Raw genomic sequence first — 57,671 nt, forward strand, 5'->3', positions numbered from 1 at the left:
ACGAACAAGCACTTCGCAATATCAGGATTGTCTTTCAGCAATGTGGCAGCCTTAAAAGAAGTGAGTGTCTTGCCGCTTCCTGTTGTATGCCATATATAACCGTTTCCACGATTCTCCTCTATACATTTGACTATTGCCTTTACAGCATAAATCTGATACGGGCGCATCATCAGCACCCTTTGCTCACTGGCCACAAGCACCATATAACGGCTAATCATTTCTCCCAATCTGCATTTGGGAAGGAAAGCATCCGCAAAGGCGTCCAGCCCGTTTATTTTCCTATTGTCTTCATCCGCCCACCTATATACCGGCAGGAAATTCTCATCGGCATTGAAATTGAAATGCTGGTTATTGTTGTTGGCAAAATAATATGTATTTGTCTGATTGCTTACAATAAACATCTGAATGAAGCAAAGCAATGAATTAGTATATCCATTGCCCATATCATTCTTATAGTCAACAATCTGTTGCATAGCTCGTCGTGGGCTAACCTCAAGTGCTTTAAGTTCTATCTGCACAAGCGGCAAACCATTAATCAGCAGCATGACATCATATCGCTGGAAACTATTACGTGTATTTATGCGTAACTGGTGTGCAACTTCATAATCATTCTTACACCAGTCTTTTATATTCACTAATGTATATTGCAACGGTGTGCCGTCTTCACGAAAAAACGTATTGCGTTCACGCAATCTTTTGGAAGAATAGTATACATCAGAATCAGTTATTTCTTCCAGTAATCGTGTAAATTCAGAATCAGAGAGATGAACATGATTCAAATGTTCAAATTTCTCACGGAAATTCTGCTCCAAAGAGTTTCTGTCGCAAATATCCGGTCGATATGTATATTTTAACTCTATCAATTTGTGGATAAAGTTTTCTTCTATTTGCTTTTCTCTAATCATATTTAGTTGGATATTTGATTCTTTATTAGGTCTTTAGGATCTACTTGAAGGATTTTAGCAATCTCAAATAGCACCTCTAAACTGGGTTGACGCCTATTGCATACATAGGCATTGACTATACAGAAACTTTTACCGAGTTTCTCTGCCAGCCAAGTTTGTTTGATGCCTCTGTCTTCAAGCACCTCTTTTATTCGGTTCATGGGTTTATCCATTGTTTTATCTTTATATCATCAACATGTTTGCAAACATATAAAATTTTATGCTATATAAAAAGAAAAGGAGAGGAAAAAATCTTCTCCTTAACCTTAACCCAAGTATCAGACATTCAGATCTTTCATCGGCAATCCATAATTATCCTGTCCGAACAGATCTTGATGGATAAGTTTCAAACCAAGTGTCTGATAATACTTGTAGTCATCACCTCCGGTACAAAGGTATTTGTAACCGTAGTGTGGCATATACTCCTTGAAGAAGCGAGCCAAGTCTTTTAGGCTTTCGGCTTGTTTTTTTCTTGAAGTTACAGCGCACGATGATGATGCTCCAGTCGGGAAAATTACCTATGTCATTGCTGTACTCCCAGAAATGGATGTAACAGTCTAAATCACGCTCATGGATGTCCACACAGAAACCGTTGGCGTTTTGCATCATGCGACAAGAACGTCAATAATCGTTGATGATATATGCTAATCGTTGGTAATCACTACCTACTTGCCGATGCAAAAATTCTTAAATATATTTCCCAAAACTTCATCCGTCGTGATTTGTCCCGTGATTTCACCAAGATAATGTAGGCATTCCCGAATGTCTTGTGATACAAACTCACCACTAAGGTGGGAATCCAGTCCGGTGATGACTCGCTCGATGGCAAGGCGGGCATGGGTGAGGGCTTCGTAATGACGGGCGTTGCTGACGATAACATCCCCTGAATGAAGAGCATTTATGTTGATCGTGGAAACTAACTCGTCTATTAAGTGATTGATGTTATACCCTGTCTTTGCAGCAATCGGGAGAATCTTTTCTCCGGAAGATAGAGACGTGATTTGTGACAAGATAATATCGGCAGAATCTGTTTGGTCCGTCTTGTTGAGTAGAATTAACAAGCGGGCATCAGATCCGAGATGTTCTTTCACTTGGGTATAATAGGGAAGGAATTGCTCCGTCTCTTTGGTAGCATCAATTAAAAATAACACGACACGGGCTTGTTCAATTTTTGAAAAAGTACGTTTGATTCCCATATTTTCTACTCGGTCGTTAGTGTGGCGGATGCCTGCCGTATCGATGAATCGGAAAGTGATTCCCTGAAGGTTAATCGTATCTTCGATCACGTCGCGGGTCGTACCTTCTATATCAGAGACGATGGCACGATCCTCTTTTAGCAGAGCGTTGAGTAGGGTACTTTTCCCCACGTTGGTATTACCGACGATGGCTACCGGAATTCCGTTTTTGATCACGTTGCCGAGGGAGAAGGAGGCGCATAGGCGAGAAATTAATGTATCAATACCGACTGCAATGCCCCGTAGTTCCGATCGGTCTGCAAACTCCACGTCCTCTTCCGAAAAATCCAGTTCGAGTTCGAGTAGAGAAGTGATATGTAACAATTCCATTCGCAGTTTCGTCAGTTCGTCCGAGAATCCGCCTCGCATCTGGCTTAATGCCATGCTATGGGCTGCTGCGGAGGACGAGGCGATCAGATCTGCGACAGCTTCCGCTTGGGAAAGATCCATTTTGCCGTTTAAGAAAGCTCGTTGAGTAAATTCCCCGGGAGCGGCAAGGCGTGCTCCGGAGGAGATCAAGAGTTGTAATATACGTTGTTGTATGTACACCGAACCATGGCAGGAAATCTCGATAGAGTCTTCTCCGGTAAAGGAGTGGGGAGCACGGAACACGGAGATCAGTACCTCGTCGATCAACTCTTCCTTATCAACGATTTTTCCGAAATGGATTGTATTTGGGCGTGCATCTGTCAGTTTTTTACTGGAGGGTGAAACAAATATCCGGTCACAGATTTCGATACATCCTTTCCCTGACAGGCGAATCACGGCGATAGCACCCATTCCGGGAGCCGTGGCAATGGCACATATTACAGTCTGATCATTCATGATAATTTCTTTCGTGCAAAGGTATATCTTTTTGTCGTGTGTAGACTAAAAAATGAATCCAAATGAACAGCTCATTTGGATTCATTTTTTAATCCTGTATTTGCTTATAAAAATTGTAATAATACAGCTCCGCAAGAGTATCCACCCCCGAACACGGAGAGAGCCACGAGGTCGCCATGGTCGACCCGGTCAAGGTTTTGCGATAAGGCGATGGCGCAACTGGGACATCCCGTGTTACCTACCTCTTCAATGTTCGACAGCATATGATCTTCAGGGAAATCGATCTGACGTGCAACGGTAGCCATGATTCGCTTGTTCGCTTGGTGTGATGCGATGAATTTCAAATCTGTCAGTTTTATACCTTGGCTGTTGGTTACAGCATTTAACCCTTCGATCATGTAATGGCAGGCATTGATAAACACGTCACGTCCTTCCGGCATTCCGATCCCCCCGTGATGTGGGCGTAAGTATACAGCGGTGTCTGCTTTACCGATGTGTCCAAGTCCGCGGGTGAATATATTAAGTATGCGGGCGGCTTTTTCTCCTTCCGGCATAGTGGAGATGGCAATAGCCACAGACCCGTCACCCCATAGATGACCGCTTTGCGGACAAGTCTCGTTGCTGTATTCCGTGTTATGCTCGGATGCCACGACGATTGCTTTCGTTACCTTATTCATGGCAAAATACCCTTCAACGATTTCCATGGCATTGATAAACGAGGAACAGGCTGCCGAAACGGTGAGACAGCGTGCGGCTCGTGCTTTGAAATGGCGTTGTATCATGTGTGCTGCCGTGGCTACGGTGTCGTGAGGCGAGTAAGTGGCGGCCACGATCAAGTCGACTTCCTCTATGGGGAAGGGTAGTTTTTCATTCAGGCGTTTAACGGCCTCTAGGGCCATGGTATTTGTGTTCTCGTTTTCGCCAGCCTTGCTCCGGGTACTTATTCCGGTACGAGTGCGAATCCACTCGTCGTCCAGACCGTTCACGTCCTTGAAGTAGGAGTTTGGTACTCGGTCATCCGGGAGATAATGGGCGAAGGCGTTGATATATAATTCCATATAATAGTGTGTGTTAGTTTATTTCTTAATTATACCGTGAAATAATATGTTAATATATTCGTTAATCACTTGTGGTCGTGGTTGATGTTCGTACTGGCGTATAAAACCGAATTCCAAGCTTTTAAAGACGGATTGCAGGGAATTAGCCAAGCGCCGGGGTTGTTTGATCGAGAAGATTCCCGCATCGGCCCCATCCCGAAGGATCGAATAGAGTAGCTCGATTTCCTGCCTATCTATATTCTCCCGTAGTATTTCAATCTTACTGTTATTGTGTAAAAAAGTTTCCTTGATAGGTTGGCTGCCGCCCATGAGTTCCGCGATTAAATTGAATCGTTCCTTGATATATAACTTCAACCGTTTGTCGGCTGGCAAGGCCGTTCTGACTGCCTGTTCGAGTTTTTGTTCTATTAATTCTATTTTTTGATCTACAATGTGGTTAAAAATATCTTCCTTACTGTTAAAATGAGTGTATAGCGTACGCCGGCTAACTTTAGCGGCACGGGCAATATCCTTCATTGTAGTCCGATAAAAACTTGTTTCAATGAACAATTTTTGTGCCACGCTGATAATTTTTTCTTTTGTAATCAGTAGGGTTGTTCTCATTTTAATTTCACAATTTGGAAAAAGTGTGCAATTATAATTAATATTTTTGGACAAGCAAAATCAATGCCATAGGTAATTCTCAAATGTTAAATAATAGAAGGGAAAAATTCTTATAAAAAGATGACTTTTGTCATGTTTTCAAAAATGAGATAGATGTATATTCGCGGCCGAATTAAAATCAGATAAAATGGTGAATATACTTTTGAAAGAGAAACCGTTTACCCGTGAGTGGTTTAAGACATATGCTTTGCTTGTCGGGGGGGCTTTTATCTTGGCATTGGGATATAGTTGTTTTATGGCTCCTTATAAAATTGTACCGGGAGGAATTTATGGTATCACGATTGTCTTGCAACATAAGTGGGGTTTCCCGATAGGTATGGCGGCTCTTTGTTTTAATTTGCCGTTGAGTTTATTGGGGATGCGGGTGTTGGGAGCTGGTTTTGGCTTAAAAACATTTATTTGTTTTATCCTTGTTGCCGTTTTCTCTGACAGTTTACCAACTATATTATTGATGCTTATGGGGGAACCTATCCCTACGGACCCTATGGTTGCGCTCGATCCTTTTAAATTAGGGGATGAAGTTTTATTGGCGTGTATCTTCGGTGGTGTTGTGATGGGAACAGGTGTGGGGATGATTATGAAAACACGTGCATCAAGTGGTGGAACTGATGTGCTGGCAAATATTTTGCACAAGTGGACACATCGTTCTCTCGGTCAAATGCAAATGTCCGTGGATTTTGTTATCGTACTTTTCGGATTCCTTATGTTTCAGGATTGGAAGGTTCCGATGTATTCATGGCTAGTTATTTTCCTCATGGGAAAGACGATCGACATGATTCTGCAAGGTTTTGACAGTGAAAAAAGTTTCTTTATTATTTCCGATAAAATAGAAGAAATACGGACCTATATATTGAATGATTTGCACCGCGGTGGTTCTATCGTGCCGATACAGGGTATGTATAATCGTTCAGATAAAGAAATGATTATGACTATGGTCAACCGTCGTCAGATGGTTACTTTACAACAAGCGATCTATAAGATTGATCCGAATGCTTTCGTGACGATATTCGACGCTAACCAGATTCTAGGGAAAGGATTCAAGCGGTTGGATGCGGAATGAATCAAGAATATTATTTCGTAATATAATTTATTTTAAATCCGGCTTAACATGGGGTAATCTCTTTTGTTGAGCCGGATTTTAATTTAAATTGTTTTCTATATCTTCATTCGTTTTGTAACTTTTCGCCTGATTCATTCGTCCCATTAATAAACAAAAATAGTGGTATGTTAAAAACATGGATAACTGGGTGCTTAATCTGTTGTGCCTGCGTGACTAACGGGTCTGAGCAGAATAGTCGGGCAATACGGATTTACGGGGAAGTGACTACGGTGATGAATCGTAAAATCTGCGGGTACATCACATGGGGAAAAAACCTTTACTGGACAGACATTTTCGCCGCGGGAAAAATAGGGAACCCGTACATGCGGTATCGGGATATTATGGGTGATAACGTTCGTTTCAGTGATGGGCGGAGAGATACCCCGCCGGAGCATGAATTCTCTTGTCGTTTCGGGAATATTCGATCGATTCGGGTGATCGGTGATAGGCGGATTGAATTGGGTGTGAAAGGGGGAAATGTCACTGAACTCGAACGGGGGCGGTCGCTTGCCATCGGTAACTGGATTGCCGTGGAACTGCGGGATGGAAAGACGGAAAGCGTGGTATGGGACCATATCAGCGAGATCGTTTTTTCCGCCGCACCTGACACGATCCCCGAGCCGAAAGATCGTCCCATCGCGGGTATCGTGGAAACGCCTTACGGGATGTACAAGGGGCTTGTCCAATGGGATCTGGACGAGAATTCACTGGGTGCGTTACTCGACGGGCGGACGGAATCCAGCGGGGTTTCCGTGGCATTCAAGAATATAGCGAGTATCAAGTCGCTGGGAAACTCTTCCTTGGTAACCCTTCATAGCGGCAGGGAACTTTACATGTGGGGAGAAAACGACGTGAACGCCACGAACCGGGGAATAGCCATCAACCTGCCGTCTGTCGGGCAGGTGATCGTGGGGTGGCATGACTTCAAGCTGTTTCGTTCCATCCCTCTCGATCAATTGAATCTTCCTGTTTACGATGATTTTGCGGCTCCCGAACGTTTGTCCGGGAGGGTGGAAACACGGGACGGACTATCGCTGGAAGGGGTGCTGGTGTATGATCTCGACGAGGCCATGGATTTCGAATTACTGGACGGGCAGAACGGGAATATATCTTACCGTGTACCTTTCAAGTATGTGCAGAAGATAGAACCCAAAAACTATAAATACACGTGGGTCAAGTTGTCGGGGGGAACCGAGCTGGTGTTGGGGACGATGTGTGATGTGACAGCGGCGAATGACGGGATACTGGTCTTCCGGACGGGGGGAGAAGTCGTTTACGTGCGTTGGCGTGACGTGAAACGTGTCGAGTTATGGACCAAGGTAAAACAGAATGACTAGAACCGAGTATAACCGGGCCGTGGACCATTTCTCCGATGGTGTGTATCGTTTTATCCTTAAAATGTGCAAGTCGAAGGAGATGGCGGAAGATGTTGTGCAAGATAGTTTCATGAAACTTTGGGAGGAAGTGGGGCATATCGCTTACGATAAGGCAAAGTCTTTTCTTTTCAGCACGGCGTATCACAGGATGATTGACGTCTTACGGCGGGAAACGAAGTTTGGGGATATTGAGACCGTGGCAGACCGGGCCGGGGAGGTGCGGGAGGAATACACGGGGTTACAAGAAATATTGAATATAGCCTTGGAAAAGTTGCCCCCGGTGCAGAAAACGGTGATTCTCCTGCGGGACTACGAGGCGTATTCTTACGGGGAGATTGCCGGGATCACGGGGTTGAACGAATCGCAGGTGAAAGTGTACATCTTTCGGGCGAGAGCATTTATGAAAGCCTATATCCGCAGGCCGGATGTGGTTGTTTAAGCGGGAGGAGATATGATAACGAGAGAGAATTACGAGATTTATTTCATGGAGTACATGGATGGGAACTTGTCGGCGAGAGAACAGGCAGAGGTGGAGGCATTCTTGCTGGTTCACCCTGACTTGCGGGAGTTACTCGACGGGATGGACGAGGTGCGGCTGGATGTTCCCGCGGAAGTTTTCGGTAAAAAAGAAGAGATAAAACGAACGGTACGGGAAAGGGAAATTGAATATTATGCCATTGCTGCCGCCGAGGGTGTTATCACGGATGAAGAACAGGCGTGGGTGGACGGGAATGTCGATAAAGACGTGTTTGAACGGAAAGTTGAAACATGTGCCAAGATTAAAGTAAAGCCTGACCCGAAATGTCGATTCGAGGGGAAAGCAGGGGTGTATCGTAAGTCCGGGGCGGTACTTTTCGTCAAACGCTACGCGGCTATCGCCGCGGTAGTGGCTTTGGGGATTGTGGTGGCTATTTATTCCACGAAAAAAGAGGAATTTTCCATGGAGGATTTACCCGTGACTGTGGTTAAGACGGAGACAATCTTGTTACCGGGGGTACCGGAACCGGAGGCAATCGTGGAACCGGAGATTGAGAGGGTGCAGTTTATGAAACGGGAGGCAGAAGCGGGAGAAACAATCGTGGTCGTGGAACGGGTGATTCCGCCGGATGCTATCGAGTTGAAAAAGCAACTGAAGGTTCCCGTGGAGATCATGGCTCCACAACCGAACGAGATTCTGACTTCCCCGTATGAGGGACTTCAATTCCGGTCTTCGGTGAAAGAACAACGAAAACCCGTGTTTCAATTGATTACCCCGTCGGAAAAGTCAGATAATATCGTGAATAACTTGATTGATGTGGGAAAGAACGTGCTGGAACGTCTCCGGGCTAAAGAGAAAAAAGATATAGAGAGCTTGTAACTAATCGGGAAACTTAAACGTCATGTAAGAAATAAAAATAAGGTTATGAGAATAATAGCAGCTTTTATCATTTTGATGGTGTGTGGACTGTCTGCCGCAGGGCAACGGGACAGCGTGATTGTCAACGACGGCTGGCGGAAGGACACCGTTCGCGTGAAAGGGCAGGTCTTTGACACCCTCGGTAAGGGAACAGAAATGATTATCTGGGACAACACGGTGCGGGAAAGCGAGGAAGAAAGGAGAAACAACATGGTCAAACCTCCCCTAGATTCTAGAGTGTTCAATACTCTTTCCGGTAAGGTGCCTCGTCCTAACAAGTTCCGCGGGCATTGGAACGGGTTCTATTTCGGGTTCGTGAACTTCGGGAAAACCAATTATTCTAAGTATGGCGGTGATGACTTCATGGAGCTGGACTGGGCTAGCTCGTTCACGATGCACTTCAACTTTGCCAAATTTAGCTTTGGGTTGAGTCCCCGGCAGCGTTTCGGTATATTCACGGGATTCGGCCTTGACTACTCCCGCCTGTGTTTTGACGGTGACATAACTGTCCGCCGTAAGAAAGGCGAGATGCTTCACGCTGTGCCATTGTCCGACTTGGGGATCGAGGAGGTGAAACGGAGTACTTTCAAAGCTCTTTATTTAACAATACCTTTGATGTTGGAAAAACAAATCCCAGCTCCACATTGGAAAAGGTTTTATGTCTCCACTGGGTTCATCGGGGGAATCCGCCTGCACTCCAAGACAAAAGTCGTTTACACGAGTGAAAAGGGAAATAAACGTAAACTGAAAGAGAACGGGAGTTATGGGATGGTACCTTTTAAAGTTGATTACACGCTCCGGGTTGGCTACCGTGGCGTGTGTATCTGGGGAAACTATTCGTTGACCAATATGTTTAACAAGAATCGGGCACCGGAGTTGCGACCTTTCGCGGTAGGGTTCGGGATAACGATTTAATAATTTAGATTTTAGATTAGGTCGCACGAGGAAACCTCTTTAACTACCTCCTTTAACTCCTCTTCTCTTGTGTAAGGGGAGCCAGAGGGGGTAGCTCAATTTTAAATTTAAAATCTAAAATTTAAAATCAGTAAGTTCTTTAGTTGCCCTTTCGAATATTCCATGTAGGTAAGCAATCGTCATTCCATAATTACTAACAGGTATTCCCGCGTCGATGGCAGGTTGGAGCCTATTCTTCAATTGTTTCCCGGTGATCATGCAACCACCGCACTGGATAACCATGGCATAGTCGGTGATGGGGCGAGTGATCGCATCCAGACCGACGATGAAATCGAACTGGAAGTTCTTCCCGGTGTGTTCTTGTAACCAACGGGGAATCTTGTGACGGCCGATGTCTTCGCAGGAAACGTGATGAGAGCAGGACTCTAGCATCAGGATGCGATCCCCTTCTTTCAGTTCCTCGATCCGGGGTGTCCCAGCGAGATAAGCCTTGAAGTTTCCTTTGTGGCGGGCAAGAACGATGCTAAAACTCGTGAGGGGAATCTCCGGGGAGATGATGGCAGCCACTTTTTTGAATACTTGACTGTCGGCTATCGCAAGACGGGGGCGGATACCCGTTTTTTCCAGAAAGGAAGTGACTTCTTCCGGTTGCAAGACGATAGAGACGCAATGGTTGTCGAGAATATCCCGGATCATCTGTACTTGCGGCAGGATGAGTCGCCCGGCGGGAGCCTCGGAATCAATCGGGGTGATCAGCAACACGATGTCCCCGGGAGTAAGTAAATCACCGATTAAAGATTTCGGGGCGTTGTCTTTTTTCCATACACTTTTCAGAGCATCTAGGATCGGGGTTGTGTTGTCTTCCCGGGTGGAGAAGTCGATCACGGGACAGTTGTAGGTAGCCGTTAATTTTTCCTTTAAATCGGGAGTCAAGGCGACTTCGTCCCGTTTGTTGTGGATTACTAGAAACGGGGTTTCCAGTTTCTTTAACTGTTCGGCAAGTTGTTGTTCGTGTTCTTCAAAACGGTTATCCGTGATCACGAGTAGGGCCATGTCCGCTTGAGATATGGTATTCCGGGTTTTTTCCACCCGCATTTCGCCTAAAGCCCCGGTATCGTCAATGCCTGCCGTGTCGATAAAGATAACGGAGGCGAAGTCCGGGATTTCATAACTTCTTTTCACGAGGTCAGTAGTGGTTCCGGCCACATCCGAAACGATGGCAATATTCTGACCAGTCAGGGCATTTATCAGCGAGCTTTTCCCGCTGTTTCTCCGGCCCAATAATATAATATGTAGTTTATTATCTTTTCCCATAAAACGAGCTAATTTTAAATTTTAGATTCCTGCCGGGATTCGCCCGGCGAGTTACAGGTTAGCAAGTTACAAGTTACAGGTTTTTCAACTTTTAGTTTTTATCTTTTTTCTTTTATCTTTCCCATTATCTGTACATCCTCACGTCTTCCCGGGTAATAGTGTTGCCACAAAGAATGACCAATCGTTCCACGACGTTACGTAGTTCACGGATATTACCCGTCCATTCGCACTCCTTCAGTGCGGTGATGGCATCGGGGGAAAGCGTTTTGGGGGCGATGCCCATTTCTGTACATACTTCTGTCAAGAAGTGATTGGCCAAAGCATCAATGTCTTCCAGACGTTGGCACAAAGGAGGTACGTCAATAATAATCACGCTTAACCGGTGATAGAGGTCTTCCCGGAAATTTCCCTTCTTGATTTCTTCTTTCAAATTCTTGTTCGTGGCGGCAATGACTCGCACGTCTACATTAATATCGGCATCCCCACCGACACGGGTTATCTTTTGTTCCTGCAAAGCTCTCAGCACTTTGGCTTGGGCGTTGAGGCTCATGTCGCCGATCTCGTCGAGAAAGAGCGTTCCCCCGTTGGCGAGTTCGAATTTTCCTTTCTTTTGCTTGATGGCCGAGGTGAAAGAACCTTTCTCATGCCCGAATAACTCGCTCTCGATGAGTTCCGAGGGGATGGCGGCACAGTTTACCTCGACAAAGGCATTGTCCTTGCGGTGGCTTAGCTCGTGCAACTGGTGGGCAACGAGTTCTTTCCCGGAACCGTTAGGCCCGGTGACCAGTATCCGGGCATCGGAAACGGCCACCTTGTCGATCATGGCTCGTATATGGTTTAAGGCCTCGGAATTCCCGATCATGTCGTATTTCTTGCTGACCTTGTTTTTCAGGGTCTTTGTCTCGTGAATTAATAAATGTTTGTCCGTGGCGTTCTTTATCGTGATCAGTATACGATTCAAATCCAACGGTTTTTCGATGAAATCATAAGCCCCTTTCCGGATGGCCTCTATGGCGGTGTCTATGGTTCCGTGACCGGAAATCATGATTACCGGGGTGTCTGCGGAGAACTCTTTGATGCGTTCCAGTACTTCGATACCTTCCATTTTCGGCATCTTTATATCGCAGAATACAATGTCGGGTTTTTCAGATTTCACGGAAACGAGGCCTTCCATTCCGTTTTCAGCCAGCACGACTTCGTGTCCCTCGTATTGTAGAATATCCTTCATCGAATTACGGATACTTCTCTCATCATCAATCACTAATATTTTCGTCATACTACATTTTTTAGTCTCACCGCAAATTTAGCTAAATAATTTAGAAAAAGAAATGTCAGATATTGTGCGAACTTGGGAAGTTGAGTTGCTAATGTTCCGAGAAATTTGTATTTTTGGGAAGTTTAGAGCGAGAAGAATGGTATCTTTTTTGATCTAACCTCTTAAATTTAAATTCTGGAATGTATGAAACGAATTTTGGTGTTTCTTCTTGTTTTATTTATTATATTGGATGTTCAAGGTCAACGGAAAAAGGTTGGGTTGGTGCTGAGTGGTGGGGGTGCGAAAGGCGTGGCACATATTGGAGTGTTGAAGGTGTTGGAGGAAGCTGGGATTCCGATTGATTATATTGCAGGGACGAGTATGGGGTCTCTCGTCGGGGCGTTGTACGCGATCGGGTACGATGCGCACACGATGGATAGTTTGGTGAGAAGACAGAACTGGACGTTTTTGTTGAGTGATAAAGTATATCGTTATAATCTCCCTTTCTCGGAGAAGGAGGAAACGGAAAAGTATCTGGTTTCCGTGCCGATAAAGAATAACCGGGAGATCAAAATTCCATCGGGATTCATCAGTGGGCAGAATATTTACAACCTGTTCTCGGATCTGACAATCGGTTACCATGATTCGTTGGATTTTAAGAAATTGCCTATCCCTTTTGCCTGCGTGGCGAGTAATTTGGTGGATGGTAAGGAGGTTGTTCAGGACCGCGGCGTGTTACCGCTGGCCATGCGTGCGAGTATGGCGATTCCGGGGGCTTTCGCTCCCGTGCGGAAAAATGGTATGGTACTGGTGGACGGGGGAATCTCCAATAATTTTCCGGTGGATCTGGCTAAAGCAATGGGAGCCGATATAATTATCGGGGTAGACGTGCAGGCGGAACTGAAAGATGCATCCGGGCTAGAATCCGTGATGGGGATTCTTGACCAGATGACCTCTTTTTTAGGTATCCAAAAGTACGAGGAAAATAAAAAGATGGTAAACATCTATATCAAACCGGATGTTACACCTTATTCGGCCGCCAGTTTTTCGTCAAGCGCTATTGACACGCTGATCATGCGGGGTGAGGACGTGGCTCGGAGTCAATGGGATGAATTGATGCAATTGAAAAAAGAGCTGGGACTTACAGAAAGTTTTCAACCGAAAAAAATATCTGAAGATATAATTATCGAGAATGATACGATCATGGTGGAACACGTGCATCTGTCAGGAATTGATGAACGGGATGAGAAATGGTTACGGAAAAAGATACGGATAAAGGATTATAGCCGGATCACGTTGAGCGATCTGCACGAGGCAATTGCCGAATTGTACGGGATCGGGGCATTTTCGAGCGTGAGTTACAAGCTTAGTGGTGGCCCAGTGTACGATTTGGAATTGATACTAAAACAAAAGCCTATGAGTTCTTTGAACCTTGGTTTCCGGTTTGATTCAGAAGAAATGGCGGCTATTTTATTGAATACTACGCTTACTCACAAGGATTTGAGAGGTTCGCGGCTTTCTCTGACCGGACGTTTAAGCATGAATCCTTACGTGAAGTTGAATTATTCACTGGGCAATACTTTCCTGCGGCGTTTTGAATTGGAGTACATGTTCAAGTATAATAACTTGGATATTTATACCAAGGGAAAGAAAACGGATAACGTGGATTACGGGGTTCATCGGGTAAACCTTGGAGGTTCTGATATTTATTTCCGTAACTTTAAATTGCAGCTGGGGGTTCGTTACGAGTATTACAATTACGAGTCGTTCCTCTTCTCGGACAAAGATCATAATATTTCGGTGAAACCGGAAGGGTTCTTTAGTTATTACGGGCTGGCACATTTGGAAACCTTTGATAAACGCTATTACCCGACACGGGGAATGTCGCTGAAAGTGGATTATTCCTTGTACACGGATAATTTGATCACCTATAATGACGGGGCACCGTTCTCAGCTATCGGGTTGGATTTCGAGTCCGTGCTGTCCATCACCCGCCGGGTGAAGTTTATTCCGTCTATTTACGGGCGAGTGCTGGTGGGGCATGATGTTCCCTATCCCTATTTGAATTGTATGGGAGGGGATGTTGCCGGGAGGTATGTCGATCAACAATTGCCTTTCTTGGGAATTCAGCATCTGGAGATATTCGATAATTCGGTTGTGGTGGCAAAAGTCAAGGTGAGGTATAATATTGGTCGTAACCATTATATTTCTCTAGTCGGGAATTATGCGAAACAGGAGGCTAATTTCTTTGATATATTTGGAGGTGATGATATTTGGGGCGGGGGTGTCGGGTATTCTTACGATAGTATCGTGGGACCGATTGATTTCATGTTCAGTCTCTCGGATTGGTCAAAGAAACTGGGCTTTTATTTTAACTTGGGATATTATTTTTAGAAAAGTGTATGAAAAAGTTGGGGATTATTATTTGCGGGCTGGTGTTGGTGATGGGATGTCAGCGTAATGTGTACCGGTTCTCGGAAGGTAGCGTGTATGGTACAGTTTACCACGTGTCGTACCAGAGTGAAATGGATTATGCGGTGGAGATCCGGCAGGAGATGGAGCGGGTAAATCGGTCCTTGTCAATGTTTAACAAGAATTCGGTGATTGCCCAGTGGAACCGGGGTGAGAGTGAACAGGTAGATTCGCTTTTCGTTGCTATGTACGAGAAGGCTAGAGAGGTGAACGAGGTGACGGGTGGAGCCTTTGACGTGACAGTGGCCCCGTTGGTGAACGCTTGGGGATTCGGTTTTAAAAACGAGAAGTTGCCTTCGGACGAGAAGATCGATTCTTTGTTGCAATACGTGGGAATGGATAAGGTGCAGTTGGAAGGGGAGCGGTTAGTGAAGCTAGTCGAGGGGGTACAGATGGATGCCAGTTCCATTGCCAAAGGGTTGGGAGTGGATCTCGTGGCCGAGTTTTTTGACCGTAAAGGAGTACAAAATTACATGATAGAGATCGGCGGTGAAATCCGCGTGAAAGGGGAAAGTAATAAACAGCGCCCGTGGCATATCGGTGTAGACAAGCCGATTGACGATGCGACGGCTGCAAACAGGGAGTTGCAGCTTGTGCTGGCTTTGCGGGAAGGGGCGTTGGCGACTTCCGGAAATTATCGTCGTTTTTACGTGGTGGATGGAAAAAAATATTCTCACACAATAAACCCTAGGACCGGTTATCCTGTCCAACAAGATATGCTAGGTGCTTCCGTGTACGCTCCGACTTGTATGGAGGCAGATGCTTACGCGACAGCGTTTATGGTGTTGGGAACTGAAGAATCTAAAAAAATAGTGTTGGATAATCCTCATATCGAGGCTTGTTTTATTTATCAAAATAAACAGGGAGAACGTGAGGTTTGGATGTCTGACCGATTGAAAACGTTAGTGTTAGAGGAGTAATTTTATTGGAAAAGAAGCGTGTGATTATTCGTTGTATGATATGGATGCTGGCATGGGTATTACTCGTGGAAAGTCAAGCAAATGCAAGGCCCTTATCATTCGACGTGCGTGGGAATAACGAGTATGAATTTATAAAGCTACCTGATACACTGAAACAAAATGACGTGGTTTTCTTACCGGATAGTTTAATTCGGGATACACTCCAGTATGAGTTTTCCAAGATCAAGGAGGTCGCTTATCGACGGAAGTGGACGAAAGAGTTGTACAAGATGATCTTCGTGAATCCCCGAAAAATTAACATTGATATTGTTCAAACGGAAAATAGTGAGGATCGTTACAAGCCCTACCGGGGAAAGACGATCCGTGATATTCACGTGAAGGTTTTACCTCCTTTCGGAACGAGTGTTAACGACACGACGCCCTTGCAGGACAGTTTACAATGGCTTTTAAGCGTGGCAAATTCCGTTCACCAGAAATCGGCCGAACGGGTGATAAAAAAACAATTGACCGTGAGGCCGGGGATGATAGTCGACCCTTTCGAGCTGGTACAGAATGAACAGTTACTGAAAGCAATGTCGAACGTGGATGATGCGCTGATTGGCATACAAGAGGTACAGAGTGACACGAATCAAGTTGATCTGATGATTATTTGCAAGGATGAATTTTCATGGACGGGGGAGGTGTGGAGTAACTTCTTGAATGCGGTTGACTTGGGGCTAGAAACAAAAAACTTGTTTAAACTGGGGCATAGTTTACACTATCAGGCTAGTTTTCGGGGAAGTAAAGATAAAAAATGGGGAAACCTGATCGAGTATAAGGCCAGTAATCTTCTAGGGTCTCACATGGACTTCTACGGGATGTACGAGAATTCCTATAATCAGGATATTTTACGGGTGGAACTGGATAAAGAGTTCTTGACGTACAAGACAAAATGGGCCGGAGGTGCCGCATACAGTCGGGTATATTCCTCGAAAACATTGGTTGACCGGGATATTAACAAGCCCGTGGAATTGTTTAATTACCGGTTGTGGGACTTCTGGGGAGGAACTTCTTTTTATTTGCCGGAAAAGTATAGTTATAACCGGATATTTTACCTGACGGGACGTTACACGGGTACTAGTTTTGTCGATCGTCCGGAAGTGTCGAGTGATTCCAATCATTTCTATTACGACCGTGACCGGATCATGGGAGCTTTGACGTTTACCAAAATCAAGTATTTCAAGGCAAACTTGATCTATGATTTCGGGCGAACAGAGGATATTCCATCGGGATTATCGGGGACGTTGCTTTTCGGGTATGAGAAGAGTGATTTCACGGAGTACGGGTACTTGGGAACAGAATGGCATTATTCATGGTTTAATAAATACACGGAGAGGTACTATGCTTGGTACGCGGCTTTGGGTACTTTTCTGAATGGTTACACGGCCGAGAGTGGCGTGTTTAAGGTCGGTAGTCAGTATATCAGTCGTTTGTACGATCTGTCCCGGCACCGGTTACGTTTTTATAGTAACGTGGATTACGTGTTGGGAATCAAGAGGAATCCGGATGACTATATTTATTTCGAGGATGCTAATATCCGGGGATTTGATTCCGATACCACTCGTGGGACACAACGACTTTCCGCCTCCATGTCCGCAACGTTGTTCCTGCCTTACATTAAAAGAGGGTTTCGGGCATCGGTTACCGGGTTTGTGGATTGGGGGGTGTTGGCCCGGGATGAGAAGAATTTGTTGAATAGTCAATCGTACTGGGGAATCGGTGTTAGTCTGAATCTACGAAATGATAACTTGATTCTCAAGAATGTAAGTATTCGTTTTGCTTTTTACCCCAAAGGACCACCCGATATTCATAGTATAGAGGTGAACGTGTCGAGTCGTCGGAAAAGTGGATTTTATGATTACCGTGTTTATAAACCCGATGCGATTAAATACGAGTAGATCAAGGTTTTTGATATACATTTTTTAACTAGATTCATTTTAAATAACGATCGAAAATCGCCTGAAAATCCCTATCTTTGTGGCAAATTAATTTTGATGGGGATGAAGAAAGTTTTTTTATTTTCTATTTTCTTACTTTGTGGCTTATTTTTTTCTCAAATACTTCCTTCGGCGTTAGGGAGTGCGTATGGAACTCTAGCATCAATAAGCAAATGGCTGATGTTTATTTGTCTTGCTTTTATCATGATTAATGTAGGGAGGGAATTCGAGCTGGATAAGGTAAAATGGCGTTCGTACACGACGGATTATTTTATTGCCATGGCGACGGCTGCCGTACCTTGGCTCTTGATAGCCTGTTATTATATCTTTTTTCTGGATACGGGATTGTCGTGGGAGAATAATTTGCTGATCAGCCGGTTTGCGGCTCCTACGTCCGCAGGGATTCTTTTCACGATGCTCGCCGCTGCCGGGCTGAAAAAGGAGTGGATTTACAAGAAGACGCAGGTGCTTGCTATATTCGATGACTTGGACACGATTTTGTTGATGATTCCGTTGCAGATATTGATGATCGGTTTCAAGTGGCAACTGTTTGTTATTATTCTGGTGGTTTGTATCCTTTTGATTTTCGGATGGAAACGGTTGAGTTCGCTGAACTTGCCGCAATCTTGGAGAGCTATTCTGCTCTATTCCGTATGTATCGTGGCGGCATTCGAAAGCGTGTACCTGATCTCGAAAGCTTTTATGGGACAAGATGGAGCAATTCATATTGAAGTCCTGTTACCGGCATTCGTGTTGGGAATGGTGATGAAAACCGTGCATAATCATTCGCAAGAGGAAGAAAGAGCCTCTAGTTTTATCTCGTACCTGTTTATGTTTTTGGTCGGGTTGAGTACGCCTATCTTTATCGGTTTGGAGACTGGGGGAGACGGGATGCCCGGATGGGGGATGCTGATCTTCCATGTAATTGTGGTAACGATTCTTTCGAATCTTGGGAAGATGTTTCCGCTATTCTTCTATCGTGACCGGAAGATTCAGGAGCGTTTGGCGCTTTCGATCGGTATGTTCACGAGGGGAGAAGTCGGTGCTGGAATTATCGTGATTGCCATGGGGTACCAGTTAGGAGGTCCTGCGTTGATTATCTCCATTTTAAGTTTAGTACTTAATCTCGTTTTAACAGGTTTCTTCGTGGTCGCTGTGAAACGTATATCCCAGAGTGTGTACGGGGTAAAAGAATAAAGGGTTTATGATCTTCTGAATTTATTTACGAGTGCATAGATTCTCCACCAGAGGTAAGCGATGATTAACACGGATAGGGAATAGATAATCCAATCGTCCATTTTAAGGAATCGTTTGAACATAAGTGGAACAGCCTGAATAGTATTCCACGGGTTCAGCCCGTGCCATGAGTAACGTATTTCAGCTGGGGCTGCAATCATGGATATGATACTGAAAGCAATAGCCAGTATAATAAGGGCAAGGAGCAGGGATGTCTTGTTTATTGTTTTCATGGTGAATTATTTTTTATCTTTTTTCTTGAACAGGTCCCCGATTTTCCGGAAGAAACCTTTTTTCTTGGGAGTATCGGTATCTTTTTCTGTATCTTGTTTCTTTACTTTTTCCAGTTTTTGGTTGGTTAATCTTTCCAACAGGTTTATATTATCCTTGAACGTGGGGACTTCCAGTTCTTTTTGTGTATCCGTGGGTGGGACCGGGAAGGACAGACCGGACCAATAGGCGTAAGTGTTACTTTGCAGACATTCCTGCATGAACAACCCGAAGATGGGAAGTGCCATGTTGGCCCCTTGTCCTAGTGCGGTTGAGTTGAAATGTACACGAGAATTGTTGGCCCCGACTCTTACGCCCACTACGATACGAGGATTATAACCAATAAACCAGCCATCGGCTTGATTCTGGGTTGTCCCGGTTTTTCCGGCTAGGGGTATGTTCAACCCGTAGTTGTTGATCAGTCTTTTCCCTGTTCCTTCTTGAATAACAGCGGAAAGCATGGAAGACATGGTATGAGCCTGCTCTGCCGGGATCACCCGTTCCCTGCGTGGTGGTTCGGACTCGTAAAGAATGCGTCCGTCCCGGTCTTTTATGGAAAGCAGATAATAGGGCGTTGTCGATACGCCATTGTTTGCATAGCACAAGTAGGGGAGAATCATTTCCCGAAGAGGAATATTGGCAGCTCCTAGGGCAATGGAGGGAACTGCAGGCAGGTCACTTTGTATTCCTAGCCGATGAGCGTGTTCTATCGTGGCGTCGATTCCTGTTTGTAGGAGAACTTGGACGGCAATCGTGTTGATGGATTGACTTAGAGCCCCTTTCAGCGTGTAGTAACCACCGTACTGGTTGTTTGAATTTCGGGGCGTCCAGTTGTCGTACTCCGGGTAACTTTTTTGTTCATTATTATAATAGGCGTCTACACGGGCTCCATGTTCAATGGCAGCACTGTAAACGACCGGTTTGAACACGGAACCGACTTGGCGGGGAGCCAGCACTTGGTCATATTGGAAATATTTGAAATCAAGTCCCCCGATCCATACTTTTATTTTTCCGGATTGGGGTTCTACTGCTATCATACCGGGTTGAAGAATCTTTAGATAGTGTTTAATGGAATCAATGGAAGACATTTGCATTTCGGTTTCTCCTTGGTATGTACTATAAATAGTCATGGGCTTTTTCTCGTTCATGGCTGCGAGGATGGCTTTCTCGCCAAGCCCTTGGCGTTTTAGATTTTTATATACCTCGCTTTCCCGAATGGCATTATCAAGGAGATTCTTCTCTTTGTCCCATGGCTCTTGTTTTCCCAGATGCGTGTAGAAAGCGTGTTGCAATGACTTCATGTGTTGTTGCATGGCTTTTTCCGCGTAACGTTGCATCTCCGCATCGATCGTGGTGACGAGTTTCAGCCCGTCCTTGTATAAATCGTAATTGGTGCTGTTTGCCTCGTTAAATTCCGCGATGAGCTTGACTGCGTCTTGGCGGATTTGTTCACGTAAGTAGGGAGCTAGGCCGGAATAATGGTTTAACGGTTTGAAACGGAGACGTAGTTTTTCTTTTTTCAATTCTTCTCCTTCTTCTTCGGTCAGATAATCGTACTTAACCATTTGGGCAATCACCGTGTTACGTCGTTGTAACGTGCGATCGGGATGTACTCGGGGATTGTAGTAAGAAGGCCCCTTCAAGAGTCCGATCAGCGTGGCGGCTTCCGGAACAGAGAGACGTGTTGCCGTCGTGGAAAAATACTTTTGGGCGGCACTTTCAATACCGAACGTGCCTTCACCAAAAGATACGGTATTTAAATATAGGGTGAGAATTTCGTCTTTCGTGTATAGTTTTTCAAGACGATGTGCCGTGATGATTTCTTTGATCTTGATCACCGGAATCATGAAACGGTTGTTATACTGGCGAGGATAGAGATTTTTGGCCAATTGCTGACTGATCGTACTTCCCCCGCCCGAACTCTTATCGCCTAATAGTAATGTCTTGAACAATACCCTCAGCATACTGACTTTATCGAATCCGTGATGCTCGTAGAAGCGCACGTCTTCAGTGGCGATCAAGGCGTTTATGGCATTGCGGGATATACTGCCGAACATGACGTTTGTACGGTTTTCCACGTAATATTTTCCGAGTAACTCCCCGTCTTCACTGTACAGGGAAGATGCCTCGTTGTTACGAATTTCCCTCAGGTCCCGGTAATCCGGAATTTTCCCCCACATCCCGTAGTACACGCAACATACGAATAGTCCAACGAGAATGGCGCCCAGTAAGGCACTCAATAGTATTGTTTTGAAAACACGGGCAAAGATACTTTGTTTTTTCTTCGTGGCTTTTTTTCGTGTTGTGGTCTTTTTCTTGTTCATATAATTGATTCCGGAAATGCCTGCGAATGTACGAAATTGCAATGTAATTTTCAAGGATAGGGGTAAAGTTGTGTGAGTGTTTTCGTTTGTTTGTATCCAATATTGTCGAATTTCGGACAAATTTGATGGTGTATTTAATTTATTTTATATATTTGTAACTGCAAGGTGATAATTACATTCATAATGTAAAAAAGAGTAAGTAAATTATTTCGATAAATGAATAAAACCATGACAAAAGAAGAGTATGTAGCTTCTATAAGAGAGCTGGAAGAAATTATAACCAAATATCGGGAGCAGGAAAAACGACTGAAAGAGCAGTATATTAACGAAAACAAGCTGTTTGAGGTGAATGAGAAGGTGAAAATTACAACTCCTGCCTTCCGGCGGGCTATCCCAGACGAAAATGGTCGAAGATATATGGACGAGGAATGTAAATACGGGTTTGTGGAAGATTATGAGGTTGATAATCAGGGAAATATTAAGTATATTTTGGCTAGAATGAATGCAACTGGAAAGAAATCACAACATCGCACCTATTACACGGATCTGGACGTACTTGAAAAGGTGAAAGAGTAATTACGGCAGATGCAAATTAACATGAATAGCTTTAAGATGAAGTTTCTAAAATACTGGAATCCATAATAATGCAAAAATGATGTTATTCCAAACATAAAATTAGAAAATATTCTGACTTTTCTATTTTAAAGTTTGGATTAAAGTATACCTTTGTGGCTGAGTTCATAAAAATGAAACAATTAATACATCAAAAGGAATAAAATAAAGTTATTGTCATGCTGAATATTGCATTGTTTGGCCCTCCGGGAGCCGGAAAAGGTACTCAGGCGAAAAAGATCGTTGAAAAATACAATCTAGCGCATCTGTCAACAGGAGAGATGATTCGTAAAGAGATTGCCGAAGGTTCGGATTTTGGTAAAATGGCTGCCGGGATTATTAATAAAGGCGAGTTATTATCTGACGAGTTTGTGGTTGCGTTAATCGAAAACAGCATCGAACATCACAAAAACGTGGATGGTTTCCTGTTTGACGGGTTTCCCAGAACGGTGAGACAAGCTGAAATTCTTGATGAGATGCTGGCTAAGACGGGACACCCGTTAAGTGCATTGGTGAGTATCGATGTGCCTCATGACGAGTTAATGCGCCGGATGTTGGAACGTGCTAAAATCGAGGGACGTGCCGATGATAACGAGGAAGTGATTGAAAATCGTTTCCGCGAGTACCGGGCAAAGACATTACCTGTTGCCGATCACTATAAGGTTCAGAAAAAGCATTTCTCTGTGAACGGTCATGGTTCGGTAGATGACGTGTTCGAGTCGATAACAAAGATTCTCGAAGAGGTACGGTAAAACGGATCAAGAAGAAGAGATTGAAAGGATGTTTGCGAGAACATCCTTTTTATTTTAAACTCTAGACTCCTTTAAACTTTCTTCGAGTAGCGCCATTGTAAAATTAGGAATAGTAGCCCGGGAACAAAAATGATGACGGCTGTTGCTTGTAATGCGATAGAGAGGGAATACAGGTCATGCAGCCAGCCCACTAACGGGGCCATGGCCGCAAACATAAGCCGGATAACGAAGTTACGGATGGAAAGTACGGTTGCCCGCATTTCGGAGAAGGTAATTTGGTTGATGTATCCTTTCAATATAGGAGTGGCGAATCCTCTCACGATGTAAAAGAAGAACAGGCATATCAAACCAACGTAAGATATGTTGAAAGCGACCGCAATATACCCGCTCACGATAAAAAATAGGATAAAAGCGTACATTCGCAGACTTCCCAGACGTTGATCCAGTTTATCGGAATAGAGCGCTGAGATGCCGACGGTGAGATTCAGTATTGTCCAGATGATCCCGAACCAGGACGTGGGGGTATCCAGTTCTATTAACAGGGGTTGAACGAACCAAGCCATGGTCAGCGTGGCGGCACCGATCACGCCGGAAAACATGATGTTGTAGCACAGTTCCTTGTTCGTGAAAAGGGAGTATTGAATGATTTTCACGATATTGGCAAACGAATTCTTGATTCTGGTTTTAGCTGCGTGTTCGGTTAGGGCCATGGCTGCCGGGATACCGATAAAAGCGATTCCACTCTGTGCGTAGAAAGGAAATCGGAGAGAATAAACAGCCAACAGCCCGCTGAAAATCCCGGCAAATGCTTCCGAGAAATTCCCTACCATGGTAACTCGTCCCTCGTATTTCAAATAAGCGTCTTCCTTTTTATAATATAGCATTGTATCATAAAGTAAGGCGGAGTCAGCTCCGGACACTAGGCTCTGTCCGAATCCGAGCAAAATTTCCGAGAGGAAAAACGCCGTGAAAGTGTCGGAAATCGAATAGTTGGTGAATCCCAAGAAACAGAATATGCAACCTGCAATCAAGCAATTCCTTCGTCCCCACACGTCGGCTAAGTAGCCTGTCGGTATTTCCAAGGACACCATGGCGATGGAATAGACGCTCTTCAGAATAAATATATCTGCCAGATCCAGTCCACATTCCTTGTAAAACAGCACGATGATAGGCATCACTAGGGTAAACCATTTGGAAACCTTGATCAAGTAAAGTGCTATTATATTTTTTTTGAACGACACGTGATTTCTGTTTTTCTATTCGGAAGACAAAAGTAGTTTAAAATTAAGAATAAACGAAGTGATTAGAATCTAAAATCAAAAAGCTCCTTTTTGTTTCAGTTTTCATCAAAAAGCGTTATTTTTGTTTCCAAATTTAAAACATAAATCACTAATCAAGTAAAAAATAAGTTTGCCATGGCAATACAGAAAATTGATGACATCTACGAGTTACTGAAGGGAAATACCCAAAAAAAGCGTTTGGTTGTAGCTTACGCTAACGACAGTCACTCTATCGAGGCTGTGAATAAAGCCGTTGAAATGGGTATTGTTGAAGCCACCTTATGTGGTGATGAAAACGAGATTAGGAAAGTGTGTTCCGAGCATGGTTTTGACATCTCTCGTTTTAAGATTGTACACGAACCGGTGGACACGAAAGCGGCTGCTAAAGCTGTTCAAATGGTACGTGATAAGGAAGCTGACTTCATCATGAAAGGATTGGTAAGTACTGATAAATATATGCGCGCTATCTTGAACAAGGATTGCGGTTTGTTGCCCCCGAAAGCCACGTTGTCTCACGTTGTTGTGATGGAGTGTCCGAATTACCACAAGTTGTTGGTGTTCAGTGATGCTGCTATTATTCCGGCCCCGGATTTCAGCCAGAAAATGGCAATCGTGAAGTATGTTACCCAGATTGCCAACGCTCTTGGTGTTCAGCGCCCGAAAGTTGCCATGATTTCAGCCACGGAACAAGTACTTCCGAAAGTGGAGTCTACCACGGATGCTGCCATTCTTGCCAAGATGGGAGAGAGAGGTCAGTTAGGTAATATTGACATCGACGGACCGTTAGCTCTTGACGTGGCTATTGATAAAGAGGCTGCCGAGATCAAGAAAATCAAATCTCCGGTTGCGGGAGATGCGGACTGCTTGGTATTCCCGAATATCGAGTCCGGTAATGTGTTCTACAAAACGAACACGAAATTGGCTAACGCTCGTCAAGGTGCGATCCTTGTAGGTGCCACCGCCCCGAGTGTGTTGTCTTCCAGAGGTGACAGCGTGGATGCAAAGCTGAATTCTATCGCGTTGGCTGCTCTTTTTGCAAAGTAAGATAAGTTAGATACAAGTGAAAAGCCGAAGTTGTTGTATTAACACTTCGGCTTTTCTGAATTATTTAAACAACTAAGAACACAGGCTTATTCATTTTCTTCCGTGATGACGATTTTAATAATCTCGTCTCCTTGGCGGATGGCATCAATCACTTCTAATCCCTCGTAAACTTGGCCGAAACACGTGTGGCGTCTATCTAGGTGAGCCGTATTTCTGCGGTTGTGACAAATAAAGAATTGAGATCCCCCGGTATCCCGTCCGGCGTGAGCCATGGATAGGACCCCCCGATCATGATACTGGTTATCCCCGTTTAACTCACATTTGATGGTGTAACCCGGTCCTCCGGTTCCGTCACCTCTAGGACAACCGCCTTGGATCACGAAATCCGGGATGACCCGATGAAACGTTAATCCATCATAAAAGCCTTCTCTGGCTAGTTTTACAAAATTGGCAACGGTATTCGGCGCGTCTTTTTCGAAAAAAAGAACCTTCATAACACCTTTTTCTGTGTGTATTTCTGCTCTGTACATTACGAAATTGGTTTTGAATTATTGCAAACAAATGTAGGGTATAATCCTAATGAATGCAAGCTGTCCAAGTTTATTTAACGCATTTTCTGTTATTTGCATATAGTTAAAAAAAGAGGTGTTTTCGGGAATTTAACAACCTGAAAGATCAAAAATATCAGTATGTATTTAAAAACTTCGTCGTATATTCGCGTACGATTAAAAATAGAGAGTATGACGTGTTGTAATAGCAGACGAAAACCGGAATGGTTGAAGATTAAATTACCGAAAGGACAGAGTTCCACGGAGGTTTTAAATATAGTCAGAAAACATAATCTACATACGATATGTACCAGTGGTATGTGTCCCAATCAAGGCGAATGCTGGGGAAACAGAACTGCAACATTTATGATCGGCGGGGATGTATGTACCCGTTCGTGTAAGTTTTGTAACGTGAAAACGGGGCGTCCGGCTCCATTGGACCCGGCAGAACCGGAAAATATAGCTAACTCCGTGAAGTTGCTCGGTTTAAAACATGCCGTGATCACTTCCGTGGACCGGGATGATTTGGCTGATTTGGGGGCAGCTCACTGGGTGAAAGTGATCGAGGCGGTGAAACGGGAGAATCCTGAAACGACAATGGAAGTGCTGATTCCGGATTTTCAGGGAAGACAGGAACTCGTGCAACAGGTGATTAATGCTCGTCCGGAAGTGATTTCTCATAATCTGGAGACGGTGAGAGAATTGTCGGATGGCGTACGTAGCCGGGCAAAATATGATATTTCTTTACAAGTGATCCGTCAGGTTTCGGAATCGGGTATCGTTTCCAAATCCGGTATTATGCTGGGATTAGGGGAGACTCGTGAACAAATTCTTCAGACGATGGATGATTTGCTGGCAGTCGGGTGTAAAGTAATGACTATCGGTCAGTACCTGCAACCGTCCGAGGCGAATCTCGAAGTAAAAGAGTACGTGACACCGGAGACCTTTAAGGAATACGAGCGTATAGGGTTGGAAAAAGGGTTCCGTTACGTGGAGAGCGGTCCGTTGGTTCGCTCTAGTTACCACGCGGAAAAGCATGTGAGATAAGTTATGAAACGTACACGATTAATTGATCTAGGAGTGGCGAGCTATATGCCCGTGTGGCAACAACAGGAAGAGTTGCACAAGGGGATTATTGCCGCGAAGTTAAAGGGTGAGGACACGGAGAATTGTATGATTTTCGTGGAACATAATCACGTGTACACGTTAGGGAAGAGCGGGAACGAGGCGAATATGCTGATTAGTGCCATTCAGTTGCAGGCGGCTCATGCTGAATTCGTGAAGGTAAATCGAGGTGGGGATATTACATATCATGGCCCCGGACAATTGGTTGTGTACCCGATTATTGATATGGCTAATTTTGGCGTGGGGGTGAAGGAGTACGTGGATTTGTTAGAAGAGGTGGTTATTCGTACCGTGGGAGAGTTCGGGATTACCGGGGAACGGTTGGAAGGAGCCACGGGGGTATGGTTGGATGCACATACTTCTAGGGCTCGCAAGATATGTGCGATCGGGATTAAATGTTCCCGTTACGTGACGATGCATGGTTTCGCGTTGAACGTGAATACGGATTTGAATTATTTCAATTATATCAACCCCTGCGGATTCGTGGATAAGGGGGTGACTTCTATCTCGAAAGAGGTGGGGACAGAGGTTCCCGTGGCGGAAGTGAAAGCGGTCGTGAAGAAGTATTTCGAGGAACTCTTCGGGATGGATTTTTACACGTTTTAATACAATTTGGCGGGAAATGTCATACACTTCCCGTCGTGTATCTATTCTTGTTTATTTTAATGTAATGTGCTTATTTCTCCCGTTATCCTTTTTTGACACGTGATACTCTGTTGAATGTATGTAAGTTAGAAATAACTTGAATGTCAAGGAGTATTTTATCTCTGTTTTTTATTTGAAGTTTGTCGATAATTTCATTATATTCGTAGTATGAATTAACCAATAAACAAAAATTGACAGAGCGGAATGAAGAATAATATTGAGGTCGAAATATGTACTTTTTCTTTGGAATCATGCTTGAATGCCCAGTTGGCAGGGGCATCCCGGGTGGAACTGTGTTCCGGGATGTATGACGGGGGAACAACCCCGTCTGCGGCTATGATTCGCATGGCCCGGGAAAAGTTATCTATACAACTTTACGTGATGATTCGCCCGAGGGGAGGCGATTTTCTTTATTCCGATTTAGAGTTCGAGGTGATGAAGGAGGACATCCGGTTTGCCAAAGAGTGCCGGGCGGATGGTGTCGTGTTGGGTATCTTGAATGCAGACGGTTCGGTTGACGTACAACGTACGCGGGAACTGGTCGAATTGGCGGCTCCTTTAAAGGTAACGTTTCACAGGGCGATAGATATGACTCGAAACATGGAAGAGGCCTTGGAGGGGATCATTCAGGCCGGATGTTACCGGGTTTTAACATCGGGAGGACGCAACACGGTAAGCGAGGGAATGGAGCAAATTAAAGCCTTGGTGGAGCAGGCGAAAGGGCGTGTGCAAATTATGGCCGGAAGTGGTGTAAATGCCGCGAATGCCAACACGTTAATAACATTAGGGGTGGATGCTATTCACTTGAGTGGGAAAAGTAGTCGGGACAGTGAAATGGAATTCCGTAACCCGAACGTGTTCATGGGCGGGGTTTCGGGACTACCGGAATACGAGCAATATTACAGTGATGTTGAGAAAATAAAAGCAGTTTTAGACAACGTGAAATTTAGAATATAAAATTCAGGGTGTGACGTTCATTCTATGTTTTACATTCTAGATTCTAAATTCAATATATGCGAACATTTGTAGAGAAGATATTAAATGCCGAACGTGGGAGCATCGTGGTCCGTGAACCGGATTATGTGATGAGTCATGATAATTCGGCACGGGTTAGGTTTTTGTTTGAACGAATTCATGGTACCCGAGTATACAATCCTTCCCAGTTGGTGATAGTGCTGGATGGAAAGGTGTCTGGGTTAGTCAACGAATTATCCTTGGAATATAATTCGATACGGGATTTCGTGGAAGAGCAGGGAATAGAGCATTTTTATGACTGTGACCGTGGAATCAGCCACCAGATTATCTCAGAATTGGTACGTCCGGGTATGTTGGTTGCGGGGAGCGATTCTCATACAGCCACGGCGGGAGCGTTCAACACGTTGGCTGTGGGAATTAATAAAACAGAGACGGCCGTGTTATGGAAAACGGGCAAAATGTGGTTTCAGGTGCCTGAAACGGTGAAGATCGTTTTGAAGAATCGTTTGTCGGAAGGAGTGTTTGCTAAAGATTTGGCTTTATGGATCAAGGGAATATTGAGCGAGTTGGACGTGAACGGGCAGGCAATTGAGTATCACGGGGAAGGGGTTTCCTCTTTGTCCATTGATGATCGAATGACAATAGCCAATATTTCCACGGAAATGGGAGTGATCAGTTCGGCTTTTCCCCCGGATGATCGGTTGGCAGACTATTTTAACGAACCGGCAGTGCGGGGTGTTTGGGCGGACGAGGAGGCTGTTTATTCTCGGTTTATAGAGATTGATCTGGCCAGCGTCTTTCCGATGGTATATGACACGAGAAACGATGTTCTTCAGGGAGTGGAGGAACTTGTCGGGTTGAAAATACAGCAAGGACTTATCGGTGCTTGTGCTTCAGGACGGTTGGAGGATTTACGGTTAGTTTCCATGATCTTGGAAGGAAAGCGTATTGCCAACGGGTTCCAATTGTTCGTGGTTCCGGCTTCTAGGAGTATATATTTACAGGCTGTTGAAGAGGGTATTATTGATAAGATTGCACAGTCCGGAGCCATCGTTCTTGGCTCCAGTTGTGGGCCTTGCTTGGGAGTGGGACACGTGGCGTCTGCCGGAAATAGCCGTTTTATCTCTACTGCCAATAGTCGGTATATCGGAAGTTCGAATCATTCCGGTGTTGAAAAATATATAGCCTCTCCGGCAACCGTGGCTATGACTGCGTTGCGAGGAGAACTAACATCAATAATACACTTCGAGGGCGCACGGTATAAATATAAAGCTCCCCGGATAGAACCAGTCGTGTTGGAAGGGTATGATTATCGTAAGAGTAACGGGGTGTGGAATTACGGGGATATAGATAATATATCAAGTAACCAGATATTTGCGGAAAAATTGATGTATCGCTTGACCCTTGAACAGGTGGAGGAGATTAAACCTTACTTGTTTGGAGGATTGGATCCGAATTTCGCTTGCGACGTGAAACCGGGAGATATTATTATCGCCGGGGAGAACTTCGGGTGTGGTCAACTGGTGAAACATGCAGCGACGGGATTGGTAGCCGTGGGGGTAAAACTGGTGATTGTAAAATCTGTGAACTGGGATTTTTACCGTATGGCTATTAATCACGGGTTACGGATTCTTGTTGATTGGGCCGTGGTGGATGCTTACACGTCAGGGGAACAACTGGCAATAGATGATGAAAATCATTTATTGTATTTGAACAAGAGAGCGTATAAGCTCCCTTATGTTGATGCGGAGTTTCAAGAAATCCTCGAAAAAGGAGGATTAATAAATACCTTTTCTTAAATAAGAAAAGGTTATTGATATTCATGTGTGTGTTGTTTTTTTCTGTTCCGGGGTGCCGGAATGGGGAAGAGGGCAATCCTTTCGAGGATTGCCCTTATTTATTTTTGGGCGTAAAGCCTAAAACAGCGGGATATGGTAAATTAGCCCGATGGATAAAGTTGATGTAGAGTAGTTCTCGGCTCCTAATGTTTTGGCCTTGTCCGTGAATCGATAAGAACGTCCGATGTACGATGCGAAGAAATGTAGATTTTCCGTGGTGGGATAGTATTCGATGCCACCGAAATACCCGTAAGCCGTCCGGTATTTGCCTTTCTCCAGTTGATCGGAATGCTTGTAAACAGAGGCATTTTCGTACATTCCTTTCACGAAAATATTCCATTTGGGCTGGAAACGATAGTTTAATTTGGTGACCCAAGATTCGTAACGAGCATTTTTGATGCAATCTGCCTCTCCTTGAAGTCGGTAGAGGCTTGAAATAATACCTCGGTTATCCAGTTCTTCATCGGAAAGGTAGAAATCGAGGTACATGTTGAACTTTCCCAGATCTAATTCGTTACCGATGGCATAAAAATGATTGTTATATCCTTTTGCCAGACTGAGCAAGGAATATGACCAACGGGTTCTAAATTTATCGCTGAAGAAATTGCCGTTCCAGTTGGCCGTGTAAGCGAGGGGCGCACGACTTTCTTCCACGTCTTCCGGGAGTTGCCCGTAAATATCATCCATGGAAGCCGTCCGGCTGTTCACGACTTGTAAGGCTATTTCTTGGGTAGGGGTGACTTGATAAGAGAACGTGATTCCGGTCATGAAATCGAAGAGCATGTAATCGATCATGTCACTGTACTGGTAGATTTCAATCGGATCCAGATCATATTCGAACCCCCCGTATGCTGCCGCCTGTTTCCCGATGGAGGTGACAAACTGATCAGTCAGGCGTACAGAGATCATGGCATAATCGATGGAGGAGGGAAGGTTATCCAGTGCGTGGGGCGTGTTACTGCTGTTCAGGCGTTGACGCCAACGGTAAGAAAGCCAGTCATTGATGTCCCCCCGGGCTTCTAATCGAAGCTGGTTCATTTTGAAGGCTGCTTGCTCGAATGTTCCGTCTGTGAATGCACCGTTGAATGTGGCTTGCATGTGCAGTTTCAGGTTAAAAATATTATTCTTTTTTTCGATGTTCGATATTCTTTCAAAAAGAGAGCGCCCGTTTGTCGTGTCGTTTAGATGGGATAACAGACCTTGGGCTGACAGACTCTGTAATGATAGTGCTAATAGCGTGATTAGTAATAGTTTTTTTCTTTTCATTGTTATCGGATTAAAAAAACTAAAAGCTGGAGATCGTTCGAAAACAGCCTTCCAGCTTTTAGTGGTTACTTACTGATTGTATCTTATTTCAAGGTACCTTCTTCTGCTTGTTTGATCATGTTCGCGCTTGCCGTGATATATACTTCGACACGACGGTTTTTAGCACGTCCTTCTGCTGTACTATTGTCGGCTACCGGTTGATCGAATGCTAGGCCTTCCGTGGTGATTCTGTTGCGGGCAATCCCGTTTCCAACTAGGAAGTTTGCAACAGCTTCCGCACGTTCTTTGGATATTCTTTCATTTACGGCACGGGTTCCGGTGTTATCCGTGTGGCCGTAGATCGTGATGTCTGTTTCCGGAGAGTTCTTTAACGACGTGGCAAATTTCGTCAAGGCATCTCTGGAAGATGAACTTAATTGGCTAGAGTTCGTGGCGAACAATATGCCGTTATCAAAAGTTACTTTAATGGCTTGTAGGTCATTTGCATCTGTAACAGTTTCAACCTGAGCCCCTTCAATGGCTTCTAACTCTTTTTTCTGCTTATCCATCTTTCTGCCGATTAAAGCCCCGGTTCCAGCTCCAACAGCTCCTCCCACGGCAGCCCCAATGGCAGCTCCCTTACCTTTACCAACCAAGGCTCCGATACCGGCTCCAAGTGCGGCTCCACCACCGGCCCCGATGGCAGCGCCTTTGCCCGTGTTACTCATGGATGCACATCCTGAAAAAATAATGCTTGCGCTTAATACTAAAATAGTGAGTAGATTAGTTTTTTTCATAGTAATAGTTTTGTTTCTAAATTTAGATTGTAAATCTTTGCTCTAATATGCTACAAAAATAACACTCGTTAAAACAATTTCAAAATAAAATGAGATAAATCAAAAGAGGGAATATATTTGAATATTCCCTCTCGTAATTGTATCATTTCTTGTTTGTTAGAACATCGGTAATTGGTATATAAATCCGACTTCCAATCTTTGCGTGTTGTATCCTTTTTGAGCGGCACGATCAGTAAATTTGTAAGAACGTCCCACGAAGGTACAGAAGAAATGCAGGTTGCTGTCTTCTAACGGGTAGTATTCGATACCGGCCAAGTAACCGTAAGAAGTACGATAGTTTCCTTTTTCGATGTCACCACGTGTTTTTGACACGGAGGCCGTTTCATACATTCCCTTCACGAAAGCATTCCATTTCGGTTGGAAACGGTAGTTTACTTTTGTCACCACGGATAGGTATTCTGCATCAAGTGCATTGTGACCGTCAAGAAGAGCGGCATCTTTGTTTTCTAGCATACCGGTAATGATACCTTTTCGGTCGATTTGTTCGTCAGAATACATGAAGTCTACAAACATATTTACTTTTTTAGAGAACGTGAAATCGTTACCTAAAGCATAATAATACATTTGCTTATCTTTTGTTTCGGACATCACGGATGCTGACCAACGAGTTTTATAGATTCCATCGAACAAGTTACCATTCCAGTTTAACGTGTACAAGAGTGGGGCACGGCTTTTTTCAAATCCGGGACCGTATGTTTCATCCTGAGAACCGTTACGGCTATCCAAAATTTGGAATTGAAGTTGATGGTTGTCACAAATCTGGTAAGCGATGTTCAAACCGGTCATGAAGTTACTCATGTTCTCGATCATATCGCTATATTCGTAGATTTCGATCGGGTTCAAGTCGAATTCGATACCACCATAAGCGGCACATTGTTTTCCGGCAAAGAATGAGAACTGGTCATTTAATTTTACCCCAATACCTGCGATGTCAATGGAAGTAGGCATATTGTCGATATTGTTACCACCGTTGTTCCCACGGTTCAGACGTTGTCTCCAGCGATAGGACAACCAAGGAGTGATGTTACCTTTTGCTTCAATACGGAATTGACGCATCTTGAATGCAGCCTCGCTCAATCCGCTTTGGTCATAGTTGAAACTGGCATCAAAAGAACCTTGCATGTTCAAATAGAAGTTGAACCAGTCCATTTTTTTCTCTATTTGGGTTACTCGTTCGAAAAGAGTCTTTTCGTTCGTGGCATTTTGTGCGAAAGCACCTGCTGCGCAACCCATAACAAGTATTAATAAAGCTAATTTTTTCATGTTCTGCGTTTTGATAAAAATATAATTTCCTAATTTCTAGTTATTATAACTAGAATTACAAATGGAATAAAGCACCAAGTCCTGTTTTAAAGGACTCGGGTGCTTTTATGAATTAATATTCGTTGAAATATTGTTGGATCTGTTTCCAATCGTTAGTCTTAGTCAAAGCTAACATCAAGAGGATTCTTGATTTTTGCGGGTTCAATTCTTGAGAAGCGATGAATTTGTATTGATTGTCATCTACTTCAGCGTCAAGCGTGGTCGGTCCTGTCGGCACACGGGTTGAACGTACGATAAGAATTCCCTTGTTACGTGCGTTGATTAATTCCGGGAACACGTTTTTGTGGATGTTTCCGTTACCTAATCCGGCGTGGATAATTCCCTTGTAACCGCTATTAGCCATCATTTTAACAACGTCACCTTCCATGTTTGAATAGCTGTACACGATGCCCACTTTCGGAAGAGAGTTCAGGTTCGTTACATCAAATATGGATTGGCTGGTGTGTTTTTTTAACGGAGATTGATTGTAGTATACTTTGCCGTTGTAAACATAGCCAAGGGCTCCTGAATTCGGTGCTTGGAATGTTTGAACATCAATCGTGTTCATTTTTAAAACACTGTGAGCCCCGAGAATAATACCATTCATGGAAACTAAAACTCCTTTACCCATGGATTCTTTTGCTCCTGCAACAACCACGGCATTGTATAAGTTTAACGGACCGTCAGCGCTAAGAGCGGTAGAGGGACGCATGGCACCTACAAGTACAACCGGTTTGTTACTTTTCACGACAAGATTCAAGAAATAGGCGGTTTCTTCCATCGTGTCGGTTCCGTGGGTGATCACGATTCCGTCAATGTCTTTTCTTGCCAATAATTTGTTGATTGTTTTGGCAAGTGTCAACCACACGTCATCCGTCATATCCTGTGAACCGATCTTAACGATTTGTTCTCCGGTTACATTGGCTATTTTCTGAATTTCGGGTACAGCCGATAAAAGTGTACCGATGGCAACCTGTCCGGCTGTGTAATTGGTCCCGGTTGAAGAAGCTCCGGTTCCGGCGATCGTACCTCCTGTTGCCAGAATATGGATGTTAGGCAACTTTTGTGCGAACGTGGTCGCAACAGAGAATAGCACTAGGGCTACCAGCAAACTTAAATTCTTAAACATTTTCATAACCTGTAATTTAAAATTTACTTATAATTAGAGTATTTAAAAAATCTGTATAAAGAGCAGTCCAAGTCCAACGGCCACGATGGTCGCGACAAGTCCGGGCATCATGAACGAGTGGTTCAGCACGTATTTGCCGATTCGTGTTGTACCCGTTCGGTCGAAGTTAATGGCGGCTACCACGGTGGGGTAGTTCGGGATAAAGAAATACCCGTTGACGGCCGGGAACATGGCGATCAGCATGTAAGGCGATATTCCCAAGGCTATGCCGAGAGGCATGAGCGCCCGGACGGTAGCGGCTTGGCTGTACAACAGAATAGACATCACGAACAGGGCTATACCGAATAACCAAGGCATTTGTCTGACAACTTCTTCAATAGAAGATTTTAATTCTGCCATGTTGCCTTGCAAGAAAGTATCTCCCATCCACGCGATTCCGAAGATGGCTACTACCGCTTGCATACCGGCCCCGAAGACGGAACCTTGTGCGGCTTTTAATCCGTCTGTACGAGTTACTAATAATATGATAGCTGCCGCGGATAACATTAATATTTCAATGATAGATGGCATGTCTAATAATACTTGTTCGCCATTGACCATGAATGAAGGACGCATGGTATCAAACGAACCGAATAGCACGATGAATACCGTGGCAATGATGAAAACAAAAACAGACAGGCTTGCTCTTCTCTGGTTGGCAACGTCTTTCAGTTCGTATTTCTTGTCATTGAACACGCCTTCTTTCAAACGTTTTTGATATTCTGGGTCATCAACGAGTTCTTTCCCGACTTTCATGGAGAAGAAGGCACCAACGAGTACACCGATTAGCGTGGCGGGAATCGTGATCTTCAAAATGTCAAACAAACTAATGTCAAAACCGGCTAGCAAGCCCAGTAATGCTACCGTGGCAGCAGAAATTGGACTGGCGGTAATGGCTTGTTGGGAAGCGATCACGGCAATTCCTAGGGGACGTTCCGGGCGAATCTTGGTTTCCGTGGCAACTTCAGCGATTACCGGAAGTACGGAATAGGCAACGTGGCCGGTACCGGCGATAAACGTGAATGCGTAAGTTACTAACGGACTCAGAATCGTAACGTGTGCCGGGTTCTTTCTTAATAAGCGTTCGGCCACCTTGACCATAAGGTCCAATCCTCCGGCTGCCTGCATACATGCTGCCGCGGATATAACCGCCACGATCATAAGCATAACATCAATAGGCGGGGCCGTGGGTTGTAGGCTGAATACGAATGTCAGAATTCCCAATCCAATACCTCCCATGACACCCAGTCCGATACCACCCAAACGCGCTCCGATGATGATTGCTGTTAAAACGAAAGCTAGTTGTAAAATCATCTCATCTATTTATTTAAAGTTTTATTTTTCAATCATTATCAAGTCTACACGATATATCCTACGGTTATCCCGAAATGAATGTTTCACTTTTCGCAAAATAAATGAAACTTATAGTTATTAATTTAAAATCTGTATAAATACGGATAGTCGTTCATATCCTCTTTATTTAAACTTTTATAGGTGATACAAAATTTAAGCCAAAAGTGTTACTTTTGCTCTAAAATTTAACATTTATGCAAGATTTATACCTGTTTAATCCGGATAATGAAATTTCAATAGCCAATGGGACAAATGGTTACACGCCAAAGGCGAATATTTCGATTATGGCCGGTGATCTGGCGTTTTTATCTGCATATTTGACAGGAAAAGGGGATTACGTGTTGGTGACGAAGATGCCGGACTTCGATTTTATGAAAAGTCGAAAAGAAATTTTTGGTCTGGATTGTAAACCGATCATCTGGGAAAAAGCTCAATTACTTTCTTTTAACGAGATAAAGCCTTGGGGATGGAGTCCCCGGGTGCACAATTTGTTGAAAGATTTGAAAAGTCGTTGTAACGAGCAGTTCAGGGAGAGTGTCATGTCAACGTGGAGTGATGAACGGAGGGATTTATATAGCAGGCGAATGGCTGCCACTTGTTTGGCTGAGATGGTACGGGCTATTCCCTGTATAGGGGAGGATATTATTCCTCGTGAATGTAACACGTTGGCAGGAATCAGGTTGTTGTCGGAAAAGGAAGATATCGTGGTGAAAGCTCCTTGGTCCTCTTCCGGTAAAGGTATTCTTTTTATCCCGAAAGGACAGATGACGTGTAAAGAAGAGGAAGTTTTATCCGGTATCTTGCGTAAACAAGGGTACGTGATGGTGGAAAAAAGATTGAATCGGGTGCTGGATTTTGCCATGGAGTTTGAAATGGACTGTTTATTTTACCTGAATTTTCTTGGGTATTCTGTTTTTCAAACAAGTCGGCGGGGGGAATACGAAGGGAACAGGGTGGCATCGAATTCTAGTTTGGAAGGGATGATTGCAAAATATACGGGAACGGGGTTCTTACATGAAATCCGTGAACAGTTGGAAAAGGTGGTGATGACGGTGTTTCATGGGAAATACGTGGGATACTTGGGGGTGGATATGATGATATACGAGGACGAGTCGGGAGAATTTGGTGTGCAGCCTTGTGTCGAGATAAATCTGCGTTATAACATGGGAATCGTTTCAATTGCTTTGCAGCGTTATTTACAAGAGGGTGTTGAGGGTGTTTTTAATATTCGCTTTTCTCCCCAAGCGGGAGAAATCATGCAATCGGTGGAGAAGAATAGAGAGGTGCATCCCTTGCTGATGGAGGCGGGACGAATCGTGTCCGGATATATAAATTTAACACCGGTATCTCATGAATCACGCTTTGTGGCCGAATTGTATACAAAAAGGAGTTTAGAGCCTACTAATTTTAGATTTTAGATTTTAGATTCCAGCCGTGCGGGGCCGACGCTTTGACTACCCCCACCGGCTCCCCCTTACACAGGGGGAGAGACGGACGCAAGAAATCGTATCAATATTTCAATGTAGCGCATCCTCCCCCTGTGTAAGAGGGAGTTAGTGGGGGTAGTTGGGAAGTGAAAACTAAAAGCTAAAAGATAAAAACTAAAAGTTGAAAGTTAAAAAGCGTAGGCTCGTGCGGCTGGAATCTAAAATTTAAAATTTAAAATCTAAAATTAATCTAGGGTTTTGCATCCCTTCTCCCGGGGTTTTCCATGCCCGTTGCATGACGGAGGGGCGACTATTGGGTGGCTGTTAGGCGCCATCGCCCGATTGTCGCCCGATGCTCGCCCGATTATCGCCGCCATTTTAACAGATGGAAAACAAAAATAACATATTCGAATACCCCGTCAAGAGGACTAATAACGAGGCTATTCACGCTCAAGAATAAAATTTCGGGCTACTATATCCCCGGTAGAGGCCCGGGATAAGGGATACATCAGCTGTTCCAGTATTTTATATATTCCCATTTTATTCTATCCTTTTCCAAACAGAAGGGGCAACTATGTTTCAATTATATCAACCTCACGCTAAATAAAAAGTTTGTAAACTTTATGAACTTTTATAGAGAAAATAAAGAAAATTTTATTCTCTTTGTTGTTGATAAAAGGATCAGGCACTAAATTTATAGATAAGCATGCATACGAAAATGAAAGGTGAAGGTATCAAGGGGCTTTTTATTGAGCAAATTGTTCCGGTCATGGAAAGGCATGGCTATCATTTCATGAAGGCTAAGAATGTATTTGTTTATGAAGATCGTGAATGGAAGAACGAGTGTATTCTTCGATTCACGAATTGGGAGAATGATCAGTTGTCTTTGCGCACGGAGTACTTTGTAACTTGTAAGAAAGTCAGTCAATTATATAAGGAGGCTATATCGGAAAAGGATTGTATGCCTATTTGTGGCGTGCTGGATGTCGGGTGGGCTTACAAGTACTTGGGGATACCTTTGGATGATAAGCCTTGGTTTCAGATGAAAATAGCAAAACTTCATTCACTTGTGCAGAAATGGATCGTGGAATTCGAGAGTGTGGGACTTTCTTTTTTCAAGGAAATGAACGATTATGAGAAGGTTGAGAAAGCCTTGGATATTTTTAATGTTTCCGGTTGGGCTCCTTTGGCCGTGTGGACCGGGGAACGTATTTTGCATGGAATCTGTTTATATTATTTAAATACGTACGACAAGCGGGGGACGTTGGGGTTGTTCGATTTATACCGAGGGAAAATCAATGAAATGGAATATTCCCCGATCCGGGAACAGTTTGAGCGTTTAGAGCGATATATGAAATGTTTGCCCGACAGGCAGCCAATACCCAGAAGAAATGAAGATAAGGAAAGCCAATCTAAATGATGTTAATCTATTGATTGCTCTCCGGTTGGATTTTCTCCGGATGAACGGGGCGAATTTTACGGTGGAGGAACAAATAGCTATCGTTGCACAGATGCGGAAGTATTTCCAAAAGCATATCCCTTTGGGTGATTTTATTGCCTATTTGGCCGAGGAAAACGGACAAGTGGCGAGTGCTGCATACGTGGTTATCGAGGAGAGACCGGCAAATGGTTCATTTATAACGGGGATTGTAGGGAATTTAATAAATGTGCTGACTTATCCCGAGTATCGTCATGCCGGGCTTGCGATGCGGGTGATCGGGGTGTTGATCGAGGAATGTCGTCAATTAGGAGTTTCCGCGATAGATTTGAATGCGACTGAAATGGGACGCAGGGTGTACGAACGATTGGGATTTAAGGTGATGCGTGATGTTGCGATGAGATTGAAGTTGTGAATTGAACTTGTCGGGCGGGAGGTGTTTAATAGTTCGTGTTATTTGAAATTCCGGCATTATAGATGACGATTCAATTGATGTGTTAACGAGAGGAAAATATATCTTAAAACTTTCGATATTATAGCTGATTTTTAATATATTTGTTGAATAATTTAGAGTTGTGTTGATGACATTGCTATATGAAGTCGTTATTCAGAATCGTATATTTTCGAAAGTTTCTTAACGTGGCATTGTTGCCTAGGATTTCTATGGTTCGCAAAAGGGAAAATGGAGGAATACTAACTGTTTCAATGGATGACAGAAGCGTGTTTTGTGGCAAGGATGGAAGGGTTCTGTGTGTGGAATTAATTCATGATAAGAATAGTGAGATAATATTAAGAGCGAGAGCTTTTAGGTATAATATAGAATAAAAATAAATGATATGAGAAATCGGACGATAAGTATTGTCTGTATGTTGTTATGTTTGTTGGGAATAAGCCGGGTGTTTGCCCAACAGGAAGATAATTTGTTACGGCGGGAGTATCAGGTGGCGATGGAGGAACACGTGCAAAATATGATTGCAGCATTATCCATGTACAGTTCGGATATTTATTACGAGAATGAGAACGTGTTGAGGACGAGGCGGGTGAAGTTGATCCGGGTGTTCTTCCGGTCGGAGCAAGCCAAAATGTACGATTTCTTGAAGATCGGGGTGGAAACGCAGGATAATTATCTGGATGTAATGGAGTTTCTAAGGACAATTCCGGTAGTCTTGCCCCGGGTGACGTTTAACATGAGCGTGGAGGAGATTGCCCCGTACGTGCGTTTGGCGAGCGGGGAGTTTAAACTACCGGTAAAGGTTGCCATCACGTTTGTTGACTTGAACACGAATCAAGAGAGAACAATGCCGTCAAGGGTGTATAACGTGTACTACTGGCAGTCAGAAAATGGTAATTTTGCCGTATCCTCGATGGATTTGTTGCGGGAACAGCAACAGACGGTGGTCAGGAACGAGGGCAACGCGAGCGAGTGGATCGCACAAGGAGATAAATATTACAATGCCGAGAATTACACCTCGGCTTTGCCCTATTATAAACAGGCCGCGGAGGCCGGGAATGCTCGGGCAGCGACGATGGTCGGATGGATATACAAGAAAGGACTTGGGGTGACGGAGAATGCGGTAGAGGCGGTGAAATGGTATCGAATGGCAGCAAATGGCGGTAATGCTTCCGGACAGGTGAATCTGGGTGATGCGTATTATTCGGGAGAAGGGGTGACGAAGGATTATAACGAGGCATTTAAATGGTTCATGCAGGCGGCCCAGCAAGGGAATAGTACCGGGCAGAGTTGGCTTGCTATCATGTACCGGTATGGTTTCGGTGTGACGAAGGATGAAACCGAGGCCGTTAAATGGTATCGAAAAGCTGCGGATCAGGGAAGTGATTTTGGCCAGTATTATTTGGCAGAAATGTATGAAAACGGATACGGGGTTGAAAAAAATATGACGGAGGCTAGGAGATGGTATCAGAAAGCGGCTGATCAAGGGTATCAAAAAGCCAAAGATAAGTTGGCCAGTTTGGAGGTTGGTGTATCGGCTTCTGCCAGTGAAATAGGAGATTGGAAGAGCAAGGCTTACAAGTATTATAATGATAAACAGTATCGAGAGGCGATGACGTGGTTCCGAAAAGCTGCCGACGCTGGTGATGCGGGTGCGCAGTACTTTATGGGGGTGATGTATTTTTGTGGGTTGGATGTTGCGAAGGATCATAAGGAAGCCGTGAAATGGTATAAACAGTCGGCTCTCGGTGGTGATATGTACGGGCAATATTCTTTCGGTGAGATGCGTGAGAATGGTTGGGGAATAGAGAAAAATATGGCGGAGGCCAAAACGTGGTATCAGAAATCGGCTGATCAAGGATATGATCGGGCTATCGAGAAACTAAAGGTATTATCGGGGACGACTACAAGTTCTACTTCCGGCAAGACGTACAAGGAATACGAGAAAATGGCGGATGAGTTTTACGATAAAAAGAATTACACGGAAGCATTGAAATATTATAAATTGTCAGCTCCGGGTAATGATGGGGGGGTACTCAATCGTTTGGGGTACATGTATTCGGCGGGTGTCGGTGTTGATGTGAATGCATCGGAAGCGGTGAAATGGTTCCGCAAATCGGCAGAGCAGGGGTATATGATTGGGCAATATAATATGGGATTGATGTACGAGCTGGGAAGAGGTATTGGAAAGGATGTGAATGAGGCGATCCGTTGGTATCGTAAGGCTGCGGATCAAGGGTATCAAAATGCCAAGGATAAGCTGGCAACCCTGTCAGACACGGGAACAACTTTATCTAAGACGGAGATTAAATATTACGTGGATAAAGCGGATAAATATTACAAAGAGAAGAATTTTCAAGAAGCACTGAAGAATTACTTGATAGCCGCGAATGCTGGGGATGATTACGCTCAGAATTGGGTGGGATGGATGTATAAGAATGCAGAAGGGGTGGAGCGGAATTATATGGAATCATACAAGTGGAATATGAAATCGGCTGAGAGTGGAAATGCTTATGCCATGAATAGCTTGGGTATTTTGTTCGAGAACGGGCAGGGGGTGGAGGTAAATCTTCCGAAAGCGGTGGAATGGTACCGGAAAGCTGCAAATGCTGGGAATGTGCATGGACAGTATAATTTGGGACGTATGTATGAAAATGGACGAGGGGTAACGAAGGATATTATTTTGGCTAAACAGTGGTATGAAAAAGCGGCGGCACAGAATAGTAGCGATGCACAGAGTAGTTTGGGAACGATCTATTATAATGGAGAGGGCGTTACCAAGGATTACGCTAAAGCTATGGAGTGGTATCGGAAAGCGGCGGATCAAGGTAATATGTACGGGGAGTTTAACATTGGCTTGCTATATGAATTTGGTTACGGGGTGACCAAGAATTTGGATGAAGCTGCCAAATGGTATCGTCGGGCGGCGAATCGGGGGATGGAACGGGCGAAGACCAAATTGAAGGAGTTGGGACGATAAGTATTGAATAAAAAATTAGAATATATGGCTAGATTGAAGTGGGAATACAGGGATAAGGTGATTCGATTTTCAGCAAGTCACGAGGGGCAGGAGAGTGAATTTTATATTGATCCCCGGTTGGTGACTTATTTGACCGAAGGAAAGAAAATTTATGACTTCCAAGTGTATGTTCAGAAGGAACAGACGGACCCTTACGTGTTTGTCGGGAAATTCACTGATATGACCGTGGAGGAAGGAGTTCCGGAAGGATATGAATTTACCGAATCGGACCAGATAACAGATCATTGTTTTTGTATCTGTCGGGCGTTGAATTTACCGGATCCTTGGTTAAGTGGAGACGGGTGGCGTAGTGAACCTTGCTATTTTGTGGCAAGGAAATTGAACGTGGAGGTTCCTCCTGTTCCCCCGGTACCACCCGTGCCTCCGAAGAATGAGGATGTTCCCCCGGTGAAAGATGATAAGCCGGAGCCTCCCAAGGCACCTGTGGAGGAGCCGAAAAAAGAGCAGGATGAAAAGCCCGAACCGCCCAAGGAACCGGAGGTAAAACCAGAAGAAAAAGATATGGTGGTATGCAAACGTTGTCAGACGAAACAGCGTATCACGAATCAGTATTGTAAACATTGCGGGGAGTCATTCGTTCCTTTGGAGCGTTGTGGAAAATGTGGACGAGAAGTGCCGAAAAATGCCATTTATTGTCCATTTTGCGGTAAAAAGCGATAATAATGATATAAAATATAAAGTTCATGATAACACTTATTCCAAATTCCGGTGTACAGTTTATCACGAAGGAAGTGAATCTTTCTGATGATAAATTGAATAAGTTCAGACCTTTTGAGTATTACGAGGAGAAAGATGAAGAGGAGGAGGACGAAGATGTTTTTCTGTTCAAACTTCCCTACTATTTATCGAGAATTTCCAGTTATATAGAGAAGGCTCCAAGCGAGTCGGGAAATACGGTTATCAATGCCGAGGCTATCAACGTAGAGACGTGGGAGGTCATGGACGAGGAGAAGATTCTGGATCGGGTGATTCACCGTATTCCGGAAGAAGAGATTATTTCTATCCCGGCCCGGAAGGCATTAGAATGCTTTGAGAATAAGTGGTTACCTGTTCCGTATTTATTAAAGACGGCTGCCGGGGATAAATTTCATGACGGGCCGACAGCTTGGGCCCGGATGTGGTTCACGAAGATCGGAACGCTGGATCATGGAAAGACGGGGGCCACGCATCACGTGGTGTTTGCTTTTGACACGACGGAAGCGGAGAGGCAACATCGCTTCATGAGCTTGAAAGCACAGAATGCTCGTACAAACCAGTTTTTTGCAGTCCCTAGGGCTGAAAGTGATTTGTACCAGTATTGGTATGGAAATGAGTGGATTGACAATTGGCTACGGCAAATTGTCCCCTTGTCCGGTTCCGAGCGGGAAAAGGTGTTCACGCATGTGGGGTATTATTTCCAACTGTTAAAAGTACTGTTGGGGTCAAATGTATTTGAAGAAATAGAGATTCCCGGACAAAAGGGAACGCAGGATATAGATGTAGATTTAGTGTTGGATATTGGAAATTCCCGAACTTGTGGGGTGATCTTTGAAACAGATCACGAGACTCCTTTCCAGTTCACGAATGCGGTACCTGTGGCAATACGGGATTTGGGTCAACCGAATCGGTTGTATCGGGAACCCTTTGAAATGCGGGTCGCTTTTCACGAGCAAGTGTTCGGTAACCGGATAGCCCGTATGGAGGCCGGGGACCAGAATATATTTAATTGGCCCAGCTTGGTTCGGGTGGGCAAAGAAGCGTTGCGTTATTCCGTGATCTTCGGGCAGAAATCTAATTCCTATATGTCAAGTCCGAAACGTTACTTGTGGGATTCCCGGAAACGTCCGGTGAGTTGGATGGTCGTTCCGGCCAATAAAGAGGCGGATTCGGCATCGGCCTTATTCGGTGTGTCCCATCATTTGACGGCTGACGGCGTGTTGTTGGAACGCGCTAGAGAAGATTTGGAGAAAAAGGGAGAAGGGCTGTTGCCTATCGCGGCGATGGAGGCGAACTATTCGAAGAGTTCGTTAATGACTTTCGCCATGTTCGAGATATTATTGCAAACACTTTCTTATATAAATAGTCATGAGTTTCGAGGGAATTCCCGCTTGAAACCGATGTACAAAGATTTTGCCCGGAAATTGAAACGGGTTGTATTCACTTGTCCCACGGCCATGTTGGAGGAGGAGAAGAAAATATTGCGGGAACATGCCGAAGATGCCGTTCGTCTGTTAAAAGATTACTTCCCGTCTTCATTGGTTGACGAGGTAGAAATTATCCCGTCGGCAAAAGATATTGGCGTGGATAAGACCAAACGTAAAAATTGGGGATATGATGAGGCTACTTGTAATCAGCTGGCTTTCGTGTATGGCGAGATCATGCACCGTTTCCGGGGAGACGCGGGCCTCTTCTTCAAGTATTCACAGGTTTGGCAGGATTATCTGAAAGAGAAGAATGCGGTACGGATTGCCAGTATTGATATTGGTGGCGGTACTACGGACGTGATGGTTTGCGAGTATTCCAGAGACCCGGACGCACATATCGTGGTGCTTTCTCCCGATCCGCTTTTTTGGGAAGGGTTTAACTTGGCAGGAGATGACATCGTGAAGAGTATCGTGGAAAGGGTGGTGTTGCCCCCGATCGCGGAATATGCCCGGGAACAGGGATGCACGTCCACTTTCGAATGTATGAATTTTCTGTTCGGTCCTCACTTGGGTACACAAAACGGGACAATGCAGCAATTACAGTTGATGTTCTCCACGCAGGTGGCTTACCCGATAGCCTTGGGTATTCTGGATCATGTGCGGGAAAACAGAAATGCTTGTTTCTATACCTTCAATGATTTCTACACGGACAATAAGCATGCAAATCCGGTGAATCAAGTGATTCAATACGTGAATGACGAGTTTAGAAATCATGGGGCTACTTCATTTAACTTATTGAACGTGAAGTGGAATATTGATAACCGTTTTATCAATCAGGTGATCGGGCAGGTAATTGAAAAGTTATTAGGGGATGTGTGTAAGAAGTTGAAAGCATACGAATGTGATTACGTGTTGCTTTCCGGTTGTCCGACGACCTTACCGGTTGTGAAAGATTTGTTCTATAAGTATTTGCCTGTGCCGCCAGAACGGGTTATCCCCATGGGTAACTATCGAATTGGAGAATGGTACCCGTTCTCGAATAATGCCGGGCAGATTAAAGACCCGAAGACTTGCGTGGCCGTGGGGGCGGCAATCGCTTTAATGAGTGGGGAGTTGATGCGCTTGGATAATTTCCGGTTGGACATCGGCAAGTTAAAAGAGAAATTCGAGTCAACGGCTAAATATATCGGTATTTATGACAAGATAAAGTCTCACTTGGCATCTATTTGCTTTGATGAGAACGAAAATAATAAACAATTACGTTTCGATGGTCCCATGTTGCTCGGGTTTAAGCAATTCGAGGCAACGGAGTGGGTTGCCTCTCCCATGTATTTACTGGATTTTGCATCGTCGGAAAAGGCCCAGATGATCAAGGATAAGTTACCTTTATCCGTGAATATCGAGCGTTCGGAACGGAATCGGGAAGCGTTAAAGATCCGGGGGACTATTTATGATCGGGACGGGCATGCCGTGTCACCGGAGTATCTGATTTTGCGGTTACAGACCTTGGCAGATGAGCAGGGGTATTGGTTGGATTCAGGGATCTTCTCGATTAATGATAACGTGGACGACTTATGAATGTGACAAGAGAAAAATCCGCTTTGTTGTCCTTGGAAACGAGAGGGGACGATGCCGAGCGTCTGGCAGTTTGGTTAACGACGTTTCTGGGGGAGGACGTGTTCCGACGTCTGGAAGAGAATGAAAACTTGCACGTGTCCATGTTGGAGGAAAAGAAAGATGTGACGGGGTGGTTAACAGCAGGTTTAAAAACAATTCTGAAGTCGGAGGACTTGGAGTTGCTGGTTCAACGTGTGGAACAGGAAATACAAGAATTGCAGAAAAGATTGATCGTTGCCGAGGAAATTCAGGTTTCTAATCAGGATATAACGGCTGATTGTGAACGACAGAAAAGGGAGATAGAGGCTTTGGAGGTGAAGTTGGAGCCTTTGCAAAGAGAGGTGAACAGCTTGAAAAAGAAAGTGGCTGCATCCGTGGGAATTGATGTCGTGGTGGATGCCGTTTTCTCCGGAGAAGCCGTGGAGATTCAGACCATAAATCAGTTGTTGAAAGAGGATATAAAGAATCCTTCCGAGGCTTTGTCTGCCTTTTGCGTGGCGCTGGCAAAGACTTGGGGAATTTTAGCGCAAGCTTTGCAGAAAGAGGGTGAGGAGGAAGAGAAAATGGAAATTTTGCATGTCGCCTTGACACGTGTGTTGGAGGCCTTAACGGGACTTTATATTCCCCAGCGACGGGCCGTGTTGGAGCAGTTGGCTAAATTGTGTAATTCGAGGGTTTCGGATTACCTGTTTATTTCACCGGAAGAGAGTAAAGAAATTGATTTAAGGATTCACAACGCCGCATCTATCGGGGGAAACCAGATACTGGAAGGGCGAACGTTTGCCGTGGTAAACCGTTCTTCCTACCAGACAGTGAAATACGCGGAAATCGAGGTTTGTTAACAATATAGAAAGATATAGGATATGAAAGATATAGTTGCTAAATGCCAGATCGTTGGACGAGGAATAAGTTCTGCCCTCCGGTGGATGGAAGAGTTCGCATCCGAAGAAAAGCAGCGAGCCTCCCTTGCTAAACTGAAAAAGTTAAACCGGGAGATTAAGAAGTTGGAACGGGCAACACATTTAAAGCCGGCCGTGGCTTTGTTCGGTCCCAGTCAGGCGGGTAAGTCTTTTATGGTGGGGCTGTTGGCAAAGAGTTCCAGCGATGAAGTGATGTACGTGGCGGACGATGCGACCGGGAAAATGTATGATTTTACAGATCAGATCAATCCTCCCGGCGGAAAAGAATCTACCGGATTGGTTACTCGATTCACCGTGGAGCGACACGTGGGACAACCGGCGGATAAGCCGATTATGGTGAAATTGTTCAGTCAGGTGGATTTGGTGAAGATTATTGCCGTGGGATTTCATAAAAATATTATAGAACCCGCGACTTGCCCGAGAGAGCAATTGCTGGGAGAGGTGGAAAAGGTGTTGGCTGATTTGAGGGGAGAGATGCGGGAGACACCTTATCCGGAGATTGACGAGGACCAGATTATGGGTATCAAGGAGTATTTATCCATGAAGTTAGGAGATAAATATATCATTCGCACGTTGGACGAGATGTCTTTCTGGGAAAGGGCGGCTGAGATATTGCCATACGTGTCTTGGGATAAACGGTATGAATTGTTGCAGTTCGTGTGGGGTAAACATGACTTCTTCAATGATTTGTTTATTTTGTTGAGCCGGGGATTGAGTACGTTGAATTTTGCCAATATGGCTTATGTCGGTTTTGACGCTTTGGTTCCGAGAGAAGTTTCTATCATCGACGTGAGTCGTTACTCCGAGATCAAGGAGAGTGAAGAGGAATGGTGCCGGAAGAATGCCCGGACGGGAGTGCGAACCAAATCACTGGAAGTTTCTGCCGGTGGTAAGTTGGCGAATATAGATCGGACGATATTGAGCGCGCTTATTTCCGAATTGGTATTGACATTACCCACGAACGTGTTGGAAGATCATAGTCGTGATTTTCTGAAGAATGCAGATATATTGGATTTCCCGGGAGAACGTTCGGCTGATATGTTCAAAGAGAGAGATTTCGTCGTGAAGGGATTTGAGGATCAGTTGAAAGTGTTTTTGCGGGGGCGGGTGTCTTACCTGTTTGATTATTATAGTTTAAACTTTGGTATCAGTTCCTTGTGCTTGGTTCTGGGAGATGGTAATCACGAGGTGGCACAGTTGCCGCATTTGATTCTGGAGTGGATTCATGGAATACATGGGGAAAGTCCGGAGGCTCGTGCCCGTAAAGAGAGCGATACGAAGATGTTGACCGGACAGGATTACGCTAATCCGTTGTTTGTTATCCTTTCTAAGTTCAACACGGCATTTGATAAGGGAAATGCCATGAAAAAAGAGGGGTATTATAGTATATGGAATGGCCGTTTTGATGATAATTTCAGTCAGGCCTACACGAAGCAGATGACAGACGTGTGGACCAAAAAATGGACGGATAAGGACTCATTCAAGAATGTTTTCATTTTGAGAAATCCGATGTTCTCTAAAGCTTATTTTAAGAACCGGGGAGGGGAAACCCACGTGTGGGAAGAGGGATTAAAGGAAGAGTTTGAAGTTATGATGAGCTATATGAGGGAGTCCTTCGTGACCGACGAGAATGTACGTTCTTTGGTGGATAAGCCGGAGGCTTGTTGGGATGATATGATTCAGCCGAATCATAGTGGTATTGATTATATGATGCCCTACCTGACCCCGGTAACAGATCCCCGTATCAAGAAAAAACAAATAGAGGATGCCGTGGAACAGGTACGTAAGATCGTGCTGAATGAATTGGAACAGTATTACGTGGGGGGAAATATTGAAGTGGAGTTGAGTAAGGCGAAAAAGAATGCTTTACAGACTAACCTACTGATTGGTAAGATGATCTCCGAGCAGCGAACAGGGAAATTTATTACCGCTTTGTCTTGTCCGGATTATGTGGCGAGAAGAGTGTACCAGGAGTTCGTGAACGGGCAGTTCGCGGTGCAGAAAGAAGTGAGCCAAGTAAACGTGTCGGATAACCAAGTATTGGTAGATTTACTGGATAGCTACGGTATTCAAGTTGTCCCCGGGAAAACTCGTTACGAGGAAATTATTTCACAGTTAAAGACGGTTACGGATATTGATGATGAAAAGATGTTGCTGGAGGTGATCGGAGAGGCTGGCATTGATGAGGCTGATTTACATGCTTTGGCTTTCTACGATCGGACAAAAGAGAATGATCCGGTGTACCAGTTTGTAAATCGTCTGGTAGGGGAGTGGTTGAGGCACATCGACAGTATGGACAGTTCTCGTTTGAAGGAGGAGTTTTGTATTGTGAACCCGGTGGCCTTTGTACAGGTTGTGGGGGTTCTGAAAGATAATTATGAACGGGTAGGGTTGAAAGAGCGTTTAGTGGATGCTCTTCGGAGCCAAGTGGAGAGTTATGATGTATCTCGGAATCAGAATTTCGAGTTGGTGACTCGTATCGCCTCTTCCGTTATAAATCAATTCGTGTTCTCTTTGGGATGGATATGGGTTCCTGTATCTGAACGTCCGGTTCAGAAATCATCCGGTACACCGATATTTACTCCGGGGGAGGAAGGAATGGATATTGCCCAGAGTTGGCGAACCGGTTTGGTGGAATCGTTCGTGGCCAATGTTTACTTCAAGAGTAAAGTAGATAATAAATCGAATTTGAAGTCGATGTCTAAACTAGGTGAGATTATTCATTCGATACAGGAAGATTAAGGGTATGAAAAGTCGTGAGTTGTTTAAGATAAAATTAGAGAATTATCGTCCTCTACTGTGGTATGGTGATACGGTTTTCGGTCGATATGCGTCAATTAAGAATTTGTTAGGTTCTCAATTCAGTCGAGAGTTTGCAAACGTGCTGGCAGAACCTTCCGTGATGGATGGTGAAAATGGAGTTCGATACGGGGTTTGGTATGCCGAGAACGTGGAGGAATACCGCTCTTTTGATAAACTCGGGCCGGAGGAACAAGAGCAGGCTGCCAATCAACTCTCCGGGATGCTGGAAAAAGTGACAGCATTCGCGGATCAGTTATTGCAAAGCGGGGAGACTTCTCACAAACAGATGGGTGAGATTCTGCATCTGGCATTCCGAGTCCCGGGATATGAATCTATTTATTGGGGTAACGGGCAAGTGATCTTGGTTTTATGGGGATTCGTTTCTGATGAGTTAAGCAAGAAAAGTTTTAGCTTGCGGGATGCATTGAGTCGATTCCGCCCCCAACTGACACCCCCGGAACCTCCGACGAAGGTGATGCCTCCGCCTGTGCCGGATACTGGAACTACTGGCATCACGGGAGACGTGAAAGAACCTGTTGTTACTCCACCGCCTATTCCCGAAAAGAATAAGGAGATAAACAAAAACGTGGAGGAACATGAAAAGGATGTAAAGATAACGGATGAAACAACCACGATTACGAAGGATGTAAAAGTAAAGAAAGCGTCTCGCTGGAGACTTTGGTGGGGAAAATGGTGGAAACGTTTATTGTGGATTTTACTAGCCTTATTACTCCTGTTATTATTGTTTTTCCTGTTGAATAACTCTCGTTGTGGAGGTTCAACAGGCCGGGATGAGACCACTCATATTTCAACGAATCCGGTACCGGGACGTGACCAAGATCGTTCGGGCGACCGAGATCGGCAGAATCCGGTGCCGCCTGTCCGAAGGGAACAGATTCCGGAGACGCCCCTTCCTATTAATAGAGATGATGTACGTCCCATGCCGGGAGATACATTGCAGCGTCCTATTGTGGGTAATCGCCTGAATGTTATTATTAACCGGGACAATACGATAGAAGAGTTTCTGGAAGATTTCAATGCAAGGTATGCGGATCAAGCTCAAGTCGTGTATTGCGACACGCTGGCTAACTTGTTGCAAGTACAATTCGCCACGGATGACATTGTTGTCTGGAAAGAAAGACTGCAAAAGTTGACGGGAGTCCGGATGGTTTTCACGGAAGGCGTCTTTGGTGCGGAAGTGATACCGGATGAGCCGGGTTTTAAGGATGCGGATGAGTCTTATTATTTTAAACTCATCCGGGCTTTTCAGGGATGGGATGTGACGATGGGAAGGGAGGATGTTGTTGTCGCGGTCATTGATAACGCTTTCGATTTGGAACACGAAGAGTTGAAAGGTCAATGTGTCGATCCTTGGAATATTATGACTAATTCGCCGGATGTGAACACGTATGGGGGAACACAGCGTCATGGGACCCACGTGGCCTCGTTGGTTGTTGGAGCCATAAATGGAGTGGGGGTTTCCGGAATAGCCCCGGGATGTAAAGTGATGCCGATACAGGTGGGAGTTGAGGACGGGAGTATGCCGACGTCTGCCATCATCAAAGGTTTCCTGTACGCTTTAAAACAAGGGGTACAAGTTATAAGTATTTCCATCGGGAGTAATCCTCGGGAGGGAACGGACCAGCTGCCGTGGGATGTGCAGGAACAGATCGGGCAAACTACTTTCGTTGAAGAGGGAATGTTCTGGAATGAATTATATGTCTATGCAGAGGAATGTGGTGTGTTGGTGGTGGAATGTGCGGGAAATGAAAACATATTGACCGTCGTTGACCCGATGAAACGTTCCGATAAAGTTTTATATGTAGGAGCTGTCGGAGTAAATGCCGAGCCAGCTTGGTTCTCGAATTTTGGGAAATATGTATCCATTTGCGCCCCCGGTATGAGTATCTATAATGCCATCCCGGATAATAAGTATGATTTTTTACAAGGAACGAGTATGTCAACTCCCATTGTTGCCGGAGCGGCAGCTTTGCTGTTTTCACTTGGGGATGATGTCAAGTTTACGGACGTTAAGGAGGCTTTAGTGAAGACAGCCATACCTTTGCCGGGGAACGGGGTACGTAAGCAAATCGGAAACTTGTTGCAAGTAGATAAAGCGATGGCCTATCTTCAGAAGAATAATCCCTTGCTCGCGGATCCATGTACTCGTAAAATAGACAGTTTAGAACGGGAGATCGAGCGTTTGAAAAAACAATTAAATCAACACTGATGCTACTACTGAGGACAACCGGATTGGAGCATGTTGTTCCTATTGTCAGGGACAATCTGGAATTGATAGCTTTGTACCGTCAAATAAAGAGTAATCTAGGAAGGAATGAGGAATATCGTATTTTTGCGGAACCCAGTATTGACCGTTTTAAGAAACAAATTAGCTGGTACACGGAATACGAGGAAGAGTTTTCTCCTTTGCGGGTTGTTTTTGCGTCCTGTTCTCCACAAGTTCAGGACGAAATAAAATCCGCTCTAAAAGAGAAGATTGATGCCGTGCTGGCCCATTTTAATCCGGATCATGGGGTGAAGAATCCCGATTACGTGGCATTTTATCAATTATTGTTGCAATGTATCGAGATCCCCTCGCTGGAAGATTGCGTGTACATGAGTCGCTTGTCGGACGGTACGTTACATTTCGTGCTAACGGAATGGGGGTTTTTGAGCAACACGTCAAATGCTGAAATGGGGATTATCCAGAAGATAAGACCCTTGAGAAATGTCATGATCGATTGCATTTATACGGATGGAACTCCGGCAAGCCAAGTTTTACTGCATTTCAAGCAAGGAGAACGTACTTGGAAAGCGATGACTGACGGGAATGGAAAATGTAATTTTTCTTTGCCTGTCGGGACTTCTTTCGAGGCTTATGACGTGCGGGAAGAAGCGAAACAACGTTTCTTGAAGGGGTTTAACGTGTTGGATCATGCGAAATACCAGTTGGTTTTGGAGGCAGAGGATAAGCCAATGCCTCCTCCGGTTCCCCCGGTTCCGCCCAAACAAGGAACCCCGCCTCCGGTACCCCCGTTGGGTGTGAAACAACCAGCAGAGGCTCCGCTTCCGCATAACCGGAAGACGGTGCATGTAATGAATCATTTGAACGAGGTGCTGACAGGAGTTCCCGTGCATGTTTGGGGGGAAGGAATTAATCTCCGGACAACAACGGATGAGAATGGTAATTTCTATCTGCATGATGTCTGGGGAACTAAAAAAGTGAAAATGAAGATCGGTGATGCTCCCGGGAAATTAAAGATCGTGCCGGATGCAGACTATTATCAAATGACGGTTTATCCCAAGAAAAAAAGACCTTGGTGGCTTTGGTTGTTGGGTATATTGTTATTACTTCTGTTATTATGGCTGTTGCGGGATTGCAGTTGTTCGTGTCAGCGACCGACAGGTGTCCCTGTTTTACCGGATTCTACTGTTACGCACCGGGAGACTGTTCCGGCTCCACCGGATTCATTGGCGGAACCTCCCCGAGATACCGTGTTGCGGGGTGAAAGAGGTTCTTTGAGAATAAATTTGCAGTGGGGTAGCACGGATGATTTGGATTTGCTCGTGATTAATCCCTGTTCGGATACGATCTATTACAAGCGTAAACGACAGGTTTGTGGCGGTTGTACAGGAACTTTGGATGTAGATGCAAATGCAAAACCGGAAATGGCTATAGCGAATCCTCAGGAAAATATATTCTTTGACGAGTTGCCCCGGGGAGAAATTCAAGTGGGGGTGCAGATGTATAATAAACGGGTATCGAACACTTGTCCGTTTAGAATAACAATTCAAGCTCATAATTTTGAGCAAGTGATAGATACTGTACTTGTTTTTGATAGATTAAGGGAAAATATGATTATTTTTACCAAGAAATTTGATTGATGTATATAGATAAATGTGTAGTGTTATGAAATGTTCTCGATGTGGTCATGATAATGATTCTGATGCGTTATATTGCGTGGAATGTGGTTTGGTGTTGAATGGAGCCCACTCGTGCAAGGCTTGTCATAATTGGTTGAATCCGGGATATAAATATTGCATCTATTGTGGGAAGAAACAAGGAGCTAACGTGGCAAAAATAGCCGGAATATCTACCTTAGTCGTTGTTCTGTTGGCGGTGGCTTTTGCCGTGTGGTATTTCTATCCTGTTAATACCCCGGAAACTCCCGTTGCTAATAATGACCAGATCATAGAGCTTATCCAGAAAAACTTAGGCGAGGTGTCTGCCGGACATGTAGATTTATCGCAACCACCCGCCCAGTTGAACACGGTTTTAAGTGACTTTGCCGCACCTGATTCCGTCTGCGTGGAGGATAGGTTTATCGGTCAGCGTTCTACTCCCAAGGAGTTTTTGAATCATTTATGGTTAACGGGGGAAGTATATCAGGTCATTTCCGTGACCAAGAATGATGCGAAGAAAATAACCGAATTAGTGGTAACAAAATGATATGACTATGATAAAGAGAGTTTTACTATTCACGTGCGTCTGTACGCTGGCCGTTTTGAGTACTTCTGCCCAGACTTTCAGGAATAAGTTATTCCCATCGAACGAGATTAGTGGTGAGGAATTTAAAAAGCAGGCCATAAACAAGATACAATCATTACAGAATTATCTGGAAGTCTTGGTGAAGAACGATCAGAATACTTCTAAAACAGCCAAGAACGCGGCAGTCGAAAATGCCGTACGTCTATTTTCAGATGAAAACCGTATCGTAGAGGTAAATTCAACATCCCGGCCCAAGCCCCGGAAACTAAAAGTTCGTCAGTATTTGGTGAAACTTGCTTTTTTGTCCGAGAAAGTGTACGATAAAGTGACGATCCGTTTTTATGATGTCTTTTTCATTTCTAATTTCAAGAAACGTCCGGATGGGAAGTACGAGGCTGTGGTTTCCATGAGCCAAAAGTTTACGGGAGAAGGTGATCGTCCCTATTCCGATGTCGTGCAAAAGAACATACAGATCATACTTGTTCCTATTCAAAAGCCGGAAGGCACGTATTACGAAGTAAAACTGGGGGATATTTCGATCACGGACAATAATATATAATACCTTGAAAATACTGAATTTATATAAATACATCTTTCTCGTTATTTGTGGTTTGCAGAGCGTTACTCTGGCGGCTCAAGGTCTTGACGATGACAGGGCAATAAATAACGTGTTGACGATGCGTGTTAAAATGTTGGACGAGTTTTTCCAGCGTTTTAACGGGAAATACACGGTACATGCGTTTCAGCAGGAGAATCTAGATTCCGTTTTGTTGGAAAAGATGGTTACGGTAATGAAGGATCGGGAAATGATGATTCAATTCCTAGTAAATCAACGAAACGAGAAATTGGTGGAAAGTCCGGTTGTAAAGGAATTCGTGAAACAGGTTGTGAAGGATTCCACCCTGTTATCTTTTTATGATCCGGATTGGTATGCCGTGCTTACCTGTAAAATCAAGATAAAGGGAAAGGAAGAACGCGTGAATTTGACATTAAAAGTTCAACAAGGGGAACAGGGCGATAGCCGATGGGTTATCGTGGGATGTAGCCCTTTTAACGAGAAGGCTTTCACGCCGAAAGTAGATTCTCTTTTCTTTATCGGCCCGGCTAATAATGAATTGAACTTCATGGAACTTTCAAGTAATATGGTAGCAGACACTTCGTTGGTAACCTATTGGGCAAAGGGGATTCAGCCGGATTACCTGACTCTTTTCTCTTGGTTGACGTACAGCGGGACGGCAGAACTACAAAAAATCGAATCTATAAAGTACTATTGTTTGCAGGTGAAAAATTATATGTTCACGATCGAATTTTTCAACCGGGCCGAGTACAATTCTGGCTGGCTGATCTCTGCCGTGCAGAAAATGAATAGCGAACAGAAAGTTGCCTTCCGAAAGGAGTCTCTTTTCGTGAAAGGAGAAGTTCTCCAGTGGAAATTGTTTCAAAGATAATCTTGTATAATCTCGCTTGATTTCGCTAAAGTTACATGAATTTTTCGTATATTTGTATGTTTTGTGTCGGAATGAAATTCCGGCTGTGAATGAACAGTTTAGCGAATATAAGAAATAAGAAAAAACAATTAAATATATCATATGAGTGAAGAATTAGAGCAGAACATGAGTGAAGAAATAGAGCAAACGAATAACGAGTATTCGGCTGATAGTATTCAAGTGTTGGAGGGGTTGGAGGCCGTTCGTATGCGTCCGTCCATGTATATTGGAGATGTTAATACGAAAGGATTGCATCATTTGGTGTACGAGGTGGTCGATAACTCGATTGACGAGGCGTTGGCTGGCTATTGTAAAAATATCGATGTAACGATTAACGAGGATAACTCGATCAGCGTGTCTGACGATGGACGTGGAATTCCGACGGGAATGAACCAGAAAGAGAATCGCTCGGCACTGGAAGTCGTGATGACGATTCTGCATGCCGGTGGTAAATTTGATAAAGGTTCTTACAAGGTTTCCGGGGGACTTCACGGGGTGGGTGTATCCTGTGTGAACGCACTTTCCACGAAATTGGTCGCAACCATTTATCGTGAAGGTAAAATCTGGCGCCAAGAGTACAGTAAAGGATTCCCGTTAGCAGATGTGCAAGTGATTGGCGAGACGGATCGGACGGGTACGACGATCTATTTCAAGCCGGATGATTCTATATTTTATGTAACAGAATATAAATATGATATTTTAGCTGCCCGTTTGCGGGAGTTGGCTTACCTGAACCGGGGGATCCGTTTGTCGTTAACTGATAAACGGACGATTGATCCGGACACGAACGAGTTTAAGTCAGAAGTTTTCTACTCGGAAAAAGGATTGAGTGAATTCGTGGAATACTTGGATGAAACCCGGGAGAAATTGATTGACGAAACCATTCATATCACGACCGAAAAGAATGGAATTCCGATCGAGGTGGCCATGCATTACAACACGGAGTTCAAGGAAAATGTTTACTCTTACGTGAATAATATCAACACGATAGAGGGGGGAACACACCTTGCCGGATTCCGTCGGGGAGTGATGCAAACCTTGAAGACGTATGCAGATAATTCCGGGATGTTAAGCAAGTTGAAGTTTGATATTAGCGGGGAGGATTTCCGTGAAGGTCTGACAGCTATTATTTCCGTGAAGGTGGCAGAACCTCAATTCGAGGGACAGACCAAGACCAAGTTAGGTAATACTGAGGTCGGGTCGGCCGTGGCTCAAGCAGTAAGTGTCGCATTAGCAAATTATCTGGAGGAACATCCGAAAGATGCCCGTGCTATCGTGGACAAGGTAATCCTTGCCGCACAAGCTCGTCACGCGGCCCGTAAAGCCCGTGAACTTGTGCAACGGAAGACGGTGCTTTCCGGTTCCGGTTTGCCCGGCAAATTGGCGGATTGTTCGGATAATAACCCGGAGAACTGCGAGATATTCCTTGTCGAGGGAGACTCGGCAGGGGGTACAGCTAAACAAGGGCGTGACCGTAAATTTCAGGCGATCCTTCCATTGAGAGGTAAAATCCTGAACGTGGAGAAAGCGTTGGCCCATCGCGTGTGGGAAAGTGAGGAGATCAAGATGATCTTCCAAGCTTTGGGAATCACGATTGGTACGGCCGAAGATAGTAAAGCGGTTAATTTGGAAAAAATACGTTACCACAAGATCGTGATCATGGCCGATGCCGACGTTGACGGGGCGCACATTGCCACGTTGATCATGACATTATTTTTCCGTTACATGAGATCGGTAATTGAAAACGGTTACTTGTATATCGCAACCCCGCCTCTTTACTCCGTGAAGAAAGGAAAGGAGCAACGCTATTGCTGGACGGAAGAACAGCGTTTGCAATTGATTCAGGAAATGGGAG

46 protein-coding genes and 1 pseudogene (2 of these 47 running past the window's edge) are annotated in these 57,671 nt (G+C 44.5%); 30 read left to right on the forward strand and 17 right to left on the reverse strand.

Annotation, left to right across the window (positions count from 1 at the left end; all coding sequences use genetic code 11):
- From QVC79_RS08490 to QVC79_RS08515, 6 genes and pseudogenes are all read right to left on the reverse strand, one after another.
- Positions 1-905: the 5' portion of a type I restriction endonuclease subunit R gene (locus tag QVC79_RS08490; RefSeq protein WP_270594156.1), read on the reverse strand. Its footprint begins 2,095 nt before the window's first position; only the first 905 of its 3,000 coding nucleotides appear in the window; the start codon lies at positions 903-905; its stop codon lies off the left edge, out of view.
- Between the two features lie 2 nt (positions 906-907).
- On the reverse strand, positions 908-1,117 hold the full coding sequence (locus QVC79_RS08495) for a helix-turn-helix domain-containing protein (protein WP_270594155.1): 210 nt from the start codon (positions 1,115-1,117) through the stop codon (positions 908-910).
- A gap of 105 nt (positions 1,118-1,222) precedes the next feature.
- Positions 1,223-1,562: pseudogene (locus QVC79_RS08500) on the reverse strand (hypothetical protein); the annotation flags it as partial.
- Positions 1,563-1,609: 47 nt separating this feature from the next.
- Positions 1,610-3,004, reverse strand: a complete 1,395-nt coding sequence (mnmE, locus tag QVC79_RS08505) for a tRNA uridine-5-carboxymethylaminomethyl(34) synthesis GTPase MnmE (RefSeq protein ID WP_270594154.1) — start codon at positions 3,002-3,004, stop codon at positions 1,610-1,612.
- A 104-nt stretch (positions 3,005-3,108) separates the two neighbouring features.
- Positions 3,109-4,062, reverse strand: a complete 954-nt coding sequence (locus QVC79_RS08510) for a 3-oxoacyl-ACP synthase III family protein (RefSeq protein WP_270594153.1) — start codon at positions 4,060-4,062, stop codon at positions 3,109-3,111.
- Positions 4,063-4,080: 18 nt separating this feature from the next.
- Complete coding sequence (locus QVC79_RS08515) at positions 4,081-4,665, reverse strand: TetR/AcrR family transcriptional regulator (protein ID WP_270594152.1); 585 nt, start codon at positions 4,663-4,665, stop codon at positions 4,081-4,083.
- 187 nt (positions 4,666-4,852) lie between these two features.
- Here QVC79_RS08515 and QVC79_RS08520 point away from each other — a divergent pair, with 187 nt between their 5' ends.
- The 5 genes from QVC79_RS08520 (at position 4,853) to QVC79_RS08540 (ending at position 9,511) form a co-directional block, all read left to right on the forward strand.
- Positions 4,853-5,785 (forward strand): YitT family protein, encoded by a 933-nt coding sequence (locus QVC79_RS08520; protein ID WP_124318423.1) that lies wholly within the window; start codon positions 4,853-4,855, stop codon positions 5,783-5,785.
- 164 nt (positions 5,786-5,949) lie between these two features.
- On the forward strand, positions 5,950-7,161 hold the full coding sequence (locus tag QVC79_RS08525) for a hypothetical protein (protein ID WP_270594151.1): 1,212 nt from the start codon (positions 5,950-5,952) through the stop codon (positions 7,159-7,161).
- The gene (locus tag QVC79_RS08530) at positions 7,154-7,639 is read left to right on the forward strand and encodes an RNA polymerase sigma factor (RefSeq protein WP_124316502.1); all 486 of its coding nucleotides are present in this window, start codon (positions 7,154-7,156) and stop codon (positions 7,637-7,639) included. Before QVC79_RS08525 ends, QVC79_RS08530 begins: the two co-directional genes overlap by 8 nt.
- Positions 7,640-7,651: 12 nt before the next feature.
- Positions 7,652-8,557, forward strand: a complete 906-nt coding sequence (locus tag QVC79_RS08535; RefSeq protein WP_270594150.1) for an anti-sigma factor family protein — start codon at positions 7,652-7,654, stop codon at positions 8,555-8,557.
- A 45-nt stretch (positions 8,558-8,602) separates the two neighbouring features.
- Complete coding sequence (locus tag QVC79_RS08540) at positions 8,603-9,511, forward strand: porin family protein (RefSeq protein ID WP_270594149.1); 909 nt, start codon at positions 8,603-8,605, stop codon at positions 9,509-9,511.
- A 114-nt stretch (positions 9,512-9,625) separates the two neighbouring features.
- On the opposite strand, the gene hydF is transcribed toward QVC79_RS08540, so the two are convergent.
- Together hydF and QVC79_RS08550 are read right to left on the reverse strand one after the other, a co-directional pair.
- A complete protein-coding gene (gene hydF / locus QVC79_RS08545; protein ID WP_270594148.1) occupies positions 9,626-10,825 on the reverse strand; it encodes a [FeFe] hydrogenase H-cluster maturation GTPase HydF in 1,200 nt (399 codons plus the stop codon).
- Between the two features lie 124 nt (positions 10,826-10,949).
- Positions 10,950-12,101, reverse strand: coding sequence for a sigma-54-dependent transcriptional regulator (locus QVC79_RS08550; protein WP_124316498.1), 1,152 nt, complete (start codon positions 12,099-12,101; stop codon positions 10,950-10,952).
- Positions 12,102-12,284: 183 nt separating this feature from the next.
- Here QVC79_RS08550 and QVC79_RS08555 point away from each other — a divergent pair, with 183 nt between their 5' ends.
- From QVC79_RS08555 to QVC79_RS08570, 4 genes are all read left to right on the forward strand, one after another.
- A complete protein-coding gene (locus QVC79_RS08555) occupies positions 12,285-14,474 on the forward strand; it encodes a patatin-like phospholipase family protein (protein WP_270594147.1) in 2,190 nt (729 codons plus the stop codon).
- A gap of 8 nt (positions 14,475-14,482) precedes the next feature.
- The gene (locus QVC79_RS08560; protein ID WP_270594146.1) at positions 14,483-15,472 is read left to right on the forward strand and encodes an FAD:protein FMN transferase; all 990 of its coding nucleotides are present in this window, start codon (positions 14,483-14,485) and stop codon (positions 15,470-15,472) included.
- Positions 15,473-15,477: 5 nt separating this feature from the next.
- Complete coding sequence (locus QVC79_RS08565; RefSeq protein ID WP_229782892.1) at positions 15,478-17,409, forward strand: BamA/TamA family outer membrane protein; 1,932 nt, start codon at positions 15,478-15,480, stop codon at positions 17,407-17,409.
- A gap of 102 nt (positions 17,410-17,511) precedes the next feature.
- Complete coding sequence (locus QVC79_RS08570; RefSeq protein WP_124316495.1) at positions 17,512-18,645, forward strand: cation:proton antiporter domain-containing protein; 1,134 nt, start codon at positions 17,512-17,514, stop codon at positions 18,643-18,645.
- Positions 18,646-18,650: 5 nt separating this feature from the next.
- Here QVC79_RS08570 and QVC79_RS08575 read toward each other — a convergent pair whose 3' ends face one another.
- Together QVC79_RS08575 and QVC79_RS08580 are read right to left on the reverse strand one after the other, a co-directional pair.
- A complete protein-coding gene (locus tag QVC79_RS08575) occupies positions 18,651-18,917 on the reverse strand; it encodes a hypothetical protein (protein ID WP_124316494.1) in 267 nt (88 codons plus the stop codon).
- A 6-nt stretch (positions 18,918-18,923) separates the two neighbouring features.
- The gene (locus QVC79_RS08580) at positions 18,924-21,278 is read right to left on the reverse strand and encodes a transglycosylase domain-containing protein (protein WP_124316493.1); all 2,355 of its coding nucleotides are present in this window, start codon (positions 21,276-21,278) and stop codon (positions 18,924-18,926) included.
- A 228-nt stretch (positions 21,279-21,506) separates the two neighbouring features.
- On the opposite strand from QVC79_RS08580, the gene QVC79_RS08585 reads away from it, so the two are divergent.
- Both QVC79_RS08585 and QVC79_RS08590 read left to right on the forward strand, forming a co-directional pair.
- Positions 21,507-21,854 (forward strand): hypothetical protein, encoded by a 348-nt coding sequence (locus QVC79_RS08585; RefSeq protein ID WP_124318508.1) that lies wholly within the window; start codon positions 21,507-21,509, stop codon positions 21,852-21,854.
- A gap of 215 nt (positions 21,855-22,069) precedes the next feature.
- Positions 22,070-22,642 carry an adenylate kinase gene (locus QVC79_RS08590; protein ID WP_124318369.1) on the forward strand — a complete coding sequence of 191 codons (573 nt, stop codon included), beginning with the start codon at positions 22,070-22,072 and terminating at the stop codon, positions 22,640-22,642.
- A 71-nt stretch (positions 22,643-22,713) separates the two neighbouring features.
- On the opposite strand, the gene QVC79_RS08595 is transcribed toward QVC79_RS08590, so the two are convergent.
- A complete protein-coding gene (locus tag QVC79_RS08595) occupies positions 22,714-23,817 on the reverse strand; it encodes an MFS transporter (protein WP_270594171.1) in 1,104 nt (367 codons plus the stop codon).
- Positions 23,818-24,057: 240 nt separating this feature from the next.
- On the opposite strand from QVC79_RS08595, the gene QVC79_RS08600 reads away from it, so the two are divergent.
- Positions 24,058-24,966 carry a bifunctional enoyl-CoA hydratase/phosphate acetyltransferase gene (locus tag QVC79_RS08600; RefSeq protein WP_270594140.1) on the forward strand — a complete coding sequence of 303 codons (909 nt, stop codon included), beginning with the start codon at positions 24,058-24,060 and terminating at the stop codon, positions 24,964-24,966.
- 86 nt (positions 24,967-25,052) lie between these two features.
- Here the strand turns inward: QVC79_RS08600 and QVC79_RS08605 are convergent, their stop codons facing one another.
- Positions 25,053-25,496, reverse strand: coding sequence for a peptidylprolyl isomerase (locus QVC79_RS08605; RefSeq protein ID WP_027200235.1), 444 nt, complete (start codon positions 25,494-25,496; stop codon positions 25,053-25,055).
- Between the two features lie 210 nt (positions 25,497-25,706).
- On the opposite strand from QVC79_RS08605, the gene lipA reads away from it, so the two are divergent.
- The 4 genes from lipA to QVC79_RS08625 all read left to right on the forward strand — a co-directional run bounded on the left by lipA (position 25,707) and on the right by QVC79_RS08625 (position 30,058).
- The gene (lipA, locus tag QVC79_RS08610) at positions 25,707-26,561 is read left to right on the forward strand and encodes a lipoyl synthase (protein WP_124316189.1); all 855 of its coding nucleotides are present in this window, start codon (positions 25,707-25,709) and stop codon (positions 26,559-26,561) included.
- Between the two features lie 3 nt (positions 26,562-26,564).
- The gene (gene lipB, locus QVC79_RS08615; protein WP_124316190.1) at positions 26,565-27,245 is read left to right on the forward strand and encodes a lipoyl(octanoyl) transferase LipB; all 681 of its coding nucleotides are present in this window, start codon (positions 26,565-26,567) and stop codon (positions 27,243-27,245) included.
- Between the two features lie 243 nt (positions 27,246-27,488).
- Positions 27,489-28,241 (forward strand): copper homeostasis protein CutC, encoded by a 753-nt coding sequence (locus tag QVC79_RS08620; protein ID WP_183312847.1) that lies wholly within the window; start codon positions 27,489-27,491, stop codon positions 28,239-28,241.
- 56 nt (positions 28,242-28,297) lie between these two features.
- Positions 28,298-30,058, forward strand: a complete 1,761-nt coding sequence (locus QVC79_RS08625; protein WP_124316191.1) for an aconitase family protein — start codon at positions 28,298-28,300, stop codon at positions 30,056-30,058.
- Positions 30,059-30,175: 117 nt separating this feature from the next.
- Here QVC79_RS08625 and QVC79_RS08630 read toward each other — a convergent pair whose 3' ends face one another.
- From QVC79_RS08630 to QVC79_RS08650, 5 genes are all read right to left on the reverse strand, one after another.
- Positions 30,176-31,363 (reverse strand): porin, encoded by a 1,188-nt coding sequence (locus tag QVC79_RS08630; protein ID WP_270594136.1) that lies wholly within the window; start codon positions 31,361-31,363, stop codon positions 30,176-30,178.
- Positions 31,364-31,446: 83 nt separating this feature from the next.
- Positions 31,447-32,139, reverse strand: coding sequence for a YiaD family glycine zipper/OmpA-like lipoprotein (locus QVC79_RS08635; RefSeq protein ID WP_124316193.1), 693 nt, complete (start codon positions 32,137-32,139; stop codon positions 31,447-31,449).
- Positions 32,140-32,295: 156 nt separating this feature from the next.
- Positions 32,296-33,462, reverse strand: a complete 1,167-nt coding sequence (locus tag QVC79_RS08640; protein ID WP_087420316.1) for a porin — start codon at positions 33,460-33,462, stop codon at positions 32,296-32,298.
- A gap of 112 nt (positions 33,463-33,574) precedes the next feature.
- A complete protein-coding gene (gene ansB, locus QVC79_RS08645; protein ID WP_270594132.1) occupies positions 33,575-34,636 on the reverse strand; it encodes an L-asparaginase 2 in 1,062 nt (353 codons plus the stop codon).
- Positions 34,637-34,672: 36 nt separating this feature from the next.
- Complete coding sequence (locus QVC79_RS08650) at positions 34,673-35,983, reverse strand: anaerobic C4-dicarboxylate transporter family protein (protein WP_270594130.1); 1,311 nt, start codon at positions 35,981-35,983, stop codon at positions 34,673-34,675.
- A 233-nt stretch (positions 35,984-36,216) separates the two neighbouring features.
- Here QVC79_RS08650 and QVC79_RS08655 point away from each other — a divergent pair, with 233 nt between their 5' ends.
- The 14 genes from QVC79_RS08655 to gyrB all read left to right on the forward strand — a co-directional run.
- Positions 36,217-37,440 (forward strand): hypothetical protein, encoded by a 1,224-nt coding sequence (locus QVC79_RS08655; RefSeq protein ID WP_270594127.1) that lies wholly within the window; start codon positions 36,217-36,219, stop codon positions 37,438-37,440.
- Between the two features lie 715 nt (positions 37,441-38,155).
- Complete coding sequence (locus QVC79_RS08660; RefSeq protein WP_087420312.1) at positions 38,156-38,869, forward strand: hypothetical protein; 714 nt, start codon at positions 38,156-38,158, stop codon at positions 38,867-38,869.
- Complete coding sequence (locus QVC79_RS08665) at positions 38,841-39,302, forward strand: GNAT family N-acetyltransferase (RefSeq protein WP_270594125.1); 462 nt, start codon at positions 38,841-38,843, stop codon at positions 39,300-39,302. Before QVC79_RS08660 ends, QVC79_RS08665 begins: the two co-directional genes overlap by 29 nt.
- Before the next feature lie 421 nt (positions 39,303-39,723).
- Positions 39,724-42,318: a tetratricopeptide repeat protein gene (locus QVC79_RS08670; RefSeq protein ID WP_270594123.1), complete on the forward strand. Its 2,595-nt coding sequence runs from the start codon at positions 39,724-39,726 to the stop codon at positions 42,316-42,318.
- A gap of 24 nt (positions 42,319-42,342) precedes the next feature.
- Complete coding sequence (locus tag QVC79_RS08675; protein WP_270594122.1) at positions 42,343-43,038, forward strand: zinc ribbon domain-containing protein; 696 nt, start codon at positions 42,343-42,345, stop codon at positions 43,036-43,038.
- A 23-nt stretch (positions 43,039-43,061) separates the two neighbouring features.
- Positions 43,062-46,079, forward strand: a complete 3,018-nt coding sequence (locus QVC79_RS08680) for a virulence factor SrfB (protein WP_270594119.1) — start codon at positions 43,062-43,064, stop codon at positions 46,077-46,079.
- Positions 46,076-46,960 (forward strand): hypothetical protein, encoded by an 885-nt coding sequence (locus tag QVC79_RS08685; RefSeq protein WP_270594117.1) that lies wholly within the window; start codon positions 46,076-46,078, stop codon positions 46,958-46,960. The genes QVC79_RS08680 and QVC79_RS08685 overlap by 4 nt, the downstream gene beginning before the upstream one ends.
- A gap of 21 nt (positions 46,961-46,981) precedes the next feature.
- Entirely contained in the window at positions 46,982-49,780 is a 2,799-nt protein-coding gene (locus QVC79_RS08690) for a virulence factor SrfC family protein (RefSeq protein ID WP_270594116.1), read from the forward strand.
- 4 nt (positions 49,781-49,784) lie between these two features.
- A complete protein-coding gene (locus QVC79_RS08695; protein ID WP_270594114.1) occupies positions 49,785-52,070 on the forward strand; it encodes a S8 family peptidase in 2,286 nt (761 codons plus the stop codon).
- Positions 52,070-53,725, forward strand: a complete 1,656-nt coding sequence (locus tag QVC79_RS08700) for a hypothetical protein (protein WP_270594113.1) — start codon at positions 52,070-52,072, stop codon at positions 53,723-53,725. The genes QVC79_RS08695 and QVC79_RS08700 overlap by 1 nt, the downstream gene beginning before the upstream one ends.
- Before the next feature lie 25 nt (positions 53,726-53,750).
- On the forward strand, positions 53,751-54,290 hold the full coding sequence (locus tag QVC79_RS08705; RefSeq protein WP_164719670.1) for a zinc ribbon domain-containing protein: 540 nt from the start codon (positions 53,751-53,753) through the stop codon (positions 54,288-54,290).
- Between the two features lie 7 nt (positions 54,291-54,297).
- Complete coding sequence (locus QVC79_RS08710) at positions 54,298-54,888, forward strand: hypothetical protein (RefSeq protein ID WP_087420300.1); 591 nt, start codon at positions 54,298-54,300, stop codon at positions 54,886-54,888.
- Positions 54,889-54,892: 4 nt separating this feature from the next.
- On the forward strand, positions 54,893-55,777 hold the full coding sequence (locus QVC79_RS08715) for a hypothetical protein (protein ID WP_270594111.1): 885 nt from the start codon (positions 54,893-54,895) through the stop codon (positions 55,775-55,777).
- 165 nt (positions 55,778-55,942) lie between these two features.
- Positions 55,943-57,671: the 5' portion of a DNA topoisomerase (ATP-hydrolyzing) subunit B gene (gene gyrB / locus QVC79_RS08720; protein WP_270594169.1), read on the forward strand. 230 nt of this gene lie beyond the right edge of the window; the window shows 1,729 of its 1,959 coding nt (coding positions 1-1,729); its start codon is at positions 55,943-55,945; its stop codon lies beyond the right edge, outside the window.

The organism is Butyricimonas sp. (assembly GCF_019423355.1).
Classification (GTDB): domain Bacteria; phylum Bacteroidota; class Bacteroidia; order Bacteroidales; family Marinifilaceae; genus Butyricimonas; species Butyricimonas faecihominis.

Coding starts and splice junctions, on each gene's coding strand:
- QVC79_RS08495 (WP_270594155.1), bottom strand. CDS start 1,117: ATGGATAAACCCATGAACCGAATAAAAGAGGTGCTTGAAGACAGAGGC.
- mnmE (WP_270594154.1), bottom strand. CDS start 3,004: ATGAATGATCAGACTGTAATATGTGCCATTGCCACGGCTCCCGGAATG.
- QVC79_RS08510 (WP_270594153.1), bottom strand. CDS start 4,062: ATGGAATTATATATCAACGCCTTCGCCCATTATCTCCCGGATGACCGA.
- QVC79_RS08515 (WP_270594152.1), bottom strand. CDS start 4,665: ATGAGAACAACCCTACTGATTACAAAAGAAAAAATTATCAGCGTGGCA.
- QVC79_RS08520 (WP_124318423.1), top strand. CDS start 4,853: ATGGTGAATATACTTTTGAAAGAGAAACCGTTTACCCGTGAGTGGTTT.
- QVC79_RS08525 (WP_270594151.1), top strand. CDS start 5,950: ATGTTAAAAACATGGATAACTGGGTGCTTAATCTGTTGTGCCTGCGTG.
- QVC79_RS08530 (WP_124316502.1), top strand. CDS start 7,154: ATGACTAGAACCGAGTATAACCGGGCCGTGGACCATTTCTCCGATGGT.
- QVC79_RS08535 (WP_270594150.1), top strand. CDS start 7,652: ATGATAACGAGAGAGAATTACGAGATTTATTTCATGGAGTACATGGAT.
- QVC79_RS08540 (WP_270594149.1), top strand. CDS start 8,603: ATGAGAATAATAGCAGCTTTTATCATTTTGATGGTGTGTGGACTGTCT.
- hydF (WP_270594148.1), bottom strand. CDS start 10,825: ATGGGAAAAGATAATAAACTACATATTATATTATTGGGCCGGAGAAAC.
- QVC79_RS08550 (WP_124316498.1), bottom strand. CDS start 12,101: ATGACGAAAATATTAGTGATTGATGATGAGAGAAGTATCCGTAATTCG.
- QVC79_RS08555 (WP_270594147.1), top strand. CDS start 12,285: ATGAAACGAATTTTGGTGTTTCTTCTTGTTTTATTTATTATATTGGAT.
- QVC79_RS08560 (WP_270594146.1), top strand. CDS start 14,483: ATGAAAAAGTTGGGGATTATTATTTGCGGGCTGGTGTTGGTGATGGGA.
- QVC79_RS08570 (WP_124316495.1), top strand. CDS start 17,512: ATGAAGAAAGTTTTTTTATTTTCTATTTTCTTACTTTGTGGCTTATTT.
- QVC79_RS08575 (WP_124316494.1), bottom strand. CDS start 18,917: ATGAAAACAATAAACAAGACATCCCTGCTCCTTGCCCTTATTATACTG.
- QVC79_RS08580 (WP_124316493.1), bottom strand. CDS start 21,278: ATGAACAAGAAAAAGACCACAACACGAAAAAAAGCCACGAAGAAAAAA.
- QVC79_RS08585 (WP_124318508.1), top strand. CDS start 21,507: ATGACAAAAGAAGAGTATGTAGCTTCTATAAGAGAGCTGGAAGAAATT.
- QVC79_RS08590 (WP_124318369.1), top strand. CDS start 22,070: ATGCTGAATATTGCATTGTTTGGCCCTCCGGGAGCCGGAAAAGGTACT.
- QVC79_RS08595 (WP_270594171.1), bottom strand. CDS start 23,817: ATGCCTATCATCGTGCTGTTTTACAAGGAATGTGGACTGGATCTGGCA.
- QVC79_RS08600 (WP_270594140.1), top strand. CDS start 24,058: ATGGCAATACAGAAAATTGATGACATCTACGAGTTACTGAAGGGAAAT.
- QVC79_RS08605 (WP_027200235.1), bottom strand. CDS start 25,496: ATGTACAGAGCAGAAATACACACAGAAAAAGGTGTTATGAAGGTTCTT.
- lipA (WP_124316189.1), top strand. CDS start 25,707: ATGACGTGTTGTAATAGCAGACGAAAACCGGAATGGTTGAAGATTAAA.
- lipB (WP_124316190.1), top strand. CDS start 26,565: ATGAAACGTACACGATTAATTGATCTAGGAGTGGCGAGCTATATGCCC.
- QVC79_RS08620 (WP_183312847.1), top strand. CDS start 27,489: ATGAAGAATAATATTGAGGTCGAAATATGTACTTTTTCTTTGGAATCA.
- QVC79_RS08625 (WP_124316191.1), top strand. CDS start 28,298: ATGCGAACATTTGTAGAGAAGATATTAAATGCCGAACGTGGGAGCATC.
- QVC79_RS08630 (WP_270594136.1), bottom strand. CDS start 31,363: ATGAAAAGAAAAAAACTATTACTAATCACGCTATTAGCACTATCATTA.
- QVC79_RS08635 (WP_124316193.1), bottom strand. CDS start 32,139: ATGAAAAAAACTAATCTACTCACTATTTTAGTATTAAGCGCAAGCATT.
- QVC79_RS08640 (WP_087420316.1), bottom strand. CDS start 33,462: ATGAAAAAATTAGCTTTATTAATACTTGTTATGGGTTGCGCAGCAGGT.
- ansB (WP_270594132.1), bottom strand. CDS start 34,636: ATGAAAATGTTTAAGAATTTAAGTTTGCTGGTAGCCCTAGTGCTATTC.
- QVC79_RS08650 (WP_270594130.1), bottom strand. CDS start 35,983: ATGATTTTACAACTAGCTTTCGTTTTAACAGCAATCATCATCGGAGCG.
- QVC79_RS08655 (WP_270594127.1), top strand. CDS start 36,217: ATGCAAGATTTATACCTGTTTAATCCGGATAATGAAATTTCAATAGCC.
- QVC79_RS08660 (WP_087420312.1), top strand. CDS start 38,156: ATGCATACGAAAATGAAAGGTGAAGGTATCAAGGGGCTTTTTATTGAG.
- QVC79_RS08665 (WP_270594125.1), top strand. CDS start 38,841: ATGAAGATAAGGAAAGCCAATCTAAATGATGTTAATCTATTGATTGCT.
- QVC79_RS08670 (WP_270594123.1), top strand. CDS start 39,724: ATGAGAAATCGGACGATAAGTATTGTCTGTATGTTGTTATGTTTGTTG.
- QVC79_RS08675 (WP_270594122.1), top strand. CDS start 42,343: ATGGCTAGATTGAAGTGGGAATACAGGGATAAGGTGATTCGATTTTCA.
- QVC79_RS08680 (WP_270594119.1), top strand. CDS start 43,062: ATGATAACACTTATTCCAAATTCCGGTGTACAGTTTATCACGAAGGAA.
- QVC79_RS08685 (WP_270594117.1), top strand. CDS start 46,076: ATGAATGTGACAAGAGAAAAATCCGCTTTGTTGTCCTTGGAAACGAGA.
- QVC79_RS08690 (WP_270594116.1), top strand. CDS start 46,982: ATGAAAGATATAGTTGCTAAATGCCAGATCGTTGGACGAGGAATAAGT.
- QVC79_RS08695 (WP_270594114.1), top strand. CDS start 49,785: ATGAAAAGTCGTGAGTTGTTTAAGATAAAATTAGAGAATTATCGTCCT.
- QVC79_RS08700 (WP_270594113.1), top strand. CDS start 52,070: ATGCTACTACTGAGGACAACCGGATTGGAGCATGTTGTTCCTATTGTC.
- QVC79_RS08705 (WP_164719670.1), top strand. CDS start 53,751: ATGAAATGTTCTCGATGTGGTCATGATAATGATTCTGATGCGTTATAT.
- QVC79_RS08710 (WP_087420300.1), top strand. CDS start 54,298: ATGATAAAGAGAGTTTTACTATTCACGTGCGTCTGTACGCTGGCCGTT.